51 protein-coding genes, 3 pseudogenes and 1 riboswitch (1 of these 55 only partly in view) are annotated in these 56148 nt (G+C 70.4%); of the genes and pseudogenes, 39 read left to right on the top strand and 15 right to left on the bottom strand.

The window, feature by feature from the left end; translation table 11 throughout:
- A pseudogene (locus AC0NH5_RS22870) lies at nt 1-464 on the top strand (hypothetical protein); the annotation flags it as partial.
- 261 nt (nt 465-725) lie between these two features.
- Here AC0NH5_RS22870 and AC0NH5_RS22875 read toward each other — a convergent pair.
- Nucleotides 726-2387, bottom strand: a complete 1662-nt coding sequence (locus tag AC0NH5_RS22875) for a C40 family peptidase (RefSeq protein ID WP_474407159.1) — start codon at nt 2385-2387, stop codon at nt 726-728.
- 302 nt (nt 2388-2689) lie between these two features.
- Here AC0NH5_RS22875 and mqnE point away from each other — a divergent pair, with 302 nt between their 5' ends.
- From mqnE to fliQ, 9 genes are all read left to right on the top strand, one after another.
- Nucleotides 2690-3859 (top strand): aminofutalosine synthase MqnE, encoded by a 1170-nt coding sequence (mqnE, locus tag AC0NH5_RS22880; protein ID WP_474407161.1) that lies wholly within the window; start codon nt 2690-2692, stop codon nt 3857-3859.
- Nucleotides 3860-3883: 24 nt separating this feature from the next.
- The gene (locus AC0NH5_RS22885; RefSeq protein ID WP_474407163.1) at nt 3884-4312 is read left to right on the top strand and encodes a hypothetical protein; all 429 of its coding nucleotides are present in this window, start codon (nt 3884-3886) and stop codon (nt 4310-4312) included.
- 13 nt (nt 4313-4325) lie between these two features.
- Entirely contained in the window at nt 4326-4634 is a 309-nt protein-coding gene (locus AC0NH5_RS22890) for a DUF4229 domain-containing protein (RefSeq protein ID WP_474407165.1), read from the top strand.
- 80 nt (nt 4635-4714) lie between these two features.
- Nucleotides 4715-5035 (top strand): PadR family transcriptional regulator, encoded by a 321-nt coding sequence (locus AC0NH5_RS22895; protein ID WP_474407167.1) that lies wholly within the window; start codon nt 4715-4717, stop codon nt 5033-5035.
- Entirely contained in the window at nt 5032-5700 is a 669-nt protein-coding gene (gene lepB, locus AC0NH5_RS22900) for a signal peptidase I (protein ID WP_474407170.1), read from the top strand. Before AC0NH5_RS22895 ends, lepB begins: the two co-directional genes overlap by 4 nt.
- Before the next feature lie 4 nt (nt 5701-5704).
- Nucleotides 5705-5853, top strand: a riboswitch (cobalamin riboswitch).
- Nucleotides 5854-5935: 82 nt separating this feature from the next.
- Nucleotides 5936-6856: an ABC transporter substrate-binding protein gene (locus AC0NH5_RS22905; RefSeq protein WP_474407171.1), complete on the top strand. Its 921-nt coding sequence runs from the start codon at nt 5936-5938 to the stop codon at nt 6854-6856.
- Nucleotides 6853-7902 carry a FecCD family ABC transporter permease gene (locus AC0NH5_RS22910; protein ID WP_474407173.1) on the top strand — a complete coding sequence of 350 codons (1050 nt, stop codon included), beginning with the start codon at nt 6853-6855 and terminating at the stop codon, nt 7900-7902. The genes AC0NH5_RS22905 and AC0NH5_RS22910 overlap by 4 nt, the downstream gene beginning before the upstream one ends.
- A 25-nt stretch (nt 7903-7927) precedes the next feature.
- A complete protein-coding gene (locus AC0NH5_RS22915; RefSeq protein ID WP_474407175.1) occupies nt 7928-8695 on the top strand; it encodes an ABC transporter ATP-binding protein in 768 nt (255 codons plus the stop codon).
- Nucleotides 8696-8778: 83 nt separating this feature from the next.
- Entirely contained in the window at nt 8779-9048 is a 270-nt protein-coding gene (gene fliQ, locus AC0NH5_RS22920; RefSeq protein WP_474407176.1) for a flagellar biosynthesis protein FliQ, read from the top strand.
- Nucleotides 9049-9104: 56 nt separating this feature from the next.
- On the opposite strand, the gene AC0NH5_RS22925 is transcribed toward fliQ, so the two are convergent.
- From AC0NH5_RS22925 to AC0NH5_RS22945, 5 genes are read right to left on the bottom strand one after another with little or no spacing between them, the layout of a single operon-like run.
- Nucleotides 9105-9866 (bottom strand): VOC family protein, encoded by a 762-nt coding sequence (locus AC0NH5_RS22925; RefSeq protein ID WP_474407179.1) that lies wholly within the window; start codon nt 9864-9866, stop codon nt 9105-9107.
- Nucleotides 9867-9918: 52 nt separating this feature from the next.
- A complete protein-coding gene (locus tag AC0NH5_RS22930) occupies nt 9919-10659 on the bottom strand; it encodes an ABC transporter permease (RefSeq protein WP_474407181.1) in 741 nt (246 codons plus the stop codon).
- 11 nt (nt 10660-10670) lie between these two features.
- On the bottom strand, nt 10671-11549 hold the full coding sequence (locus AC0NH5_RS22935; protein WP_474407183.1) for an ABC transporter ATP-binding protein: 879 nt from the start codon (nt 11547-11549) through the stop codon (nt 10671-10673).
- On the bottom strand, nt 11530-11895 hold the full coding sequence (locus AC0NH5_RS22940) for a winged helix-turn-helix domain-containing protein (protein ID WP_474407185.1): 366 nt from the start codon (nt 11893-11895) through the stop codon (nt 11530-11532). The genes AC0NH5_RS22935 and AC0NH5_RS22940 overlap by 20 nt, the downstream gene beginning before the upstream one ends.
- Nucleotides 11892-12518, bottom strand: a complete 627-nt coding sequence (locus AC0NH5_RS22945) for a transporter (protein ID WP_474407188.1) — start codon at nt 12516-12518, stop codon at nt 11892-11894. Before AC0NH5_RS22945 ends, AC0NH5_RS22940 begins: the two co-directional genes overlap by 4 nt.
- 194 nt (nt 12519-12712) lie before the next feature.
- Between AC0NH5_RS22945 and AC0NH5_RS22950 the strand changes: the two genes are divergently transcribed.
- Nucleotides 12713-13135, top strand: a complete 423-nt coding sequence (locus AC0NH5_RS22950; RefSeq protein WP_474407190.1) for a GNAT family N-acetyltransferase — start codon at nt 12713-12715, stop codon at nt 13133-13135.
- Nucleotides 13136-13150: 15 nt separating this feature from the next.
- Here the strand turns inward: AC0NH5_RS22950 and AC0NH5_RS22955 are convergent, their stop codons facing one another.
- Nucleotides 13151-14017 (bottom strand): LLM class flavin-dependent oxidoreductase, encoded by an 867-nt coding sequence (locus AC0NH5_RS22955; RefSeq protein ID WP_474407192.1) that lies wholly within the window; start codon nt 14015-14017, stop codon nt 13151-13153.
- The gene (locus AC0NH5_RS22960; protein ID WP_474407194.1) at nt 14017-16029 is read right to left on the bottom strand and encodes a HelD family protein; all 2013 of its coding nucleotides are present in this window, start codon (nt 16027-16029) and stop codon (nt 14017-14019) included. Before AC0NH5_RS22960 ends, AC0NH5_RS22955 begins: the two co-directional genes overlap by 1 nt.
- Before the next feature lie 202 nt (nt 16030-16231).
- On the opposite strand from AC0NH5_RS22960, the pseudogene AC0NH5_RS22965 reads away from it, so the two are divergent.
- From AC0NH5_RS22965 to AC0NH5_RS22975, 3 genes and pseudogenes are all read left to right on the top strand, one after another.
- Nucleotides 16232-16383 (top strand): annotated as a pseudogene (locus AC0NH5_RS22965) (ArsR family transcriptional regulator); the annotation flags it as partial.
- Between the two features lie 160 nt (nt 16384-16543).
- A complete protein-coding gene (locus AC0NH5_RS22970) occupies nt 16544-17395 on the top strand; it encodes a menaquinone biosynthetic enzyme MqnA/MqnD family protein (RefSeq protein ID WP_474407196.1) in 852 nt (283 codons plus the stop codon).
- Between the two features lie 80 nt (nt 17396-17475).
- Nucleotides 17476-18993, top strand: a complete 1518-nt coding sequence (locus AC0NH5_RS22975) for a hypothetical protein (RefSeq protein WP_474407199.1) — start codon at nt 17476-17478, stop codon at nt 18991-18993.
- A gap of 51 nt (nt 18994-19044) precedes the next feature.
- Here the strand turns inward: AC0NH5_RS22975 and AC0NH5_RS22980 are convergent, their stop codons facing one another.
- The 3 genes from AC0NH5_RS22980 to AC0NH5_RS22990 are packed head-to-tail and all read right to left on the bottom strand — an operon-like array spanning nt 19045 to nt 23875.
- Nucleotides 19045-20001, bottom strand: a complete 957-nt coding sequence (locus AC0NH5_RS22980; RefSeq protein WP_474407202.1) for an aldo/keto reductase — start codon at nt 19999-20001, stop codon at nt 19045-19047.
- Between the two features lie 31 nt (nt 20002-20032).
- Nucleotides 20033-20851 carry an SWIM zinc finger family protein gene (locus tag AC0NH5_RS22985; protein WP_474407204.1) on the bottom strand — a complete coding sequence of 273 codons (819 nt, stop codon included), beginning with the start codon at nt 20849-20851 and terminating at the stop codon, nt 20033-20035.
- Entirely contained in the window at nt 20852-23875 is a 3024-nt protein-coding gene (locus AC0NH5_RS22990; RefSeq protein WP_474407207.1) for a DEAD/DEAH box helicase, read from the bottom strand. It abuts the gene before it with no gap.
- 101 nt (nt 23876-23976) lie between these two features.
- Between AC0NH5_RS22990 and mqnC the strand changes: the two genes are divergently transcribed.
- From mqnC to AC0NH5_RS23085, 19 genes are all read left to right on the top strand, one after another.
- Nucleotides 23977-25260 carry a cyclic dehypoxanthinyl futalosine synthase gene (gene mqnC, locus AC0NH5_RS22995; protein WP_474407209.1) on the top strand — a complete coding sequence of 428 codons (1284 nt, stop codon included), beginning with the start codon at nt 23977-23979 and terminating at the stop codon, nt 25258-25260.
- A 315-nt stretch (nt 25261-25575) separates the two neighbouring features.
- Entirely contained in the window at nt 25576-26271 is a 696-nt protein-coding gene (locus AC0NH5_RS23000; RefSeq protein WP_474407211.1) for a demethylmenaquinone methyltransferase, read from the top strand.
- A 48-nt stretch (nt 26272-26319) separates the two neighbouring features.
- On the top strand, nt 26320-26580 hold the full coding sequence (locus tag AC0NH5_RS23005) for a hypothetical protein (RefSeq protein WP_474407214.1): 261 nt from the start codon (nt 26320-26322) through the stop codon (nt 26578-26580).
- Nucleotides 26581-26697: 117 nt separating this feature from the next.
- Entirely contained in the window at nt 26698-27993 is a 1296-nt protein-coding gene (locus tag AC0NH5_RS23010; protein ID WP_474407216.1) for a geranylgeranyl reductase family protein, read from the top strand.
- A gap of 84 nt (nt 27994-28077) precedes the next feature.
- Entirely contained in the window at nt 28078-28443 is a 366-nt protein-coding gene (locus AC0NH5_RS23015) for an NADH-quinone oxidoreductase subunit A (RefSeq protein ID WP_474407218.1), read from the top strand.
- Nucleotides 28444-28449: 6 nt separating this feature from the next.
- Complete coding sequence (locus AC0NH5_RS23020) at nt 28450-29121, top strand: NuoB/complex I 20 kDa subunit family protein (RefSeq protein ID WP_474407220.1); 672 nt, start codon at nt 28450-28452, stop codon at nt 29119-29121.
- The gene (locus AC0NH5_RS23025) at nt 29118-29837 is read left to right on the top strand and encodes an NADH-quinone oxidoreductase subunit C (RefSeq protein ID WP_474407222.1); all 720 of its coding nucleotides are present in this window, start codon (nt 29118-29120) and stop codon (nt 29835-29837) included. Before AC0NH5_RS23020 ends, AC0NH5_RS23025 begins: the two co-directional genes overlap by 4 nt.
- Nucleotides 29834-31159, top strand: coding sequence for an NADH-quinone oxidoreductase subunit D (locus AC0NH5_RS23030; protein WP_474407224.1), 1326 nt, complete (start codon nt 29834-29836; stop codon nt 31157-31159). The genes AC0NH5_RS23025 and AC0NH5_RS23030 overlap by 4 nt, the downstream gene beginning before the upstream one ends.
- A complete protein-coding gene (nuoE, locus tag AC0NH5_RS23035; RefSeq protein ID WP_474407226.1) occupies nt 31159-32286 on the top strand; it encodes an NADH-quinone oxidoreductase subunit NuoE in 1128 nt (375 codons plus the stop codon). The genes AC0NH5_RS23030 and nuoE overlap by 1 nt, the downstream gene beginning before the upstream one ends.
- Nucleotides 32283-33599, top strand: coding sequence for an NADH-quinone oxidoreductase subunit NuoF (gene nuoF / locus AC0NH5_RS23040; protein ID WP_474407228.1), 1317 nt, complete (start codon nt 32283-32285; stop codon nt 33597-33599). The genes nuoE and nuoF overlap by 4 nt, the downstream gene beginning before the upstream one ends.
- Nucleotides 33599-36097, top strand: coding sequence for an NADH-quinone oxidoreductase subunit G (locus tag AC0NH5_RS23045; RefSeq protein WP_474407230.1), 2499 nt, complete (start codon nt 33599-33601; stop codon nt 36095-36097). Before nuoF ends, AC0NH5_RS23045 begins: the two co-directional genes overlap by 1 nt.
- Nucleotides 36094-37464 (top strand): NADH-quinone oxidoreductase subunit NuoH, encoded by a 1371-nt coding sequence (gene nuoH, locus AC0NH5_RS23050; RefSeq protein WP_474407233.1) that lies wholly within the window; start codon nt 36094-36096, stop codon nt 37462-37464. Before AC0NH5_RS23045 ends, nuoH begins: the two co-directional genes overlap by 4 nt.
- 1 nt (nt 37465) lies before the next feature.
- Nucleotides 37466-38101 carry an NADH-quinone oxidoreductase subunit NuoI gene (gene nuoI / locus AC0NH5_RS23055; RefSeq protein WP_474407235.1) on the top strand — a complete coding sequence of 212 codons (636 nt, stop codon included), beginning with the start codon at nt 37466-37468 and terminating at the stop codon, nt 38099-38101.
- The gene (locus AC0NH5_RS23060; RefSeq protein WP_474407236.1) at nt 38098-38868 is read left to right on the top strand and encodes an NADH-quinone oxidoreductase subunit J; all 771 of its coding nucleotides are present in this window, start codon (nt 38098-38100) and stop codon (nt 38866-38868) included. The genes nuoI and AC0NH5_RS23060 overlap by 4 nt, the downstream gene beginning before the upstream one ends.
- Entirely contained in the window at nt 38865-39164 is a 300-nt protein-coding gene (nuoK, locus tag AC0NH5_RS23065; RefSeq protein ID WP_474407237.1) for an NADH-quinone oxidoreductase subunit NuoK, read from the top strand. The genes AC0NH5_RS23060 and nuoK overlap by 4 nt, the downstream gene beginning before the upstream one ends.
- A gap of 11 nt (nt 39165-39175) precedes the next feature.
- Complete coding sequence (gene nuoL, locus AC0NH5_RS23070) at nt 39176-41107, top strand: NADH-quinone oxidoreductase subunit L (protein WP_474407239.1); 1932 nt, start codon at nt 39176-39178, stop codon at nt 41105-41107.
- The gene (locus AC0NH5_RS23075) at nt 41104-42642 is read left to right on the top strand and encodes an NADH-quinone oxidoreductase subunit M (protein ID WP_474407241.1); all 1539 of its coding nucleotides are present in this window, start codon (nt 41104-41106) and stop codon (nt 42640-42642) included. The genes nuoL and AC0NH5_RS23075 overlap by 4 nt, the downstream gene beginning before the upstream one ends.
- A gap of 2 nt (nt 42643-42644) precedes the next feature.
- Nucleotides 42645-44183: an NADH-quinone oxidoreductase subunit NuoN gene (gene nuoN / locus AC0NH5_RS23080; protein WP_474407243.1), complete on the top strand. Its 1539-nt coding sequence runs from the start codon at nt 42645-42647 to the stop codon at nt 44181-44183.
- A 415-nt stretch (nt 44184-44598) separates the two neighbouring features.
- On the top strand, nt 44599-45558 hold the full coding sequence (locus AC0NH5_RS23085) for a polyprenyl synthetase family protein (RefSeq protein ID WP_474407600.1): 960 nt from the start codon (nt 44599-44601) through the stop codon (nt 45556-45558).
- Here AC0NH5_RS23085 and AC0NH5_RS23090 read toward each other — a convergent pair.
- A complete protein-coding gene (locus AC0NH5_RS23090; RefSeq protein WP_474407245.1) occupies nt 45523-46764 on the bottom strand; it encodes an MFS transporter in 1242 nt (413 codons plus the stop codon). The genes AC0NH5_RS23085 and AC0NH5_RS23090 overlap by 36 nt on opposite strands.
- A gap of 153 nt (nt 46765-46917) precedes the next feature.
- Between AC0NH5_RS23090 and AC0NH5_RS23095 the strand changes: the two genes are divergently transcribed.
- Both AC0NH5_RS23095 and AC0NH5_RS23100 read left to right on the top strand, forming a co-directional pair.
- Nucleotides 46918-47712 carry an IclR family transcriptional regulator gene (locus AC0NH5_RS23095; protein ID WP_474407248.1) on the top strand — a complete coding sequence of 265 codons (795 nt, stop codon included), beginning with the start codon at nt 46918-46920 and terminating at the stop codon, nt 47710-47712.
- Between the two features lie 127 nt (nt 47713-47839).
- Nucleotides 47840-48541 carry an anti-sigma factor family protein gene (locus AC0NH5_RS23100; protein ID WP_474407250.1) on the top strand — a complete coding sequence of 234 codons (702 nt, stop codon included), beginning with the start codon at nt 47840-47842 and terminating at the stop codon, nt 48539-48541.
- 22 nt (nt 48542-48563) lie between these two features.
- Here AC0NH5_RS23100 and rarD read toward each other — a convergent pair whose 3' ends face one another.
- The 3 genes from rarD to AC0NH5_RS23115 all read right to left on the bottom strand — a co-directional run bounded on the left by rarD (nt 48564) and on the right by AC0NH5_RS23115 (nt 51864).
- Nucleotides 48564-49514 (bottom strand): EamA family transporter RarD, encoded by a 951-nt coding sequence (gene rarD, locus AC0NH5_RS23105; RefSeq protein WP_474407252.1) that lies wholly within the window; start codon nt 49512-49514, stop codon nt 48564-48566.
- Between the two features lie 153 nt (nt 49515-49667).
- Nucleotides 49668-50048 carry a phage holin family protein gene (locus tag AC0NH5_RS23110; protein ID WP_474407255.1) on the bottom strand — a complete coding sequence of 127 codons (381 nt, stop codon included), beginning with the start codon at nt 50046-50048 and terminating at the stop codon, nt 49668-49670.
- Nucleotides 49948-51864 carry a type VII secretion protein EccE gene (locus tag AC0NH5_RS23115; protein ID WP_474407259.1) on the bottom strand — a complete coding sequence of 639 codons (1917 nt, stop codon included), beginning with the start codon at nt 51862-51864 and terminating at the stop codon, nt 49948-49950. The genes AC0NH5_RS23110 and AC0NH5_RS23115 overlap by 101 nt, the downstream gene beginning before the upstream one ends.
- A 213-nt stretch (nt 51865-52077) precedes the next feature.
- On the opposite strand from AC0NH5_RS23115, the gene AC0NH5_RS23120 reads away from it, so the two are divergent.
- The 4 genes and pseudogenes from AC0NH5_RS23120 to AC0NH5_RS23135 form a co-directional block, all read left to right on the top strand.
- Complete coding sequence (locus AC0NH5_RS23120; protein WP_474407262.1) at nt 52078-52395, top strand: WXG100 family type VII secretion target; 318 nt, start codon at nt 52078-52080, stop codon at nt 52393-52395.
- Nucleotides 52396-52413: 18 nt separating this feature from the next.
- A complete protein-coding gene (locus AC0NH5_RS23125; protein WP_474407265.1) occupies nt 52414-52707 on the top strand; it encodes a WXG100 family type VII secretion target in 294 nt (97 codons plus the stop codon).
- 281 nt (nt 52708-52988) lie between these two features.
- Nucleotides 52989-53388: pseudogene (locus tag AC0NH5_RS23130) on the top strand (SseB family protein); the annotation flags it as partial.
- Between the two features lie 326 nt (nt 53389-53714).
- Nucleotides 53715-56148: the 5' portion of an SseB family protein gene (locus AC0NH5_RS23135; protein WP_474407602.1), read on the top strand. 458 nt of this gene lie beyond the right edge of the window; 2434 of the gene's 2892 nt are visible here — the first part of the coding sequence; the start codon lies at nt 53715-53717; the stop codon falls past the right edge of the window.

The following is a 56148-nucleotide window of genomic DNA, read 5'->3' on the forward strand; positions in this document are numbered from 1 at the left end:
AAGAGGCCGGAACCGACGCGCGAGCCGCGCCGGGGCCGGGAACAGCGGAGATCGGCCGGGCCGAGCCGCCGTTGTCAGAAGCGGGCACGAGCTTTGCCGGTGCGCCGTCGTCCGCAGGCTTTCCGGAACTGCCGTTGTCCGTCCCGGGAGTGGACTTCGCCGCGTCACCGTCGATGCCGTCAGTGGCTTTCACCGAGTCGCCGCCGTTGTCGTTGCCGGCAGCGAGCTCCGAAGGGCTGGAGGAGGGGGCCGCCGGGCTGGAGACAGGCGCTGAAGCGCTGGAGACGGGCGCAGGAGTGCTCGAGGCGGGCGCAGGAGTGCTCGAGGCGGGCGCCGGGGGGCTGGAGACGGGCGCCGGGGGGCTGGAGACGGGGGCCGGCGGGCTCGAGGCGAGCGCCGGGTCAGAAGCGGGCGACGAGGCTGCCCACAGCGCGCCCGGGGCGGGCGGCGGCGGTGGCGCGTAGCCCTCGCTGTCCGTCGCGGGCGGCCGCGTGGCGGACGGCGTTCCGATCTCGCCGTCCCGGGTCGCCTGCTGCTCGTCCATGTGGGTCCTCCCGACCACCGCTGCCGACGGTTCGGACGCCGGGCGCTGACCTTAACCGTGCCACATCAGCCGCTGTGAGCACACCCGGCATCGGACTCGGCCGGGTCGCTACCCAGGTCCGATGGGTAGGCGGCCGGTAGTCCGCCACCGAGGCCGGACCGACTGGCCGACCGCCGGTCGGCTAGTCGCTGGACGAAGCCGACCCCGAAGGCTTCTCCGCCGTGGAAGACGAGCTCTCCTTCGCCGAGGACGAGGCGCTGGACGCCTCCGCCGAACCGGACGAACCCCCACCCGACGAGGTGGCCCGTGACGAGGAGGCCGAGTCGCTGGGCGCCCCTGAGTTCTCCCCCGAGGCGGGGGTGGTGGTCGTCGGGTCGGGAACCGGCGTCGTGGGCGGCGCGGTCGTGGTTGTCGACGGGTTGGGGTTGGTCGGCGTGGTCGTGGACGGGTTCGGGTTGCTCGGCGTGGTCGTGGACGGGTTCGGGTTGCTCGGCGTGGTCGTCGACGGGTTGGGGTTGGCCGGCGTGGTCCCGGTCGGGGGCTTCGGCCCCGCGGGCGGGTTGGTCGTCTTCGTCGGCCTGGGCGTCGGCGACGAGGTCTTCGACGGGGTCGGCCGCACCGTGCCGGGCTCCTCCGGGTCGGGCGAGCCCAGGTCCGGGGCCTCCGCGCCACCCTCGACCGAGCCGAAGATCCGGGTCGCCTGGAACAGCCGGCTCCACCGGACCGGCACGAGCCGGACGTTCAAACCGCTCCGGGGCGCCTCGACCATCATGCCGCTGCCCGCGTACATCGCGACGTGGTGAATGCCGGTCCAGCTGTTGGAGGAGCTGAAGAAGAGAAGGTCGCCGGGGAGCAGCGAGTAGCGGTCCACGACCTTGTTGCGGGTCTGGTAGTACTGGTCGCGGGAGACCCGGACGAGCGGGAAGCCGACCGAGCGGTACGCCGCGTACATCAGGCCGGAGCAGTCGTACTGATCCGGGCCTTCCTCGGACCACACATAGGGATCGCCGCGCTGGGCCAGGGCGAACTGCAGCGCCTGCAAGGAGCGCGGGTCGGCGCCCCGGCCGTCGGCCTCACCGGCCAGATAATCGGCGCCGAGCTGCTGGTCGGCCGCGGTCTCGGTGGTCTCCGCCGCGTTGAGCTCGGCCGCGTTCGTCTGCTCGAGTCGCTGCAGTGCGGCCTGTTTCGTGGTGATCTGCGCGTTGAGCTGGGTGTACTGCGTGGAGAGGGTGGAGAGCTGCTGGCTCGCGGTGTTCTGCTCGGCCGTCGCCGCCTGCAGGTTGCTCTCGGCCGCCCTGAGCCGGCGCGCGGCGCCCTGATCCGGCGGAACGTCGCCACGCTGCAGGCGGGACAGGGCTTCGAGGTCGCGCAGACCGGCGTCGAGCGTGCCGGGCGGCATGGCCGCCGCCTGCTGCATGGCGGTCTCGGCCGCCTCGTCCACGTCGGTGCGGGCCTGCGTGATCGCCGCCTGCGCCTCGGTGATCTTCTGGCGTGCGGTGGTGACCTGAGCCTGCGCGATGTCGCGATCCTGGCCGATCCGGATCAGCTGGTCGCCGAGCTGCGCGATCTCGGCGCGGCTTCGCTCCACCTGCTGCACCACCGGGCTGACGGGGGTGCCGGGGAGAGACGCGGTCGGTGTGTAGGCACTGGGGGTGCTGACCGGGCGGCCGGGGAGAACCAGGTCGCCGAGCTGCACCGGGCGGGCGCCGGCGTCCGGCACGGGGGCTCCGCCGGCGGCGCCGGGAGCGGAGCCGCCGACCGGCGCGGCGGGCGCGGTGGTGGCCGGAGGCGTCGTGGGTGCGGCCATCGCCGGGATCGGCTGGAAGAGCGCACCGATCGCCATGGCTGTCGCCGCCGAGATCGCGACAGGACGAAGCCACGCATGTGCAAAGCGTAAGGGGTTCGGTGAACCTTGCCGCAGTGCCTTTGACATGAGCTCCCCGTCCGCGTCGGTCGGGACCGTCGCTTGTCGTTCCTAAAAGTTCATACCCCACCCGAAGCACCGATGTCGATCGAATGAAGGTGAAAGCCTGCTGAGAATTTTTCGACTTCGCGCTGTGCCTGCTGGCGCCGGTGCCCGTCGTGTGTCCGGTGTCAGAGGTGGCACGTACTCTCGACGGCGAGGTTGACGGAAAGGGGCGGACGATGGACGCCGGACGCAAGCGCGAGCTCGAGGCCAAGGTCTATGCCGGTGAGCGGCTCACCCGCGCGGACGGCATCGCGCTCTACGAGTCGGACGACCTGGCGTGGCTCGGCCGGCTGGCCCACCACAGGCGCACCGAGTTGAACGGTGACCGGGTCATGTTCAACGTCAACCGGCACCTCAACCTGACCAACGTCTGCTCCGCCAGTTGTGCTTACTGTTCTTTTCAGCGCAAACCGGGCGAGAAAGACGCGTACACGATGCGCATCGACGAGGCCGTGCGCAAGGCCAAGGAGATGGAGGACGAGCAGCTCACCGAGCTGCACATCGTCAACGGCCTGCACCCGACGCTGCCCTGGCGTTATTACCCCAAGGTGCTGCGCGAGCTGAAGGCCGCCCTGCCGAACGTGAAGCTCAAGTGCTTCACCGCGACCGAGGTGCAGTGGTTCGAGAAGATCAGCGGCCTGTCGGCGAGCGAGATCCTCGACGAGCTGATGGACGCCGGGCTGGAGTCGCTGACCGGCGGCGGCGCCGAGATCTTCGACTGGGAGGTCCGGCAGCACATCGTCGACCACAACTGCCACTGGGAGGACTGGTCGCGCATCCACCGGCTGGCTCACTCCAAGGGCATGCGCACCCCGGCGACCATGTTGTACGGCCACATCGAGGAGCACCGGCACCGGGTCGACCACGTCATGCGGCTGCGCGAGCTGCAGGACGAGACCGGTGGCTTCGCCGTCTTCATCCCGCTGCGTTACCAGCACGACTTCGTCGACTCGCAGGACGGCAAGATCCGCAACCGGATCCAGGAGCGCACCACGATGGCCGCGCCTGCCGAGTCGCTGAAGACGTTCGCGGTGTCCCGGCTGATGTTCGACAACGTGCCGCACGTGAAGTGCTTCTGGGTCATGCACGGCCTCTCGGTCGCTCAGCTCTCGCTCAACTTCGGGGCCGACGACCTGGACGGCTCGGTGGTGGAATACAAGATCACCCACGACGCCGACTCGTACGGGACCCCGCACACGATGCACCGCGACGATCTGCTCCACCTGATCTGGGACGCCGGGTTCCAGCCGGTCGAGCGCAACACGCGATACGAGGTCGTCCGGGAGTACGAGCGGGCGCCCTCGCTGGCCGAGCGCCGCAGCGAGCCGCAGAAGGTCTGGGCCTGAGCCGGTGTGGCCGGGGGTGATCCGATGATGCGGCAGCGCAACGTGCCGGGGCTCAGGCGGGACGCCGGTGGACGGCTGGCAACGATCGGCGACCTGCTCGGCTCGGCGTTCGCCGGGCTGGCCGCGGGCCTGGCGGTGCTACTGATCTTCGAGGCGGCGATGTCGCTGACCGGGCTCAGCAAGTTCGGCGACACCAACGGCTGGCTCGCGCTGATCCTGCCGGTGTGGCTCTTCACCGAGGAATACCGGGCGGAAGGCTTCGGCGCCAATCGTGTGATCGTCACCGGTCTCGCCGCCGGGTTCGGCGTCGCCGCCGGGATGACCGCCGCGGGCCTCCTCGCCGATTTCGTGCCGGCGCTGGTCAGCGGTGCGGCCGGAGCGGCCACCGGTACGGTCGTTTATTGCCTGGTCTGGTTCTACGGCCTCCGGTGGCTCAGTCACCGGTCGGGCTGAGGGAGAGAAAATCATGAGTCCCGCCGTCAAGTACACGCTCGGTCGCCTCGGCCTGTTCGCGGTCTGCTTCACCGCGTTGCTGCCGGTGCCGCTGAACCTGCTGGTCAAGATGATGGTTGCCTTCGTGCTGTCGGCCGGCCTGTCGCTGGTGTTCCTGCGCCGCCAGCGGGACGAGACGTCCGAGCAGATCAGCGAGATGATCGAGCGCCGCGCGGCGGAGAAGGAGCGCCTGCGGTCGGCGCTGGCCGGTGACGAGGACGCGGCTGCCGCCGGCGACCGGGTGGCCACCGCCAAGCCCGTCAAGAAGACCGGTTCCGCCTGACCCGGTCGCGGCCGAGCTTCCCGCGAACAACCCACAAGCACTGTTGACCGCATGTAAGTCTAGTTATGTAGACTTTCTGTATGCCGCGAACACCGCACGCCTCTCCGCAGACCCTGCTGCTCTTCGAGGCCCTTCTCGAGCAACCGGCGACCTGGCGATACGGCTACGACCTGAGCCGTGAGACCGGCCTCGCCTCCGGCACCCTCTACCCGATCCTCATGCGCCTGTCGGAGCAACGGCTCCTGGAGGCCGGCTGGGAGCCGTCCGACCAGCCCGGCCGTCCACCCCGGCATACCTATCGGCTCACCGGCGATGGGATCGCCCTGGCCAAGGCCCGTCTGGCCGAGGCGGCGGCGAAGTCCCGCAGGACCGGAGCGGCGTCCAGGGTGCGGCCGGCATGAGCGCCGCCGACGGTCGGGTCCGGGCCGCCACCCGCCGCCTGCTCACCTTCGCGGTCCGCGGCCGCCGGAATCGCGGCGGACCGTGGGGTGAAGCGGTGCTGGCTGAGTTCGATCAGATCAGCGGCAATCGCGCTGCGCTGCGCTGGGCCGTGGGCGGCCTGCGGGTGGCCGGCCGCGAGCGGTACGCGTCCGTGCGTACCCCCATGAAGTTGGCCACCGCGGCGGCGTCTCTCGCCGTCGCCGCCGTGCTGATCGACCAGTTCGCGCTGACCGTGCAGTACGTGCCCAGTTCCGGCATGGAGCCCACCATGGACGCCGCCAGCCGGCACGTGCTGGACAAGGTCACCTTCCGGCTGACCGGCATCGACCGGGGTGACATCGTGGTGCTCCCGGTCCCCGGCACACCGGGGTTCACCACCGAGCGACGGGTGATCGGCATCTCCGGCGACCGGATCGAGTGCCGGGACGGCCGGGTGTTCCGCGACGGCGCCCCGATCGACGAGCCTTACCTGGCCGCCGAAACCCGGACCGAATGTGATCCGGTCACAGTCGTCGCCGGCGGGGTCTATGTCCTCGGCGACAATCGTGACGTCGCGCAAGATTCCCGGCACTGGGGCACGTTCGGCCGGGATTCCGTCGAAGGACGAATCGTACGGATCGGCTAGACGGGCAGATGTCGCCGCGGCCGGTCGGTGGGTTAGCGTTTCCTTGACCGCGCCGCAGCGAAGCCGGTGAGAAACCGGAGCTGTCCCGCAACTGTGATCCCTCGTTCTCGAGGTCTAGCCAGGTCGCCTGGGCGCCGGTCGCGATTCAGCGCTCCCGGGGAGGGGCGCCTCGCGGGCGGGGCCGGCGTTGGCTCCTGTCGGCGAAGCACCACAAGCCCGGCCGACAGGAGGACCTATGAAACGCCTGCTCAGCACCGCTGCGGCGGTCACCGTACTGATGCTCGGCGGATGCGCCGGCGACAGCCAGGAGCCCACCGCCACCGCACCCGGTGCCGGTGCGTCGTACCCGGTCACGGTGGGAACGGTGACTCTCGGCGCCCGGCCCGACAAGATCGTCTCGCTCAGCCCGACCGCCACCGAGATGCTCTTCGCGATCGGCGCGGGGCCGCAGGTCACAGCCGTGGACGACCAGTCGAGCTTCCCGGCCGAGGCGCCCCGGACCGATCTCTCCGGTTTCAAGCCGAACGCTGAAGCGGTCGCCGCGAAGGACCCGGATCTCGTGGTGCTCTCCAACGACACCGACAACATCGTGTCCCAACTCGACAAGCTGGATATTCCGGTGCTCCTGACCCCGGCCGCGAAATCGTTGGACGACACGTACCAGCAGATCGGCGACCTCGGCACGCTGACCGGTCACCGGGCCGAGGCCGAGAAGGTCAGCGCGGACATGGCGGCGAAGATCGACGGGATCGTCAAGACCGTGCCCGCCCGGAGCAAGCCGCTCAGCTATTACTACGAACTGAGCCCGGATCTCTACACCGCCACCTCGAAGACCTTCGTCGGTTCGGTCTTCACCCTCTTCGGCATGACCAATGTGGCCGATTCCGCCGATCCGGACGGCGCGCTCGGCGGGTACCCGCAGATGGCGCAGGAGGCGCTGGTCAAGGCGAACCCGGACACGATCTTCCTGGCCGACGTGAAGTGCTGCAAGCAGTCCGCCGACACGGTGAAGGCGCGCAGCGGCTGGTCGGCGGTCACCGCGGTCCAGAAGGGACAGGTCTACCCGCTCGACGACGACATCGCGTCGCGCTGGGGCCCGCGTACCGTCGATCTCGTCCAGGCCGTCGCGGATTCGGTGGGCAAGGTTCCCTCATGACGGATCGGCGCAGGCCGGCCGGCCTGCGCCCGGCCTGGCTCGCGGCCGGCGTGCTGACCGTGCTGGTCGCGGCGATCGCCGGATGTGCGTTCGGGACGGTGCCGCTGCCGCCCGGCGGCGTCGCGCTGGAGATGATCAATCAACTTCCCGGGGTACGCCTGGACAGCGGCCTGACCGAGCGGGAGATCTCGATCCTGCTCCAGCTGCGCCTGCCGCGCGTGGTGCTCGGGCTGCTGGTCGGGGCGATGCTGGCGCTGGCCGGCGCCGCCTATCAGGGCGCGTTCCGCAACCCGCTCGCCGATCCGCACCTGCTCGGCGTGGCGGCCGGCGCCGGCCTCGGCGTCACCGCGGTCATCGTGCTGGGTGCGGCCGTGCCGACCGAGCTGCCGATCGGCGTGCCCGCGGCCGCCTTCGCCGGGGCGATCATCGCGGTGACGCTCACCTGGTTGCTCGGGGCGGCCGGCGGCCGCGAACGGTCGCCGGCCTCGCTGATCCTGGCCGGGGTGGCGGTCTCCGCGTTCCTCTCCGCGGCGCAGACCTATCTGCTGCAACGCAACGTCGAGTCGTTGCAGCTGGTCTACTCCTGGCTGCTCGGCCGGCTCGCCACCGCGGGCTGGCACGACGTGCTGGTGATCCTGCCGTACGTGGTGATCACCGGGGTGATCGTGCTGACCCGGCGCCGCGAACTGGACGTGCTGGCGGTCGGCGACGCCGAGGCGAAAAGCCTGGGCCTGCATCCGCAGCGCAGCCGGTACCTGCTGATCATCGCCGCGTCCCTGGGCACCGCGGCGGCCGTCTCGGTCTCCGGGCTGATCGGTTTCGTCGGGATCATCGTGCCGCACACGATCCGCCTGTTGACCGGGCCCAGTTACCGGTCGTTGCTGCCGCTCTCGCTGCTGTACGGAGCCGCGTTCCTGACCTTGACCGACCTGCTGGCGCGGACCGCGGGCGGCGAAGCGGAGATCCCGATCGGCGTGGTCACCGCGTTCCTCGGCGCGCCCTTCTTCATCCTTGTCCTGCGCACCAGCCGGGCGGTGCCGGCATGACCCGCACCTGCTGGGTGGTGCCCGGATGACCGTGCACGTCAGCGGGCTCACGGTGCGGCTCGACGGGACGCTCATCGTCGACGGTGTCGACCTCGACGTGGCCGACGGCGAATGGGTCACCGTCATCGGCCCGAACGGCGCCGGCAAGTCCACCGCGTTGCGGGCGATCGGTGGCCTGCTCCCGTTCGAGGGCACGATCCGGCTGCACGGCACCCCGATCGACCGGATGCACCGGCGGGAACGGGCAAAAACGGTCGCCACGGTCATGCAGTCCCCGGTGGTGCCGCCCGCGATCCCGGTCTTCGACTATGTGCTGCTGGGGCGTACCCCCTATGTTCCACCACTCGGCCGCGAGTCGGCCGCCGACCTGGACGTCGTCGACGACGTTCTGGCCGCGCTCGACCTCACGCCGTTCGCCGGGCGCCGCCTGGACACCCTCTCCGGCGGCGAACGTCAGCGCGTCTTCCTGGCCCGCGCGCTCGCCCAGGGCGCCGGCGTGCTGTTGCTGGACGAGCCGACCAGCGCGCTGGACATCGGCCATCAACAGGAAGTGCTGGAGCTGGTCGACCGGCTGCGCGCCGAACGTGGGCTGACTGTGCTCACCACCATGCACGACCTCTCCACCGCCGGGGAGTACGCCGATCGCATGGTGCTGCTGGCGGCCGGCCGGGTGGTCGCCGCCGGCACGCCCGCCGAGGTGCTCACCGAGGAGATCCTGGCCGAGCACTACCGGGTCAAGGTGCGGGTGATCGAGGGCGATCGCGGGCCGCTGGTCGTCGCCGTCCGCGGTTGATGAACAGCGCCGGCAACCGTACGGCAACCTGGATACCCCCGTTTCGCACTCCGTGGAATCCTCAAGTCGTCGAAGAGACTGGCATGACGGACACGATGGTGGTGGAGCTCGGACTGCAGGCCATGAACGTCGCGGCGAAGATGTCGGCGCCGGTGCTGCTGACCGCCCTGGGCGTCGGTTTCGCGATCTCGCTGTTCCAGTCGGTCACTCAGATCCAGGAGGCCACGCTCTCCTTCGTCCCGAAGGCGATCGCGATCGGCGCGGCGCTGCTGCTGACCGGCAACTGGATGCTCCGCGAGATGATGACGTTCACGACACAGCTGTTCGAGAAGATCCCGTCCCTGCTGGCCTGACCCTTCTCGTTCACGAGAAAAGACCGCCCCCGGGCGGTCTTTTTCGTGACCTGCGCTCAGCGTCCGCCGGCCAGGACGGCGAACGTCCCGCCCTGCGGATCCTCGATCAGCGCGTACCGCCCCACCGAGATCGGCGTGGGCGGGTGCACGATCCGGCCGCCCAGCGCGTACGCGTGCTGGGCCGCCGCATCGCAGTCCGCCACCGCGAAGTACACCCGCCAGTGCGCCGGCAGGTCGTCCGGCCAGGCGCTGCCGGCCATCAGCTGGATGCCGGCCACCGCGGCGGGCCCGCGTTCGCAGATCACGTACGGCGAGTTGCTGACCAGCGCGTCCCGGAACGTCCAGCCGAACACCGAGCCGTAGAACGCCATCGCGCCCTCCAGATCCCGGGTGTTCAGCTCGGCCCAGGTCAGCGAGCCCGGCAGGTCGAAGACCTCGGCGCCGCGCATCATCCCGGCCTCCCAGACGCTGAACGGGGCGCCGGCCGGGTCCAGGAACGCCGACATCCGGCCCTGGTCCACCACGTCGAAGGGCGCGACCAGCACCTTCCCGGTCGCGATCTCGACACGGGCGGCCACCTGGTCGGCGTCGTCGGTCGCGAAATAGGTGCTCCAGGCGGTCGGCTGGCCCTCCCCGAAGAGCGGCCCGGCGCCGGCCACCGGCAGCCCGTCGAGCAGGAACGTGGTGTAGCCGCCGAAGTCGTCACCGGAGATCTCGGCGGTCCACCCGAACATCGTCGTATAAAACCGGATGGCGTCCTCGAGGTCCGCGGTGGCCAGGTCCACCCAGTTGGGAACGCCGGGAACCGGAGGGGTCATGGATCGCATAGTGGCATTTCCATGCCGCCAGACGAATGAAACTGTCGTTCTTCTAGCCGAACCGGCGACCCTCATCGCGCCGGTAGGCCCACACCGCGAGGGCCGCGAACAGCACGGTCCAGCCCACCAGTGTGACCGTCGGCCACACCTCGACCGGTGAGTCGCCGACTGCCGCCCACATCAGCCGCACCGCGCCGCCGGTCGGCAGGTAGGGGGCGATGTCCTCGATGAAACCGGGTGCGCCGCCGGGCGGGCTCATCAGCCCGCCACCGAACGCGAGCGGCAGGAACAGCACCTGTGCGACCACGATCGCGGCCTTCTGCGGCAGTGAGTAACCGACTGCCAGCCCCATCAGGACGAACGGCAGTGAGATGCCGGCGGTCACCACGACGGTGGTGAGGAACTCGGCCGGCGACATGGTGGCCTCGGTGAACAGCGCGGCGATCAGGATGACCGGCCCGAGGGCCACACCCATCATCGTCAGGCCGGTCAGGATCCGGCCGGCGAACCGGGGTCCGGCACCGGCGGCCAGCGTCCGCACGAACGGATCCCACGGTTGCGCGCGATCCTCGGAGACGCCGATGCCGAACTGGAAGAGGAACGTGCTCATCACCGCGAACGTCACCATCGAGGCGGTGGCGTAGGTCGCGGCCACCGGATCGTCACCGGCGAACGGCACCACGAACGCGAGCATCGACGCGGCGGGCCAGAACGCGGTGCCGATCACCGCGATCGGGATCCGGATCATCTCGATGATCTGGAACTTGGCGTGGGTCAGCGCGAGCGAGGACATGACGGCTCCGATCAGGCGGCGACGGGCGAGCGGGTCAGGGCGAGGAACGCCTCCTCCAGCGAGGTGGGGCGCACCTCCAGGTCGCGGAACGCGACGTCGTGCGAGACCAGATCACGGACCAGCTGATCAGCATCCGCGGTCAGCAGATGCAAGCGGTCACCCGCACGCTCGGCGCTCACCAGGCCTTCAAGATCAGGCAGGGGTACGGGTGAGGTCAGGCTGACCCGGCGCATCCCGACCAGCCCACGCACCGCGTCCACGGTGTCGTCGGCGAGCACCCGGCCGTTCGCCAGCACCACCACCCGGCGGGCCAGCGCCTCGATCTCCTCCAGATAGTGGCTGGTCAGCACGACCGTGCCGCCCTCGTCGTGGAAAGCGCGCACGCCTTCCCACAGGGATCGGCGGGCCTCCACATCCAGTCCGGTGGTCGGCTCGTCCAGGAATACGATGCTGGGCCGGCCGGCGAAGGCCAGGGCCACCGCGAGGCGGCGCTTCTGGCCGCCGGAGAGTCCGCCGGTCTGCCGCCGGACCAGGTCGGTCAGCCCGAAGCGGTCCAGCAACTCGGCGCGGGGCAGCGGGTCGGGGTAGTGCGCCCGGACGAAATCGACCACCTCGCCCACCCGCAGCGAAGCCGGCAGGCCGGTCTCCTGCGGGGTGACGCCGAGCGTGCGCCGTCCGGCCGGGTCGCGGGGATCCCGGCCGCACAGCTCGACCCGGCCGGAGGTCGGCCGCCGGATCCCGGTCAGCATGTTGACCAGCGTGGTCTTGCCGGCGCCGTTCGGGCCGAGCAGACCGACCAGCTCGCCGGCCCGGACCTCGAAGTCGACGCTGTCGAGGGCGAGGGTGGTGCCGTAGCGGCGGGTGACGTTGTCAGCGCGTGCCTGGATCATGATTCTGTCCCCGGTTCTCGCTCGGTCCCAGCAGCGTGCGCAGGGCGATCACGTAGTCGTCGAAGGCCAGCCGGCCGCGACGGGTGAGGTGGACCAGAGTCGCCGGCGTGCGGCCCCGATGCGTCTTGGTGACCTCGACATAGCCGGCGTCCTCCAGCTTGCGGAGGTGGACCGAGAGGTTGCCCGGGGTCATCCGGAGGATCTCCTGCAGTCGCGGGAAGGCGATCCGGTCGCCCTCGTTGAGCGTGGAGAGGGCGGAGACGACACGGAGTCGCGCCTGGGCGTGAATGACCGGGTCGAGATCGGGCAGCATCTCCTCGCCGGTCGGCAGGGTGTCGTCGCTCATCGCAGCCGCAGCCACGCGATCAGACCGGCGATCAGCAGTCCGCCACCGCCCGCGATCGACAGGACCAGCGCGTGCCAGCCCGGTCCGATCAGGACACCGATCGCGTTGACGACGCTGATCCAGGCGCCGAGCACGAACATCGTGCGATCACCCCAGATCGCGGCGCCGGCCATGTAGAGGGCGCCGACCAGCGCCACCATGCCGCCGGCCCAGAGAATGCCCATCAACTCGTCCGGCAGCTCGGGGCTGAGCCGGCTGAACACGATGGCCAGTCCGGTGAAGCTGACCGACCAGCTGATCCCGTACATCGCGCCGCGCTGGACACTCGGCCCGTCGACCTGCCGGCCGGACCGGGCACCGACGATGCCGGTGATCGCGCCGGCGATCATGCTGAGCCCGGCCAGGGTCACCAGCGGCAGCCAGTCGGGCATGTCGACGAAGACCCGGCCGTCCGGACCGTAACGCAGGAAGAACAGCATCGAGGCGACCAGCCAGGCGATGCCCCACGGCCAATACATCCACCGCGGGTCGGGGGTGAGCTCGCGCTCGACGGTGGCCTGCTCGCGCTCGATCACGCGGAGCGCCTCAGCCGGGTCGTCGAACTCGTCATCGATCGATGTCATGCTTCGACTTTACGGCACAAAGTCAAAGAACTTTGTGCCATAAAGCTGACTAGCGTCGCCGACCTCCGAAACGCACGCCATCGGCGGGTCCGGCTGCGTGCGGGCGCGGGTGACTCGGGCTGGTCCCCAAGCGTGCAGCCCTGGAAGCCGGCCGGGGAGAGGGCAGTACAGGACCGACTGTCTACCGTGGGGGGATGGGTGATGTGATCTTGCGGGGTGCGATGCCGGGCGAACTCGCTGCGGTCCTGGAGTTCTGGCAGGCGGCGGCGGAGAACGAGAGCCGCCCGGCGGACACCACGGCAGCCGTCGAGGCGATGCACCGGCGCGACCCGGAAGCGCTGATCCTCGCGGTGGACCGCGACGAGATCGTCGGGACGGTGATCGCGGGCTGGGACGGCTGGCGCTGTCACCTCTACCGGCTGGCGGTCGCGCCGGGGCGGCGCCGGGAAGGCCTCGGCGGCCAGCTGATCGCGGCCGCCGAGGAGCGGTTCCGGCAGTTCGGCGGCACCCGCGTGGACGCGATGGTCCTCGACGGGAACGCCGTGGCGCACCGGATCTGGGCCGCGCACGGATATCGCCGGCAGGACGACTGGTCGCGCTGGGTGAAACCGCTCTGAGCGGGCGGAGCCGGCTCAGCGGCCGAGAGCCGCCAGCGCCGTGCGAGTCTCCGCGATCGGGTCGGAGCCCAGCGGTCGCAGCACGATCGTCCCCACCCCGGCATCCACCAGGGCCTGCACCTTGCCGCTGATCTCGCCGGCCGGCCCGATCATCGTGAACAGTTCGTCCGCCGGCTTGCCCAGCCACGCCGCCTGGCCTGCCACGAGCTCACCGGTGACCTGGCGTGCGGCCGCCGGATCGTCGCTGACGTGCAGGTACACGAAAGCGATCAGCTCGTGCTCGGCGCCGGCGCCGCCGCGGCGGATGTGCTCCAGCGCCGCGCTGATCTCGGCCGGTCCGTTGCCCTCGGCGAGGATCGTCCCGTCCGCGACCCGCCCGGAAAGCTCCAGCGAGCGTTGCCGCACCACGCCGGTGACGATCGGCGGAACCACCGCCGGCGGGTGCACGAGCGAGGCGCCCTCGATGTGCACCTCGCGGCCGTCCACCGACACGGTTTCGCCGCGCAGCATGCCGCGGACCACCGTGATGCTCTCCGCCAGCATCGCCAGCTTCGACTTCGGCTCCACACCCAGCTGGCGCATCCACTCCGCCACGCCGTGCCCGACCCCGGCCACCAGGCGACCCGGATGCACGCGGGCCAGGGTCGCCAACTCCATCGCGAGCAGCGCCGGGCTGCGCAACGGCACCGGGGCGATGCCGATGCCGACGCGGACCCGGCGGGTGGCGGCCAGGGCGAACGCGGCCGAGCTGATCGATCCGGCCCAGCTCAGGTCCTCGACCACCCACAGGTCGTCGGCGCCCGCCTCCTCCGCGGCGGCGGCGAAAGCGGGCAGGTCCTCGGGGGCGCGGTCGCGGTCGAACATCACTCCGATACGGGGCATCAGGCGATCTTAAGAGCATCGGGCAGCGGTTCGGCGTGCAGAACGGAAAGCCTGGTGACCGCCCGGGTGAGAACCACGTAGAGCCGGTTCAGGCCCTTCGGCTCGGCGGCCACGATGTCGGCCGGCTCGTGGACGATGACATGGTCGTACTCCAGGCCCTTGACAATCGTGGCCGGCACCACCATGACGCGCGCCTCGGTCTCCACCTCGTCGGGCGTCGCGTGATCGATCCCCGCGGCCGTGAGTTGCTCACGCAGCCGGCCCACCGCGGTGTCCGCCGCGATCACCGCGACCGAGCCCTCGTGCCTCAGCGCGGCGGTGACCTCGGCGATCGTCCGGGCATCCAGATCGCCGGTCGCCGGCACGCCGATGACAGCCAGATCGCCGTCGCGGCGCAGCGAGACCGCCGCCGGCACGTTCACGCCGAGCGCCGGCAGCAGACGGTTGGCCAGGGTCACCACCGCCTCCGGTACGCGGAAACCGACGGTCAGCGGAACCACCGGGGCGTCCGGCTTCCCGAGGTGACGAAGGATCTCCGCCCAGTCCGTGGTGGCCCACGGCGCGGTGCCCTGTGCCAGGTCACCGAGCAGCGTGATCGAGCCGTGCTCACTGCGGCGGGCCAGGGCACGCGCCTGCATCGGAGACAGGTCCTGCGCCTCGTCGATCACCACATGACCGAAACTGGTCTCCCGTTCCAGCAGCCCGGCGGCCTCGTCCAGCAGCAGCAGGTCGGCCACGGTGAACCGGGCCGACTTCACCGTCTTCGGCGGTTTCGCCCAGCGGATCGCCTCCTGCTCCTGGTGGCTGAGCAGGTCACCGGCCACCGACGGATCGGTCAGCACGCCGGCGACCAGCGACTCCGGGGTGACCGCCGGCCAGCACGCTTCCAGGAACCCGGTCACCGGCGCAATCTTGCTCATCTTGCGCAGCCAGGACTCGCTCGGTGAGTTGCCGCTGCGGTACTCCGACTGGCGTTGCAACAGGCCCACCACCCGGGCCCGGACACGTTCGCGGCCGACCGAATAGGGCAGGCCGTCCCGGCGTGCCTCATCGACGATCCGGCGCAGCGGCTCGACGTCGATCCGCCAACGGTAGGAGCCGTCCGAGACCATGATGGGCTCGGCCGGTTTGCCGATCCGGTCCCACAGGGCTCGGCGGAGCACCTCCGCCATGCGTACGTCATGTTTGATCAACGCAGCCGGCGCCGTGTCGACGGCCTTGACCGGCGCCCGGTCGATCAGCTCCTCCAGAGTGGACTGTTGCACCTCCACCTCGCTCAGTGTCGGCAGCACCGCCGAGATGTAGGAGAGGAAGGCGGTGTTCGGCCCGACGATCAGCACGCCCGAGCGGCGCAGCCGTTCCCGGTGCAGGTAGAGCAGGTAGGCGGCGCGGTGCAGGCCGACCGCGGTCTTCCCGGTGCCGGGCGCGCCCTGCACGCAGATCGAGTCACCCAGCTCGGCGCGGACCAGCTCGTCCTGCTCCGGCTGGATCGTCGCGACGATGTCCCGCATCGGCCCGACGCGCGGCCGCTCGATCTCCGCGGTCAGGATGCGGCTGCTGGTGCCCAGCTCCTCGCCGCGGTCCAGGTGCTCGTCCTCGAAGCTGGTCAGCTCGCCCTTGACGAACCCGAACCGGCGCCGGACGGCGACGCCCTGCGGGTCGCGGACGCTGGCCCGGTAGAACGACCGGGAGAGCGGCGCACGCCAGTCCAGCACCATCGGCTCGCCCGCGTCGTCGGTGACGTGCCGGCGGCCCACGTGATAGGCGACCCGGTCGATGTCGAGGCGCCCGAAGAACAGCGGAGTGTCCGGGTCGTCGGCCAGCTCCTTCACCCGCCGGGCCATGTGCCGGCCCAGCTGCTCGGCGGTGTAGGCGTCCCCGGCGACCTTGTCACCGGTGGCGAAGAGGGACTGGGCCCGGTCCCGCATGCGGCGCAGCGCCGCCCGGGAGCCGGTCAGGTGGTGACGTTCGGCGGCTAGTTCGGTGTCCAGGTCAGCGGCAGGCACGGTCATCCTCAAACGGGCTGGTCGAAGGCTGCTGCTCGCGTATCCGTCAGGCGGGTCGGCCGCCCCACGGCGCGGGGACGTCCGCTGCGGTGCATGCTCACCACGGCCGTCAAGCGGCCCTCCACGTTACGGATCAGGCCGCCGCCCCGCTACCGAATTACGGCACGCTCTGCGGCGGCGCCCAGGGATACCGTGCGATATCGCGACCGGGGAGGCGGTGACCGCTACCCAGTGTGCTGGGCTGGTGGGGCTGTCGCCGAGCGCGACCAGCTATCACCTGCGGGAGCCGGCGAAGTGCGGGCTGGTCGAGCAGGCGCCGAGCCGGGGGCGGGCGGGAGCGGCTGTGGCGCAGCACCAGCGCGGGCCCGCTGGCCGAGCAGTTCGAGCCTCGGGCGCTGGTCGCGGGTGCGGGCGTGATGGGGTTGCCGGCGGCCGCCGCCTGTCTGCCGCTGATGCGACATGAGCCACGTGTGGGTCGCCGGAGCAGGGCGGCGTCGCGGGCTGGGGATAACGTCGCAGGATGAGCGACAGCGTCCGTCGGCCCAGGGTCGGGCACATCCAGTTCCTCAACTGTCTGCCGATCTACTGGGGGCTGATGCGGTCGGGCGCCCTGCTCGACGTGGATCTGCACAAGGACACGCCGGAGCGGCTCAGCGCGGCGCTGGTGGCCGGTGATCTGGACATCGGGCCGATCACGCTGGTGGAGTACCTGCGGCACAGCGAGGAGCTGGTGCTGCTGCCCGACCTGGCGGTGGGCAGTGACGGGCCGGTGCTGTCGGTCAATCTGGTGTCGACCCGGCCGCCGGCCGAGCTGGACGGGCGTCCGGTCGCGCTGGGTTCCACCTCGCGGACCGGGGTGATGCTCGCGCAGATGCTGTTGACCGAGAGGTACGGGGCGGAGCCGAAGTATTTCCGCTGCCCGCCCGACCTGTCGCAGATGCTGATGGAGGCCGACGCCGGCGTGCTGATCGGTGATCCGGCGCTGCGGGCGATGTACGAGGCGCCCGCCCTCGGGCTACAGGTGATCGACCTGGCCGAGGCGTGGCGGGAGTGGACCGGCCTGCCGATGGTCTTCGCGGTGTGGGCGGTCCGCAGGGAGTTCGCCGCCGCGCATCCGGGCCTGGTCAAGGATGTGCACGAGGCGTTCCAGCGGTCCCGGGACCTGTGTCTCGGCGAGTTGGACGACGTGGCCGAGGCGGCGGCCCGGTGGGAGCCGTTCGACGCGGCGACGCTCGCCAACTATTTCCGGGCGCTGGACTTCTCGCTGGGTGAGCGGCAGATCGCCGGGGTGCGTGAATTCGCCCGCCGTGCCGCCGATCGGGGTGAAGTGCCCTCGCTGCCCGATGACGGCCCCCTGTTCGCGGATGTGTAATCCCTGGTCAAGCAGGCTTTGATCTTGTGGGTGGCGGGCTTTAGGATCCTCGGACCTCCACGAACCTGAAGTCGGTGCCCATGCGTCTGCCTGCCCTGTTCCGCCGTCTCGCCGTACCCGCGGTGATCGGCATCCTCGCCCTCGCCGGAACGGCTCTGCCGGCGCAGGCCGACCAGCTCGACATGCCGCTGGTCGGCTTCCTCGGGCCGGAGACGGTGACGGTGATCACCGGCCAGTCGAAGACGGTCAAGCTCGAGCTCATCAACGTCGGCGGCCCGGCCGAGAACGTCGTCCTGCAGTTCGGTGACCCGAAGAAGCCGCTGAGCCGCGACCTGGGGTTCACGGCGCCCGCCGGATGCCGGGAGACCAGCTGCGAGCTCGGTGACTTCCGGACCGGCGAGCGGAAGGTCGTCAAGTTCACCGTGCGGCCGTCCACGCCGGCCGGGTCGTCGCCGGTGCTGGTGTTGCCGGTCGCCACCGTCATCGGCGGCCTGACCAACTACGCGGCCGACATCGCGGTGGTGCGGACCGCGAAGGGCGGCGTCGACCTGGAGATGGGCGACATCAAGAACCTGCAGCTGGGCCGGGGCAGGTCCGCCGAGGTGCCGGTGGTGGTGCGCAACACCGGGAACCAGGACGTGAAGGCGGTCGGCCTGCTGGTCCTGCCGTTGTACGGCAACGCTGTCGAGCCGGTGCTGAACTACCGCAACTGCGAACGGGAAGCGGAGCTGGGCGGGCTCATCTGCGTCTTCAACGAGCCGGTCACCGGGGGTGGCACGTTCACGCTGCCGGCGGAGACACCGCTGACGATCAAGGCCGCAGCGGACGCGCCCGGCCCGTTCGAGTACCCGATCATTGCGGGGGTCGTCGGGCTCAGCGAGAAGTACGTCTTCGGCTTCGCCGCCCGCACGGCCGGGGCGAAGGGCGCGGTGCTGAAGCTGGAGGCGGCCGCCACGGCGTCGGCCGGTGAGCCGGAGCCGGTCGAGGACCTCAACGAGGACGACAACTACACCGACTTCACGGTGTCGCTGCCGAAGTCGGCCGCGGACAGCGCGGCGGTGGGTGGTGTCTTCCGGGGCGCGATCGGTGACACGCGGACTGCCAGGGCCGGCGTGCAGAACCTCGGGCCGACCGGCGTCGTGCCGCCGTCGGTCGACAACCTGCCCTATGTGCGCGTGCGGATTCCCACCGGGATCGAGTTGCTCGAGGTGGACGAGCGGTGTGTGCCCGGGACGTCGCCCGACGAGCTGACCGACGACGAAGTCTTCTATCCGAACCCGCGCGGGCGCGACTTCGTCTGCATGGTCTTCGGCCTGCAGAAGGGCGAGAAGAGCCTGTTCAGCTTCACCGGGGAGATCCTCGACGGCGAGCACCGGGCCGGCAAGGTCACCGCGCACGGCGGTGTGCAGGACACCAGGCACGGCAACGACACCGCCGCCTTCACGGTCGAGCTGACCGGCGGCGGCGCGGGCGCTGGGCTGCCGATCACCGGCGCCCCGGCCGGACTGGTCGCGGCGGGCGGTGCTCTGCTGCTGGTGGTGGGCGCTGTCGCGTACCGAATGGCGCGCCGCAGGCAGATCTTGACCGTCGTGGACTGATTTCTCCGGGAACGGAGGGCCGGGCGTCGTCCGGCCCTCCGTCGTTCGGGCTCAGCGCTCCAGCAGCGCGTCCAGCGCGGCGACGTCTGCCGCACCGAGTTGCCAGGAACCCGCTGCCGCGTTCGCCTGCACCTGCTCGGCGGTGGTCGCGCCGGCGATCACGCTGGTCACCGCGGGCCGGGCGGCCAGACCCGCGATGGCCACCTCGAGCAGGGTACGACCCCGTTCCTGGCCGTACGCGGTGAGCGCCTCGATCGCATCCCAGTCCGCACCGTCGATCCAGCGCTGGTAGCGATCCTGTGCGAGGCGGGTGCCGGCCGGCGGCTTCTCCCCGCGCCGGTACTTCCCGGAGAGCAGACCCGAGTCCAGCGGGAAGAACGGCAGGAACCCGAGGCCGAACTGCTCGCAGGCCGGCACCACCTCGGCCTCGACCTCGCGGTGCAGCAGGCTGTACTGGTTCTGTGCGCTGACGAACCGGGTCAGGTTGCCGGTGCGCGCGGTCCAGTCGGCGTCGGCGATCTGCCACCCGGAGAAGTTGGAGTTGCCCAGGTACCGCACCTTGCCCGAGCGGACCAGGTCGTCGAGGGCGGCGAGCGTCTCCTCGATCGGGGTGGCCGGGTCCGGCTGGTGCATCTGGTAAAGGTCGATGTAGTCGGTCTCCAGCCGGCGCAGCGACGCCTCGACCGCACGGACGATGTAGCGCCGGGAGCCGCGGGCGCCGAAGTCGCGGCCGTTGAGGCCCGCCATGTCCATGCCGAACTTGGACGCCAGCACGACCTCGTCGCGGCGGCCCTTGAGCGCGGCGCCGAGCAGCTGCTCGGAGGTGCCGTGCGGGGTGCCGTAGATGTCGGCGGTGTCGAACAGCGTGATGCCGGCGTCGAGTGCGGCGTCGACCACTTCCCGGGTCCCGTCGGCGTCCAGCTTGCGGCCGAAGTTGTTGCAGCCGATGCCGATCACGGACACCACGAGGCCCGAGTCGCCCAGGCGGCGGTAGCTCATCTCACTCATGTGCCGACCCTATTCCGCCGCGCGTCGCTGATCACTCCTCGTCCTTGTTCAGGTCGCGGTAGGCCGCCCGGAGCACGTCCACGAGCGGGATGTGCCGGACCTTCACCGGCGGCGGATCGAGAGCCCGCAGCAACAGCTCCGGCGGGGTGGCCCCGCGCGGCGGGCGCTCCCGCAGCCGGCCGAGGCTGATCGCGGGGGCATAGAAGTCGGCCAGCCGGGCGTCCAGCGGCTCCTCGTCCACCGCGAACGGGTCGACGGCCGCCTCGTCTGGCTCCGGGGCGCCGCGCAACGCGTCGAGCAGTTCGTCACGGGCGCGGCCGCGCCAGGCCAGCACCAGGAACGGATCGTCGTCGAACGCCTCGGCCAGCACGTAGAGCACGGCGGAGCCGTGTTTGCACGGCACGCCCCAGTCCGGGCACGAGCAGTCGATGTCCAACTCGGACGGGAACAGTGGCAGGCCCAGGTCGGTGAAGAGGTCGACGATCTCGTGCGGCATCTCGCCGGCCAGCAGCGCCGCCCGGTACAGCGCGCGGGCCGCGAGCTGCTCGGTCACCTCGCTCCACTGTGCCTCGTCGAAATGGCTGATCGTGATCTTCACCTGGTAGGGCTGCGGGCGCGAGCCCTGCACCCGTGCCTGGATCCGGCCCGGTGCCAGCGAGAAGTCGATGACCTGGCCTTTCCGGGCATAGGCCCGGCCGCGGGACAGCCGGCCCGGGTCGCAGACCTCCTCCAGCACGTCGACGAACCGGCGCGACCACCACTGCTCGCCGATCTTGCCGCGTTTGGACCGGACGGCGAGGCCGCCGTCCACCTCGATCGGACGGCCGTACTCCGTGAAGCGCCCGGCCACCTAGCTCACCGCCGCGGGGTCGAGGGAGAACAGCTCCCGCAGCTGGTCGGTGCTGAGATCGGTGATCCACTGCTCGCCGGTGCCGACGACCGCGGAGGCCAGCGCCTTCTTCCGCTCGATCATCGCGTCGATCTTCTCCTCCAGCGTCCCGGTGCAGATGAACTTGCGGACCTGCACGTCGCGTGACTGTCCGATGCGGAACGCCCGGTCGGTGGCCTGATCCTCGACCGCCGGGTTCCACCACCGGTCGAAGTGGACGACGTGGTTGGCGGCGGTCAGGTTGAGACCGGTGCCGGCCGCTTTGAGCGACAGCAGGAACAGCATCGGCTCGTTCTCGGTCTGGAAACGCTCGACCAGCTCGTCGCGTCGCGCCTTGCTGAGTCCACCGTGGAGCCAGAGCACCGGGCGGTCGAGGTGGGCGGCGAGATAGGGCTGCAGCAGGGTGCCCCATTCGGCGTACTGGGTGAAGATCAGGGCCTTGTCGCCGTCCTCGACGATCTCGTCGGCCAGCTCCTCCAGGCGGGCCAACTTGCCCGATCGACCGGGCAGCCGGGAGCCGTCCTTGAGCAGGTGGGCGGGGTGGTTGCAGACCTGTTTGAGCTTCATCATCGCGGCCAGCACGTTGCCGCGCCGCTGGATTCCCTCGGTGCTCTCGATCTCGGCCAGCATGTCCTCGACCACGGCCTGATAAAGGGTGGCCTGCTCCGGTGTGAGCGAACACCACACCTTCATCTCGTTCTTCTCCGGCAGGTCCGAGATGATGGTCTTGTCGGTCTTCAGCCGGCGCAGCACGAACGGGCCGGTCGCCCGTTTCAGCGCGGCGGTGGCGTCGGCGTCCTGGCGGGCCTCGATCGGCTCCTGGAACCGGCGGCGGAAGCGTTTCGCCGGGCCGAGCAGCCCGGGATTGCAGAAGTCCATGATGGACCACAGCTCGGCCAGGTGGTTCTCGACCGGCGTGCCGGTGAGCGCCAGCCGGGTGCGGGCCGGGATGGCGCGGACCGCCTGGGACTGCCGGGTGCCGCTGTTCTTGATGGCCTGTGCCTCGTCGCAGACCATCCGGCCCCACGTGACGCTCCGCAACGCCTCCAGGTCACGCAGCGCGGTTCCGTACGTGGTGAGGACCAGATCCGCCCCGGCCACCGCGGCGTCGAACTCGGGCCCGCGTTGCCGGGTGCCGCCGTGATGCACATAGACCCGCAGCGCCGGCGCGAACCGGGCGGCCTCCTTCTGCCAGTTGCTCACCAGCGACATCGGGCAGATCAGCAGCGTCGGCCGGACCGGCCCGCCGAGACGCTCGGTGAGCAGCAGCGACAGGGTCTGCGCGGTCTTGCCGAGACCCATGTCGTCGGCCAGGATGCCGCCCAGGCCGATGCGGCTGAGGAAATGCAGCCAGGAAAGACCACGTTCCTGGTACGGCCGGAGCGTCCCCTGGAACCCGTCCGGTGTCGGCATCGGGCTGAGCCGGTCGGCCGCCTGCCCGGACAACAGGTCACCCAGCATCCCGTCGGCGTCCACCTCGACCAGCGGCAGATCCTCCTCGCCGCCGTCGACCACCTGCTGGAGCACCTCGCCGGCGGTCAACTCGCCCTCGCGGCGCCGGCCGACCGCCTTGAGCGCCGCCTTCAGCTGCCGGTCGTCCAGCTCCACCCACTGCCCCCGGACCCGCACCAGCGGCACCTTGAGCCGGGCCAGCTCGGCCAGCTCCCCGGCGCTCACCGCACCGTCCCCGATCACCAGGTCGAGCCGGAACTCGACCAGCTCGCTGAGACCGAAACCGGAGTCGGCGACCGCCCGGGACGAAGCGACCTTGGACTTGGTCCGGGTGGTGAGCTTGAGCCCGACCGCCTTGCGTCCGGCCCAGGTCGGCAGTTGCACGCCGAAGCCCGCGGCCTGGAGCAGCGGGGCGACCTGGCGGAGGAACTCGTACGCCTCGCCGGTGGTCAACCGCATCGCGGCCGGCCGCTGCTCGAGCAGGGCGACGTGCAGGAGCGGGAAGAGGCGTACCGCCCGGCCCAGGCCGGCCAGCAGCGTCTCGTCGGGCCGCCGGGGCAGGCCGGGGAACCGCTCACCGGCCCACAGGTCGGCGGCGGTCACATAGAGGCTGGGGTCCTCGGCCGACTGGACGGCGAACTCCAGACCCCAGTCGTCCTCACCGGGCGCCGGCTCGATCAGCCGGAAGCTGACGCGGATCGGGCCGTTCGCCTGGTTGGCGGCGCGCATCCAGTCGTCCAGCGCCTTGCGCAGCTCCTGGACGTCACCCGCGGCGGCGCCGGGCAGGGCCGGGTCGTCCGCGGTCAGCGCGGCGATCCAGCGGTCCGGCAGGGCCGCCTTCGGCCCCGGTCGCTGGCCGGCCAGCAGCCGCTCGGGCAGCACCGTGCGGGCGGCCCCGTCGAGCAGCGAGTCGAGAGCGTCCCGCACGGTACGCCCCAGCGGGTGCCCGTCGGCCGCGTCCACCGCCCGGACCACCGGGGGCATGCCGGCGGCGAAGTCCCGATAGGTGGCGGTGTCCGCACCGGTCAGCACCGGACGCCAGCGCGCGGCGGGTACCCGGTCCTCGATCACCAGCTGCGGGAGCATCCGGCCGCGCCCGGCCAGGTCGCACGCGTACCCGGCCAGCAGGCACAGGTAGCGCAGCGAGGAGCCGGCGACCCAGGGTGCGCCGGGGTCGGGATCGGCCAGCGTGGCGAGCACCGCGGTGGCGGACCGGCCGGGCACCGTGAGCAGCGGCACGCTCCAGTCGCCGAGGCGGATGCCCCGGCCGGCGGCCTCCGCGGCGGTCTCCGGTGAGGGCAGGGGCCCGCGTGGCGTACCCGGAAGGCGCACCTGGCCGGACCCCGCGGAAAGGCCGAAGTCGTCGGCCAGGCCGAGCGCCTCGATGATCGCCTCGCCGGAGGCGGCGAACGGATGCGGGCGCGACCTGGCCCGGGAAGTGGTGGTCAGCGGCAGGGACGGATCCTCGGCCCAGAGCACCAACCGGCCCGGGCGGCCCGCTCCGGGCACCCAGCCGGCATGAACGACGAGCACTCGCACCCCCTGAAGACCCGTCGAGATTAGCCGCCGGACCCGGGCCCGGCGGTGACCCGCGCCGCTGACGACGGTCGTCGAATGGACGTACGCTTCTGGTCGTGACGGCGAACCCGGAGATCGACAGCATCCTGCAGCGCGGCGCCGACGGCGGACGGATCACGCCGGAGGAGGCGCTGCTGCTCTACACGCAGGCCCCGTTCCACGCGCTGGGCGAGGCGGCCGACGCGGTCCGGCGCCGCCGCTATCCGGACGGGATCGTCACCTACCTGATCGACCGGAACATCAACTACACCAACGTGTGTGTGACGGCGTGCAAGTTCTGCGCCTTCTTCCGGGCACCCAAGCACAAGGAGGGCTGGGTCCACGCCACCGACGAGATCCTGCACCGGTGCGGCGAGGCGGTGGATCTGGGCGCCACCCAGGTGATGCTCCAGGGCGGTCACCACCCGGAGTTCGGGGTGGAGTACTACGAGGACCTGTTCTCCTCGGTGAAGACGGCGTACCCGCAGCTCGCCATCCACTCGATCGGCCCGAGCGAGATCCTGCACATGGCCAAGGTCTCCGGCGTCTCGATCGAGGAGGCGGTCCTGCGGATCAAGGCGGCCGGGCTGGACTCGATCGCCGGCGCCGGCGCCGAGATGCTGCCCGAGCGGCCGCGCAAGGCGATCGCCCCGCTCAAGGAGAGCGGCGAGCGCTGGCTCGAGGTGATGGCGGTGGCGCACCGCAACGGGCTCTCCTCGACCGCGACCATGATGATGGGCACCGGCGAGACGAACGCGGAGCGGATCGAGCACATCCGCATGATCCGTGACGTGCAGGACCTGGCGGTGGCGAACGGTTACTCCGACGTCGCTGTCGAGCAGTCGCACCAAGCGCAGCCTTCAGTCCGTTCAGGGGTGGCGGGCGGGGCGGTTGGAGGGGGCTTCCGCGCCTTCATCCCGTGGACGTACCAGCCGGAGAACAACCACCTGAAGGGCCGCACCCAGGCCACCACGATGGAATATCTCCGGTTCATCGCGGTCTCCCGGTTGTTCTTCGACAACGTCGCGCACCTGCAGGCGTCCTGGCTGACCACGGGCAAGGACATCGGCCAGCTCTCGCTGCACATGGGTGTGGACGACCTCGGGTCGATCATGCTGGAGGAGAACGTCATCTCCTCGGCCGGCGCACGGCACCGGTCCAACCTGCAGGAGCTGATCTCGATGATCCGCACCGCGGACCGGATCCCCGCCCAGCGCGACACCTGGTACAAGCATCTGGCCGTGCACCGCACCGCGGCGGAGGACCCGACGGACGAGCGGGTCGTCTCGCACTTCTCCTCGATCGCCATCCCCGGTGGTGGCGCGGGTCGCACCCAGCTGCCACTGGTGGAAGTGAACTAACCCCCTTTCGGGGGGTGACATTCCGCCGTTCGGCCAGGTTCGGCTCGTCGGACCGGTGAGGCTGGGTTGCTCCTTCGTAACGAGCCCGCCAGTTGACTGTCCCGGCCGGTTCCGGCTGGTTACGTTGCCTGCGTACGGCAATGGAAACACTTAGTCGTCGCCCGCCGCGGTCAGCGTCGGTGACGGGAGTTCGGACCCGACCGATGGCGGTCGTATATATAACGCACAAGGCGCGGGCGGGATGGGTGACCATCCCGCCCGCGCTGTTCTCAGGGCCTGTCCGGCGCTTCCGGCCGGGGTGGCAGAGTGGATGCCGTGACGCGCGCAGATCTGGACAAGCAGCCGCACGAGGTCGCCGAGATGTTCGACGGCGTGGCCGAGCGCTACGACCTCACCAACACCGTGCTCTCCTTCGGTCAGGACCGGGGCTGGCGCCGTGCCACGCGGGCCGCGCTGGCGTTGCGGCCGGGGGAGCGGGTCCTGGACGTGGGCGCCGGCACCGGGATCTCCACCGAGGAGCTGGGCCGGTCGGGCGCGTTCGCGGTCGGGGCCGACCTGTCGGTGGGCATGCTGCGGGCCGGTCGCCGGGTCCGGGCGGACGTGCCGCTGCTGGCCGGCGACGCGTTGGCGCTGCCGTTCGCGGACGAGACCTTCGACGCGGTGACCATCTCCTTCGCGTTGCGCAATGTGGTCGACACCGCCGCTGCGCTGCGTGAGTTCGCCCGGGTGACGCGGCCGGGCGGGCGGCTCGTCGTGTGCGAGTTCAGCCACCCGACCAACGGGGCGTTCCGCACGCTCTACATGTCGTACGTCATGCGGTCCCTGCCGGTGGTGGCCCGGACCGTCTCCAGCAACCCGGAGGCGTACGTCTATCTGGCCGAGTCGATCCGGGCCTGGCCGGATCAGGCGGGCCTGGCGGCGCGGATCGCCGGCTCCGGCGGGTGGGACCGGGTCGGCTGGCGCAACCTCACCGGCGGCATCGCGACCCTGCACCGCGCCACCCGGGTGTAAATCCGGCATTCGGCGTACACGCCTTAGAGGTGCTGTTTAGCTCGTTTTATGACGAAGATCGGGCATCTCGAGGACACCGACATCGACATCGCGATCGACGAGGGTGAGGCCGGCGAGCGGCGCGCCACCGAACTGGCCACCCGGCTCCGAATGGTCGCCGCGCAGGACCCGCTGCTCGCTCAGGACCTGGTGGAAGAGCTGATCGTGGCTCTCGACCGGGCGATGGGCGGCACCATCCGTGAGCACCTCGACGGTCCCGCGCTCGGGGTTGCAGACCGCGTTCTGCAAGCCCCTGAGCAGGCAAGATAGGCATCAGGAAACAGTTAGGGGATCCTAAGCGCAAAGATCTTCGATTGTCGGCCTACACTCCGATCGAGGGATGCTTGTGAACTAATTCACGAGCATCGCGAAGACGGGAGGTGTGCCGTGAGTGACTACGGAGTCGATACGACTGTCGCCGACGAGGCGGACGTCATCGTGGTCGGAGCGGGCCCCGGTGGATCCGCCGCGGCCTATCACCTGGCCCGTCACGGCGTGCGTGTCCTGCTGCTGGAGAAGACCGAGTTCCCGCGCGAGAAAGTGTGCGGTGACGGTCTCACGCCCCGGGCGGTCCGCCAGCTGATCAGGATGGGCGTGGACACCTCCGAGAAGGCGGGCTGGCTGCACAACCGCGGTCTGCGCGTGATCGGCGGTGGGGTCCGGCTGGAGCTGGACTGGCCGGACCTCGCGAGCTTCCCGAACTACGGGCTGGTGCGCACCCGGCTCGACTTCGACGACATGCTGGCCCGGCGCGCCACCGAGGTGGGCGCGCTGCTGCGCACCGGCGTGAACGTCACCGGGCCGGTGCTCGACCAGGACGGTTACGTGATCGGCGTCCAGGCCAAGGTCGGCCCGGAGAAGGAGCCGGTGGAGTTCCGGGCGCCGCTGGTGATCTCCGCGGACGGCGTGTCCGGCAAGATCCCGCTCGCCCTCGGGCTGGCCAAGCGCGACGACCGCCCGCTCGGTGTCGCGGTCCGCCGTTACTACCGCTCCCCGGTCCGCGCCGACGACAACTTCCTGGAGTCCTGGCTGGAGCTGCGCAGCGCGCAGGACCCGGCCCGGCTCCTCCCGGGCTACGGGTGGATCTTCGGGCTCGGCGACGGCCGGGTGAACGTGGGGCTCGGCATCCTGAACTCGTCCGACGCGTTCGGCAAGACGAACTACCGCAACCTGCTGACCGACTGGCTCGGCAGCACCCCGGCGGACTGGGGGCTGCGCGACGAGGCCAACGCGGAGGGCCCGACGCTCGGCGCGGCCCTGCCGATGGGCTTCAACCGGGTCCCGCACTACACCCGCGGCATGATGCTGGTCGGCGACTCGGGCGGCATGGTCAACCCGATGAACGGCGAGGGTATCGCGTACGCGATGGAGTCCGGCGAGCTGGCCGCCGAGGTGGCCGTGCAGGCGCTGGCCCGCCCGACCGGCCCGGCGCGGGAGAAGGCCCTGCAGGCCTACCCCGCCGAGCTCGCTCTGCGATTCGGTGGTTATTACCGGATCGGCGGGATATTCGTGAAGCTGATCGGCAACCCGCAGATCATGCGGCTGGCGACGAAGTACGGCATGCCCCAGCCGCTGTTGATGAAGTTCGTCCTCAAGCTCCTGGCCAACCTCACCGACCCTCGGGGTGGTGACGCCATGGATCGCATCATCAACGGCCTGACCAAGGTGGCACCCGCGGTCTAGGAGTCGAACCAGGGCACCCCGGCCAAAGGACTACAGAAGCACAGTAACTAGTGTGAAGCGGCTAACAGTCGTACGGGAGTGAGCATGACGGTCAACCCTTATGTCCCGATCGTCGGGTTGCTGGTCCTCGGCGCCCTATTCGCGTTGTTCTCGGTGTCGGTCGCGCCGATCGTCGGGCCCAAGCGTTACAACCGGGCCAAACTAGAGGCTTACGAATGCGGCATCGAGCCCGCGCCGCAGCCGATCGGGGGCGGTCGATTCCCGGTCAAGTTCTACCTGACCGCGATGCTCTTCATCATCTTCGACATCGAGACCATCTTCCTGTACCCCTGGGCCGTGTCCTTCGACGCACTCGGCCTGTTCGGGTTCGTGGAGATGGTCCTGTTCATCCTCACCGTCTTCATCGCCTACGCGTACGTGTGGCGGCGTGGCGGCCTCAACTGGGACTGATGTGACATGGGAATCGAGGAGAAACTCCCGTCCGGCATCCTGCTGACGAGCGTGGAGGCACTGTCCAACTGGGCCCGGAAGTCGTCGTTCTGGGGCGCCACCTTCGGCCTGGCCTGCTGCGCCATCGAGATGATGGCCGCCGGCGGTCCGCACTACGACCTCGGCCGCTGGGGCATGGAGGTCTTCCGGGCCTCGCCCCGTCAGGCCGACCTGATGATCGTGGCCGGGCGGGTGAGCCAGAAGATGGCCCCGGTGGTGCGCCAGATCTACGACCAGATGCCCGAACCCCGCTCGGTGATCTCGATGGGCGTCTGCGCCTCGTCCGGCGGCATGTTCAACAACTACGCCATCGTCCAGGGCGTGGACCACATCATCCCGGTCGACGTCTACCTGCCGGGCTGTCCGCCCCGGCCGGAGATGCTGATCGACGCCATCCTCAAGATGCGCGAGAAGGTGATGGCCCAGCCGCTCGGCCCGAACGGGCGCAAGATGCTGGCCTCCCGCGTTGCTGCCGGCCGTGTGCCGGACGTGGCGCCGGGCGCCATGCCGTCGTCGTACCGGGCTGACAAGGCCCGCCGCGCGGAATGGACCCAGGCCGTCAAGGAAGGCCGCGAGGAGCAATTGCGGATCGAGAACTGGATGAAGCTTCAGCCGCATTTGCGGGAGGTGGACAAATGACAATTCAACCCGGAACTGAGGGTGCTGTTCCGACTACCGCACCTGCCGGTGCGCATATCGGTGCTCCCGCGCAGACACCGCCCAGCCCGGACAAGGGCATGTTCGGTGTCAAAGGAACCGGCGACGTCTCCGGCTTCGGTCACCTGGTCCGCCCCCGACCTGCTGTTTTTGACAGCCCACGGCCGTACGGCGGGTATTTCGATGACGTCTATGACGCGTTGGAAGAAGCTTATCCGGCCCTCTCCGAAGCCATCGAGATGGTGGTCGTGGATAGGGCGGAGCTCACACTGCACATCCGTGCCGAGCGTATCGCCGAGGTGTGCCAGGTAATGCGTGACGACGAATCGTTGCGCTTCGAGTTGTGCTCGTCGGTGGACGCGGTCGACTACCTCGGCTCCGACGAGCGCCGGTTCCACGTGTCGTACCAGTTGACCTCCATGACGTACCGGCGGCGGGTCCGCCTGGAGGTCGCTGTTCCGGAGGGCGTCACCGTCCCGAGCGTCACGCAGGTCTACCCCACTGCCGACTGGCAGGAGCGGGAGATCTACGACATGTTCGGTGTGGTCTTCACCGGCCATCCCAACCTCACCCGGATCCTGATGCCGGACGACTGGGAAGGCCATCCCCAGCGCAAGGACTATCCCCTCGGCGGCGTGCCCGTCGAGTACAAGGGCGCCGAGATTCCGCCGCCGGACCAGCGGAGGGTGTACCAGTGACGACATCCGAGTACGCGAGCGAGCGCGAGACGACCGAAGGCCGGGTCTTCACGGTCACCGGTGGTGACTGGGACCAGCTCACCGCCAGCGTCGATCCGCTCAGCAACGAGAAGATCGTCGTCAACATGGGCCCGCAGCACCCGTCCACGCACGGCGTGCTCCGGCTGGTGCTGGAGCTCGAGGGCGAGACGGTCACCGACGTGCGACCGGTGGTGGGTTACCTGCACACCGGGATCGAGAAGAACCTCGAGTACCGCAACTGGACCCAGGGCGTCACGTTCGTGACCCGCATGGACTACCTCTCCAACATGTTCAACGAGGCCGGTTACTGCCTCGCGGTGGAGAAGCTGCTCGGCATCGAGGACCAGATCACCGAGCGCACCACCACGATCCGCGTCATGTTCATGGAACTGCAGCGGATCGCCTCGCACCTGGTCTGGCTGGCCACCACCGGCATGGAGCTCGGCGCGATCTCGATGATGCTGTACGGCTTCCGCGAGCGGGAGTACATCCTCGACATCTTCGAGGAGACCTCCGGCCTGCGGATGAACAACGGCTACATCCGGCCGGGCGGCCTCTCGCAGGACGTTCCGGAGTCCGCGATCCGCAAGATCCGCGACTTCCTGAAGTACATGCCGAAGAAGCTCAAGGAATACGAGGCCATGCTGTCCGGCCAGATCATCTGGCAGCAGCGCACGCAGGGTGTGGCCGTCCTGGACGTGACCGGGTGCCTGTCGCTCGGCATCACCGGGCCGGTGCTCCGCTCGGCCGGCCTGCCGTGGGACCTGCGCAAGACCATGCCGTACTGCGGTTACGAGACGTACGAGTTCGACGTGCCGACCGCGACGACGGCCGACGTCTGGGGCCGTTACCTGGTCCGGGTGGCGGAGATCCGCGAGTCCCTGAAGATCGTCGAGCAGGCGCTGGACCGGCTCCGGCCCGGCCCGATCTGGATCTCCGACAAGAAGATCGCCTGGCCGGCGCAGCTCGCGCTCGGTGTCGACGGGCTCGGGAACTCCCTGGAGCACGTAGCCAAGATCATGGGTCAGTCGATGGAGTCGCTGATCCACCACTTCAAGCTCGTGACCGAGGGCTTCCGGGTTCCGCCCGGACAAGTTTATGTCGGGATCGAGCACCCGCGTGGCGAGCTCGGCGTACACGCGGTCTCCGACGGCGGGACCCATCCGTACCGGGTGCACTACCGCGACCCGAGCTTCGTCAACCTCCAGGCCATCCCCGCGATGGCCGAGGGCGCGCTGCTGGCCGACGTGATCGCCGGCGGCGCCTCGCTGGACCCCGTGATGGGTGGGTGTGACCGCTGATGTCCGAAACTGAACTTTCCGGGCGGCTTCGCCGCACTGCACTGCAGACCGCCGAGGAAGTTGATTTCTCCCCGGCAGCAGCGCCGCTCGCCGAGAAACTGCTCGAACCGGCGCTGGAGATCCTGCGCCGCTATCCGGCGGGCCGGGAGCGTTCGGCCCTGCTCCCGCTGCTGCACCTGGTGCAGACCGAGGAGGGGCACGTCAGCCCGAACGGGGTGGCGTTCTGCGCCGAGATCCTGGGGATCAACAAGGCCCAGGTCGGCGCGGTTGCGACTTTCTACACGATGTACAAGCGCCGGCCCACCGGTGAGTACCTGGTCAGCGTCTGCACCAACACCCTGTGCAACGTGCTGGGCGGCCAGGAGGTGTACGACGAGCTGAGCGAGCACCTCGGCGTCGGGCACGACCAGACCACGGCCGACGGCAAGATCACGCTGGAGCACGCCGAGTGCCTGGCGGCCTGCGACTACGCCCCGGTGGTGACGGTCAACTACGACTTCACCGTCGACCAGGCCACGCCGGCGTCCGCGGTCGAGCTGGTGGAGAGCCTGCGCAACGGCGAGCGGCCCACGCCCAGCCGGGGCGCCCGGATCTGCTCGCTCAAGGAGATGCAGTACCAGCTCGCCGGCTTCGCGGACCCGCGGGACGGCGCGGTCGCCGACGGGGTGGCCGGCGCGCCGACACTGCGCGGCGTCCGGCTGGCGCAGGAGCACGGCATCGCGGTCGCCGGGTTCGACCCGGACAGCCCGATCACGAAGACGAAGCCGGCCCGTGAGGGCAACGCGCTGCCGCAGCAGCAGGCCACCGACGACAAGCCGGCTCCGAGCCGGGCGGTCGCGGTGGCTCGCAGGGCCGCGGGAGCGGTGAAGGCAGCAGCCGGGGCGGTGGCGGAGAAGGTCACCGAGCACCGGCACGCCGGGCGGACCACCGACACCGGAGACGTCAAGGACCCGGAGGTACGCGCGGCGGAGTCCCGCAACCCGACGGGTGACACCCCGGGCACCCCGCAGGCGACCACCCCGGCGCCCACGAACCCGGCCGAGCGGGCCGGGGTCAAGGGCAACGAGCCGGCCGGCGACGGCAAACCCGCCGGGGACAGCACGCGCGGCACCGAGGAGGCGAAGTGACCCAGCCACGGCCGGAGGTCCTCCAGAAGCTCACCCCCGTCCTGACCAAGCGCTGGCTCTCGCCGGACGCCTGGCAGATCGGGGTCTACGAGCGGCTCGACGGCTATGCCGCACTCCGCAAGGCGCTCGACGTGCACCCGGACGACCTGATCCAGCTGGTCAAGGACTCCGGGCTGCGCGGTCGTGGTGGCGCCGGCTTCCCCACCGGCCTGAAGTGGGGTTTCATCCCGCAGGGCGACGGCAAGCCGCACTACCTCGTGATCAACGCGGACGAGGGCGAGCCGGGCACCTGCAAGGACCTGCCGCTGATGACGTACGACCCGCACTCGCTGATCGAGGGCGCGATCATCGCCTCCTACGCGATCCGGGCGAACAAGGCGTTCATCTACATCCGCGGTGAGGCGGTGCACGCCGCACGGCGGCTGCGCAACGCCGTGCAGGAGGCGTACGCCAAGGGCTACCTCGGCAAGAACATCCTCAAGTCCGGATTCGACCTGGATCTCGTCGTGCACAGCGGCGCCGGGGCGTACATCTGCGGCGAGGAGACCGCGCTGCTCGACTCGCTGGAGGGCTTCCGCGGCCAGCCCCGGCTGCGCCCGCCCTTCCCGGCCATCGCCGGCCTGTACGCGAGCCCGACCGTGGTCAACAACGTCGGGACCATCGCCAGCGTGCCGTACATCGTGCTGGGCGGTGCGGACTGGTGGAAGAGCATGGGCACCGAGAAGTCGTCCGGCCCGATGATCTACTCGCTCTCCGGCCGGATCGCCAACCCGGGCCAGTACGAGTGCGGCCTCGGCATCACCCTGCGCGAGCTGATCGAGCTGGCCGGGGGCATGCAGCCGGGGCACAACCTCAAGTTCTGGACGCCCGGCGGGTCGTCGACGCCGATCCTCACCGCCGAGCACCTCGACACCCCGATGGACTTCGAGGGGGTCGCGGCGGCCGGGTCGATCCTCGGCACCACGGCGATGCAGATCTTCTCGGACCAGGACTGCCCGGTCTACAACACGTGGCGGTGGCTGGAGTTCTACCACCACGAGTCGTGCGGCAAGTGCACCCCGTGCCGTGAGGGCAACTACTGGCTGGTGCGCACCTACCGGCGGATCCTCTCCGGCCAGGGCACCCACGCGGACCTGGACACCATGCAGGACACCGCGGACAACATCTTCGGCCGCTCCTTCTGCGGTCTCGGCGACGGCGCGGCCACCCCGGTCGTGTCGACGCTGAAGTGGTTCCGGGACGACTACCTCGGCTACATCGAGGGGCGGACGGCGCCGCGGCTCTCCGAGAAATCCCTGGTTGGAGCGCACTGATGACTGACGTTGCCAAGAAGGCGGACATGGTCACGCTCACCATCGACGGCGTGGAGGTGACCGCCGAGAAGGGCGAGCTGGTCATCCGGGTCGCCGAGCGGATGGGCATCGCCATCCCGCGTTTCTGCGACCACCCGCTGCTCGCGCCGGCCGGCGCCTGCCGCCAGTGCCTGGTCGAGGTGGAGGGCCAGCGCAAGCCGGTCGCCTCGTGCACCCAGACGGTCGCCGACGGCATGGTGGTCAAGACCCAGCTCAGCTCGCCGGTGGCCGCCAAGGCGCAGGCCGGCGTGATGGAGCTGCTCCTGATCAACCACCCGCTGGACTGCCCTACCTGCGACAAGGGCGGTGAGTGCCCGCTGCAGAACCAGGCGATGAGCAGCGGCCGTGCCGACTCCCGCTTCCACGAGCACAAGCGGGAGTACGAGAAGCCGATCCACATCTCCAGCCAGGTGCTGCTGGACCGGGAGCGGTGCGTGCTCTGCCAGCGCTGCACCCGGTTCTCCGAGGAGATCGCCGGCGACAAGTTCATCGACCTGATGGACCGCTCCTCCGGCGAGCAGATCAACGTCTACCGGGACGACTTCTTCGGCGGCGAGGGCACCGGGGACGGTCAGGTCGGCGAGGGCGAGGGCGACGTCCCGTTCAACTCGTACTTCTCCGGCAACACCATCCAGATCTGCCCGGTGGGCGCGCTCACCGGCGAGCAGTACCGGTTCCGGGCCCGCCCGTTCGACCTGGTCTCCACGCCGAGCGCCTGCGAGCACTGTGCGGCCGGTTGCGCCCAGCGCTCCGACCACCGCCGCGGGAAGGTGCTGCGCCGCCTGGCCGGCGACGACCCGGCGGTGAACGAGGAGTGGAACTGCGACAAGGGCCGCTGGGGCTTCCGGTACTCGACCGCCACCGACCGGCTCACCGCGCCGCTGATCCGCGACGCGGCCACCGGCAACCTGCGTGAGGCGTCCTGGAGCGAGGCCCTGCTGGCGGCGGCCGAGGGACTACGGGCAGCCCGGGACCGCGGCGTGGGCGTCCTTCCGGGCGGCCGGCTGACGGTGGAGGACGCGTACGCGTACGCGAAGTTCGCCCGGACCGTGCTCGGGACCAACGACATCGACTTCCGCGCCCGTCCCGTGCGAGCCGCCGGAACGCCGCTCGCCACCACCGAGGAGGCGGACTTCCTCGCCGCCGCGGTTGCCGGGACGTCCGAGGTCACGTACGCCGACGTGGAGAACGCGCCGTCGGTGGTGATCGTCGGGCTGGAGCCGGAGGAGGAGTGCCCGATCCTCTTCCTGCGCCTGCGCAAGGGCCACACCAAGAAGAAGCTCACGGTGACGGCCGTCTCGCCGTACCTCTCCCGGGGCTTCGAGAAGCTCGGCGCCGCGCTCGTCCCGGCCGTCCCGGGCGACGAGGCCCGGGTGCTCACCACCGACCCGGCAGTGGCCGGCGCGCTCGGCGCGCCCGGCGCCCTGCTGATCGTCGGCGAGCGGCTGGCCACCGTGCCGGGCGGTCTCAGCGCCGCGGCCGCCCTGGCCGCCCGCACCGGCGCCCGCCTCGCGTGGGTGCCCCGGCGAGCCGGTGACCGGGGCGCGCTCGACGCCGGTTGCCTGCCGAACCTGCTGCCCGGCGGCCGTCCGGTCACCGACGCGGCGGCTCGTGCGGAACTCGCGGCGGCCTGGCGGATCGACTCGGGCGCGCTGCCCGGCGCCGCGGGCCGGGACATCGACGGGATCATCGCGTCGGCTGCCGACGGGACGCTGGGCGCGCTGCTGGTCGGCGGCGTGGACCCGGCCGACCTGACCGACCCCCGCCTGGCGGAGGAGGCGCTCGACAAGGTCCCGTTCGTGGTCAGCCTCGAGCTGCGGCAGAGCGCGGTGACCCGTCGCGCGGACGTGGTGCTGCCGATCGCCCCGGCGGTCGAGAAGGCCGGCACCTACATGGACTGGGAGGGCCGGCTCCGGTCGTTCAACGCGGTGCTGAGCAGCACCGCGATGACCGACGGCCGGGTGCTGGAGGCGATCGCCGCGCTGCTCGACATCACCCTGAACACCGGTGACGTGCAGACGATCCGCCGCGAGCTGGCCGGCATGCCGGCGAGCACCGCGGCGCGGCCCGCGCAGCCCACCGCGAAGACCGGCGACCTGCCGAAGCCGGGCGAGCGCGAGGCCGTGCTCGCCACCTGGCACCACCTGGTCGACCTGGGCTCCCTGCTCGACGGCGACCAGGTGCTCGCCGGCACCGCCCGTCCCTCGGTGGTCCGCCTCGGCAAGGACCTCGCCGAGGAACTGGCGGTGGTCGACGGCGACGTGGTCACGGTGAGCACGGGCCGCGGCTCGATCTCGCTGCCCGCCGCGATCACCGACCTGCCGCCGCGGGTGGTCTGGCTGCCCACCAACTCGCCGGGCTCGACGGTGCGCCGCAGCCTCGGCACCACTGCCGGTGCGGTGGTCAAGCTGACCGCCGGCGTACCGGGCCCGATCCTCGCCGAGGGAGTCGCGCAGTGAACGAGGTGCTGCTGGCGGCGCACGCCGTCGATCCGACGCTGGAGACGTTCGAGAACGACATCTGGTGGATCAGCTTGATCAAGCTGGTCGGCCTCTTCGTCATCCTCCTGCTGCTGACGCTCTTCACGATCAACTATGAGCGCAAGGTCGTGGCCCGGATGGCGGTCCGCCCGGGCCCCAACCAGGTGGGCCCGAACGGCTGGTTGCAGAGCCTCACCGACGGCCTCAAGCTGCCGTTCAAGGAGGAGATCATCCCGAAGACCGCCGACAAGGTGGTCTACTTCATCGCTCCGGTGATCTCGGCGACGGTGGCTTTCACCGCCTTCGCGGTCATCCCGTTCGGCGGCGTCGTCACCATGTTCGGCCAGCGCACGGCGCTGCAGCTCACCGACGTGCCGGTCTCGGTGCTGGTGCTGCTCGCCTGCTCGTCGATGGCGGTGTACGGCGTGGTGCTGGCCGGCTGGGCGTCCGGCTCGACGTACCCGCTGCTCGGTGGCCTCCGGTCCAGCGCGCAGATGATCTCGTACGAGGTCGCGATGGGCCTGTCCATCGTGGCGGTGTTCATGACCGCCGGCACGATGAGCACCTCGCAGATCGTCGCGGCGCAGGCCGACGGCAACCCGGTGAACATTCTCGGTTTCGAGGTGACCGCGCCCGGCTGGTACGCGGTGCAGCTCCTGCCGAGCTTCATCGTCTACATGATCGCGGCTGTCGGTGAGACCAACCGGGCCCCGTTCGACCTGCCCGAGGCCGAGTCCGAGCTGGTCGGCGGTTTCCACACCGAGTACTCGTCGTTCAAGTTCGCGCTCTTCTTCCTCGCCGAGTACATCAACATGATCACCGTCTCGGCGTTCTGCACGACGCTGTTCCTGGGCGGCTGGCGGGCGCCCGCGCCGATCACCACGGTCTGGGAGGGCGCCAACTCCGGCTACTGGCCGTTGATCTGGTTCTTCGGCAAGGTGTTCCTGCTGCTCTTCGGCTTCATCTGGCTGCGGGCCACGCTTCCCCGGATGCGCTACGACCAGTTCATGCGCTTCGGCTGGAAGGTCCTGATCCCGGTCAACCTGGTCTGGATCCTCTTCCTGGCGTACTTCAAGGTCGCCCAGAACGGCGAGCTCTCCGAGGGCGTCCGGTGGATCTCCACAGGCGTCATCGCGCTGATCGTCCTGGCTGTCGCCTGGGGCTGGCCGTCGAAGAAGAAGCCGCAGCAGATGTCTTTGCAGGACGAGCTGGCCCTGCGGCCACCGGGCAGTTTCCCGGTGCCACCGCTCGATCTCCAGGTGCCGCCGAGCCCGCGTGCCCGCCGAGCCGTGGCAGAACGCGCCCCGGCCACCGTCGGCGGCGACTCCGAATCGAAGGAGGTGTGACGTGGGCACCCTGTCCGGCTCCTTCAAGGGTTTCGGCGTGACCTTCGCGCACATGTTCCGCAAGGTGATCACGACCGACTACCCGTTCTCCCCGCCCAAGCCGGCGCCGCGCTACCACGGCCGGCACATCCTCAACCGGCACCCGGACGGCCTGGAGAAGTGCATCGGCTGCGAGCTGTGCGCCTGGGCCTGCCCGGCCGACGCGATCTACGTCGAGGGCGGCGACAACACCGACGAGCAGCGGTTCTCGCCGGGCGAGCGGTACGCGAAGATCTACCAGATCAACTACGCCCGGTGCATCTTCTGCGGGCTCTGCATCGAGGCCTGCCCGACCCGTTCGCTGACCATGAGCAACGAGTACGAGCTGGCTCGTGACAACCGTCAGGATCTGATCTTCACGAAGAAGGAGCTCCTGGCGCCGCTGCTGCCCGGCATGGAGCAGCCGCCGCACCCGATGCGCCTGGGTGAGACCGACAAGGACTACTACGTCGGCGCCCTCACCAACCCGGGCACGTCGGCCGGCGCCGAGCGGGCACCGTGGGCGGACGCCGGCACGCACGACGCCGCCGACCCGCAGGAGCACGCCGAGCGGCCGGAGACGGCCGGCACAGTCCGGAAAGAAGGTGCACCGCGATGACCGACCTCGTCCTCGCGGCCGCGGCGAGCCAGGTCTCCACCGGCGAACAGGTCGCCTTCTGGATCCTCGGGCCGCTCGCGGTGATCGGCGCGCTCGGCATGGTCATCGCCCGCAACGCGGTGCACTCCGCGCTCTGGCTGGTCGTGACCATGCTGTGCCTGGGCTTCATCTACGTGGTCAACGCGGCGCCCTTCCTCGGCGCCGTGCAGATCATCGTCTACACCGGCGCCATCATGATGCTGTTCCTGTTCGTCCTGATGCTGGTCGGCCGGGACGCTTCGGACTCGCTGATCGAGACGTTGCGCGGCCAGCGGCTGGCGGCAGTCGTCCTCGGCGTCGGCTTCGCGGCGCTGATCGGCACCGGTCTGGCCCGCGCGCTCGACGTGACCACTGTGGTCGGCCTGACCGAGGCGAACGCGAACGGCAACGTGCAGGGCCTGGCAGCGCTGCTGTTCACCCAATACGTCTTCGCCTTCGAGATCACCTCGGCCCTGCTCATCACGGCCGCGGTCGGCGCCATGATCATGGCCCACGTGACGAAGGCCAAGGAGGAGAAGGTCGACCAGGTGACCCGGATGAAGGAGCGCTTCCTTCCCGGCAACTACCCCGGCCCCAAGGCCGGCCCCGGCGTCTACGCGAACACGATGTCGGTGGCCGCGCCGGGCCGGCTGCCGGACGGCAACGGCGCCGAGCGCACCATCTCGCCGATTCTCCCGGTCCGTGAGTTGACCGCCACCGAGGCGGCTCCGAAGGGAACCGAGAAGTGACTCCCGACTACTACCTCATCCTGTCGGCCGTCCTGTTCACCATCGGTGCGGCGGGCGTGCTGATCCGGCGGAACGCGATCGTGCTGTTCATGTGCATCGAGCTCATGCTCAACGCCGCGAACCTCGCGCTCGTCACCTTCAGCCGGATCAACGGCGGCCTGGACGGCCAGATCATCTCGTTCTTCGTGATGGTCGTCGCGGCAGCCGAGGTCGTGGTCGGCCTCGCCATCATCATGTCGATCTTCCGTACGCGGCGCTCGGCGAGCGTCGACGACGCGAACCTCCTCAAGTACTGAAGGGCCTTCACGTGGAACAAAGTGTGGAGTTTGCCCCCGCGACGGGAGTGTTGAGCAGTATCTGGCTGCTCGTGGCGATCCCCCTCGCCAGCGCGGCCCTCCTGCTGCTGCTCGGCAAACGGGCCGACAAGTGGGGACACTGGCTCGGCGTCCTCGCGGTCGCCACCTCTTTCGTGCTGGGGCTCGTCTTCTTCGCGAGCCTGGCCGGCCTCGACGCCGAACAGCGCTCGGCGGAGCTGAGTCTCTGGGAATTCATCGTGGTCGGCGGGCTCAACGTCGACTTCGGTCTGCTCTTCGACCCGCTGTCCGGCGTCTTCGTCCTGCTGATCACGGGTGTCGGCTCGCTGATCCACCTGTACGCGGTCGGCTACATGGAGCACGACCCGGGACGCCGGAAGTTCTTCGCCTACTTCAACCTGTTCGTCTCGGCGATGTTGCTGCTGGTCCTGGGCAACAACTACGTGATGCTCTACTTCGGCTGGGAGGGCGTCGGCCTGGCGTCGTACCTGCTGATCTCCTTCTGGTACACCCGGCCGTCGGCGGCCACCGCCGGCAAGAAGGCGTTCCTGATGAACCGGGTCGGCGACGCCGGCCTGGCCATCGCCATCTTCCTGATGTTCACCGAGCTGGGCAGCACCCAGTACGACGACGTCTTCACCGGTGCCCCGACGCTCGCCGCCGGGACCATCCTGGTGATGGGCATCCTGCTGCTGCTCGGTGCGTGCGGCAAGTCCGGTCAGTTCCCGCTGCAGGCGTGGTTGCCGGACGCCATGGAGGGCCCGACCCCGGTGTCGGCGCTCATCCACGCCGCGACCATGGTCACCGCCGGCGTCTACCTGATCGCCCGGTCCAACCCGGTCTTCTCGGCGAACACCACGCTGCAGCTGATCGTGGTGAGCGTCGGCGCGCTGACCCTGCTGATCGGCTGCATCATCGGCGCGGCCAAGGACGACATCAAGCGGGTGCTGGCCTGGTCGACGGTGAGCCAGATCGGCTACATGTTCCTCGGCGTCGGTCTCGGCGGTGGGGCGTACGCGCTGGCCATCGTCCACCTGCTGGCGCACGGCTTCTTCAAGGCCAACATGTTCCTCGGGGCCGGCTCGGTCATGCACGGGATGCACGACCAGGTCGACATCCGCCGGTTCGGTGCGCTGTCCAAGCACATGAAGATCACCTGGATCACGTTCGCCACCGGCTGGCTGGCGATCATCGGCATCCCGCCGCTCTCCGGTTACTTCTCGAAGGAGCCGATCATCGCGGCCGCCTTCGAGCGTGACGTGACCTGGGAAGCCTGGGTGTTCGGCATGGCCGCCCTGCTCGGCGCGGGCCTGACCGCGTTCTACATGACCCGGCTCTTCGTGCTGACCTTCCACGGTCCGGCCCGCTGGACCGACGACATCAAGCACCCGCACGAGTCTCCGCCGATCATGACCATCCCGCTCATCCTGCTGGCGATCGGCTCGGTCGGCTCCGGTTTCCTGATGAGCACGAGCGTGCCGGACTGGCTGACCCCGGTCCTCGGCGAGGAGGGCGGCGAGGCGGCGCACGGCGTCCTCTCGCACACCGTGGTCACCATCCTGTCGTTGCTGGTCACCGTGCTCGGCGCGGGCCTGGCCTGGATGCTGTTCCGCAACGGCACGGCCACCGAGCCGCAGCCGGCCGGGGTGCTCGTCACCGCGGCCCGGCGCAACCTCTACACCGACTCGTTCAACGAGGCGGTGTTCGAGCGGCCCGGCATCTACCTCACCCGCGCTCTGGTCTACCTCGACGGCCGGGGCATCGACGGCGCGGTGAACGGCATCGCGGCCGCCGTCGGCGGCGGCTCCGGTCGACTCCGGCGACTGCAGACCGGCTTCGTCCGCTCGTACGCCCTGTCGATGCTCACCGGCGCCATGTTCGTGGTCGGCGCCTTCCTCGCGATCCAGATGGGGTGGTTCGCTTGAGCGACTTCCCGTTCCTTTCTGTCCTGACGCTCCTACCGCTGGTCGGTGCCGGCGTCGTCGCCTTCATCCCGCGGGCCAAGGCCGAGCTGGCCAAGATGGTGGCGCTGGTCTGGTCGCTCGTGGTGCTCGCGCTGAGCATCGTGATGTGGCTGGCGTTCACCATCGACGGCGAGCGGTTCCAGTTCTACGAGTCGTACGCCTGGATCCCGACCTGGGACGCCCGGTTCACCTTCGCCGCCGACGGCATCGCGCTGGTGATGCTGATGCTGATCGCCATCCTGTTCCCGGTCGTCATCCTGGCGTCCTGGCACGACGTCGATCAGAGCAAGCGGTCCGCGCCGGCGTACTTCGCGCTGCTGCTGTCCTTCGAGTTCACGATGATCGGGGTCTTCGCCGCGGCGGACATCTTCCTGTTCTACGTGTTCTTCGAGGTCATGCTGATCCCGATGTACTTCATCATCGGGTCGTTCGGCAGCGGCCAGAAGCAGTACGCGGCCGTCAAGTTCTTCCTCTACAGCCTGGTCGGCGGCCTCTTCATGCTGGCCGCGGTGATCGGGCTGTGGGTGTACGGCGGTCACACGTTCGACTTCGCGAAGCTCACCGAGGCGGCCGGTTCGATCGACCAGAACACCGCGCGGTGGCTGTTCCTAGGCTTCTTCGTGGCGTTCGCGATCAAGGCGCCGTTCTTCCCGTTCCACACCTGGCTGCCGGACTCCGGTGGGGCCGCTCCGGCCGGCGCGGCCGCGCTCCTGGTCGGCGTGATGGACAAGGTCGGCACGTTCGGCATCCTGCGATACTGCCTCTCGATCTTCCCGGAGGCGTCCCGCTGGTTCGCGCCGGCGGCCATGGTGCTCGCCGTCATCGGCATCATCTACGCCGCCCTGCTCGCGGTCGGCCAGAACGACCTGAAGCGGCTGGTGTCGTACACGTCGATCGCCCACTTCGGCTTCATCGGCATCGGCATCTTCGCCTTCACCACACAGGCCGGGACCGGCGCCGTGCTCTACATGGTCAACCACGGCCTGGCCACCGGCCTGCTGTTCATCGTGGTCGGCATGTTCGTGGCCCGGCGCGGCTCCGCGCTGGTCAGCGACTTCGGCGGCGCGGGCAAACTGGTGCCGGTCCTGGCCGGGGTGCTGTTCTTCGCCGGTCTCGCCTCGCTGGCGCTGCCCGGCACGGCGCCGTTCGTCAGCGAGTTCCTGGTGCTGATCGGCACGTTCAGCACCAACAAGCCGATCGCCGTGATCGCCACCGTGGGCATCGTCCTGGCCGCCGCGTACGTGCTGTGGATGATTCAGCGGACCACGCAGGGCACCCTGAACCCGGCGCTGGCCGAGGTGCCGGCCATGTCGAAGGACATCACCCTGCGGGAGAAGGTCGTGGTCGCCCCGCTGATCGCCCTCCTGCTGGTGCTCGGCTTCTATCCGAAGCCGGTCACCGACGTGATCAACCCGGCGGTGCAGGCGACCCTGCAGGACGTCGGCAAGACCGATCCGGCGCCGACGGTGGTCGCTGATGGAAAGGCAGGCGGCTAGCCATGGAAGAGCTGAAACTGCAGCTGCCCCCGATCGACTACGCGGCGCTGCTGCCCATCCTGATCCTCTTCGGTGCGGCCTGCCTCGGGATCATCCTCGAGGTGATGCTGTCGCGGAAGATCCGCAACGTCGTCCAGCTCACGGTCGCGCTGCTGGCGGTCGTCGCCTCGTTCGTCGCGGTGGTGATGGCGCGCGGCAAGCACCTCAAGACCATCGGCGAGGCGGTGGCGGTCGACGGGCCGACCCTGTTCCTGCAGGGCGCGATCCTGGTGCTCGGTGGGGTGTCGCTGCTGCTGATCGGGGAACGCACGATCGAGAAGGGCGGCGCGTTCGTCTCGCAGGCCGCGATCACGGTCGGGTCCAAGAAGGACGTGCAGCAGGCGGCCGGGCAGCCGGGCGCCACCGAGGTGTACCCGCTGACCGTCTTCGCGCTCGGCGGCATGCTCCTGTTCGTCGCGGCGAACGACCTGCTCACCATGTTCGTCGCGCTCGAGGTCTTCTCGCTGCCGCTCTACCTGCTCTGCGCGCTGGCCCGCCGCCGGCGGCTGCTGAGCCAGGAGGCCGCGCTGAAGTACTTCCTGCTCGGGTCGTACGCCTCCGCCTTCTTCCTGTTCGGTGTGGCCTTCATCTACGGCTTCGCCGGCGGCATCCACCTCGACGAGGTGCACGCCGCGGTCGCCAACCCGCAGAAGAGCCAGGTGCTGCTCTACGCCGGCTTCGGCCTGCTCGCGATCGGCCTGCTCTTCAAGGCGGCGCTCGCCCCGTTCCACGTCTGGACCCCGGACGTCTATCAGGGTGCGCCGACCCCGGTGACCGCGTTCATGGCCGCCTGCACCAAGGTGGCCGCGTTCGGCGCCCTGCTGCGGGTGCTCTACGTGGCATTCGAGGGGGTGCGCTGGGACTTCCAGCCGGTGCTCGGCGCGATCGCGGTGCTCACCATGTTCATCGGCGCGGTTCTGGCGGTCACCCAGACCGACCTGAAGCGCCTGCTGGCCTACTCGTCGATCGCGAACGCCGGATATCTCATGGTCGGCGTGCTCGCGCTCAACGCGGAGGGCCTGAGCAGCACGATGTTCTACCTGGTGGCGTACGGGTTCTCGGTGCTCGCGGCCTTCGCGATCATCAGTCTGGTGCGCGACGCGGACGGCGAGGCCACCCACCTGTCCCGGTGGGCCGGCATCGGCCGGAAGAGCCCGCTGCTCGCGGGTGTCTTCACGTTCATCCTGCTGGCCTTCGCCGGCATCCCGCTGACCAGCGGCTTCACCAGCAAGTTCGCGGTGTTCGGCGCGGCCGTGGAAGGCGGGCAGACCTGGCTGGTGATCTTCGGCGTGATCACCAGCATGCTGCTGGCGTTCCCGTACCTGCGGGTCGTCGTGCTGATGTGGCTCTCCGAGCCGGGCGAGACCACGCCGGCGGTCTCCATCCCGGGCTTCCTCACCTCGACGGTGCTGGCCCTGGGCGTGATCGTGACGGTGGCGCTGGGCGTGGCGCCGGCGCCGCTGATCGACCTCACGCAGGATGCGGCACAGTTCATCCGGTAAGTCCGGCCGAAACTGATCAGCCCCGAGAGCCCCGGCAGCCGCCGGGGCTCTCGCCGTCCCACCCACACCCCGAGCGTGGTGACTCAAGGCGCGCTGCCTACCCGAGGTCCCCCACACAACGGGCTGCACGAGCGAGCGTGGTGACTTGAGGTGCGCTGCGCACCCTGAGTCACCACACGTGGGGTTCAGCTGCGGGCGGCGGGGGTGAGATGGGCCACTGGGTGGGACCACGGCGGCGCCCGCCCAGGGCGACAGCCTGCGGGACTGTGCTTCACCCGTACCCCCGTCGCCTGATTTCGATCTTGTCGCGTGCCACCCTGGCACTGGATCCGGATGGGCGGTATGGCATCGTGAAAGCGTGGTGAACATCGGTGATCTGACGCTGTCGTCGCTGGGCCTCGACGTCGATCCCGCGATGGACGCGTCGGTGACCGCGACGCTGGCCGCCGTGGAGGAAGCGCTGCGCGGGCATGTGGCCAGCGCCGACCCTCTCGTGGCGGAGGCCGCACGCCATCTCGCCGACGCCGGGGGCAAGCGGTTCCGCCCGCTGCTCGTCGCGCTCGGCGCCCAGTTCGGCGATCCGGCGGCCCCGCAGATCATCGCCGCGGCCAACGTGGTCGAGCTGACGCACCTGGCCACGCTCTACCACGACGACGTCATGGACGAGGCCGCCGTGCGGCGGGGCGCACCGAGCGCGAACGCCCGCTGGGGCAACTCGGTCGCGATTCTCGTCGGTGACTACCTGTTCGCGCAGGCCGCCGACCTGGCCGCCACGCTCGGCACCGAGGCTGTGCACCTGCAGGCGCAGACCTTCGCGCGGCTGGTGCACGGGCAGATCGCCGAGACGGTGGGCCCGCGCGGCACCGACCCGATCGAGCACCACCTGCACGTCATCACCGAGAAGACGGCTTCGCTGATCGCGACCGCGGCCCGGTTCGGCGGGCTCTTCTCGGGCGCCGAGCCGGAGCACGTGGAGGCGCTGGCGGGTTACGGCGAGACCATCGGCATCGCGTTCCAGCTCTCCGACGACCTGTTGGACATCGCCTCCGAGTCGGTCCAGTCCGGCAAGACGCCCGGAACTGATCTGCGCGAGGGTGTGCCGACCCTGCCGGTGCTCTACGCGCTGGCCGGCGATGACACCGACGCCTCCGCGCTGCGGTTGCGTGAGCTGCTCTCGGCCGGGCCGATCACCGACGACGCGTTGCACGCCGAGGCGCTCACCCTGCTGCGCGAGTCGGCCGCGATGAAGCGGGCCCGGGAGACGGTGCGGACCTATGCGGAGGATGCCCGGTCGCGGCTGGCGCCGCTCCCTCAGGGGGAGGCGCGGCGGGCGATGGAGTCACTCTGCGATTTCATTGCCGATCGTACGGGCTGAGCGTTCCGTCCGCGGCCGGGAGCCCTTCGCTGCGTGGCGGCGCAGCAACCGGCTGCCGAGCAGCATCAGCACCGCCGCGGTGACCATCGCGCCCGCACCCGTGATCCACATGGTGGGGTAACCCACGGCGTCGGCCAGCGCGCCCAGCCCGAGCGGTCCCAGGCAGCCACCGGCATAGATGCCGGTCTGCGTGATGGAGGTCGCCGCCGCGGGTGCCTGCGGGTGCAGCCGGACCACCGCGAAGGTGAGCAGGCCCGGCCAGGACCAGCCGAACCCGAATCCGAGCACGACGCCGAGGATGAGCGTCACCGCACCGGGCACCGCGAGCAGCGCGAGCCCGACCGCCCCACAGGCGAGCAGGGCGGCGATCAATCCGACCTGCTTGCCGGGGCGCAGGTCGGCCTGCCAGCCGCCGCCGATCCGGGCCAGCATGCAGACGGCACCGCCGAGGGTGAGCGCGAGGCCGGCGGGCCCCGGCGCGATGCCGTGGTCCACCGCGGAGGCGACCACGAACGTGCCGAGCGCGTTTGCTGAACCGGCCGCGAACGTGCCGGCGAGACCGATGACGATCAGCGCGCCGGTGGCCTGTCCCGCCTCCCGCCGCCTCTTCGGCTGCCGTTCCTCGGCCGGGATGAGCGGGATGACGGCCAAGGCGAGTACGCCGGCCAGCACGAACGCCCATCGCCAGCCGACGGTGAGCCCCAGCACCGGGACCGCCGCCCCGGCGAGCAGTGTGGAGATCGGGATGGCGGCCTGCTTGATGCCGAAGGTCAGTCCTTGCCGGCGCACCGGCACGTGCCGGGACAGGCTGGTGTTGCTGGCGAGCTGGGTCATCGCGTTGGCGGCGGCGCCGAGGACCAGGATGGCCATCAGCGCCCACAGCGAGTGGGCGGCGACGGCGACGCCGATCAGCGCGGCCACGGCGAGGACGATGCCGAGGCGGGCGATGAACGTCGGTCCGTGACGTTCGACCAGAGCGCCGGCCGGTATGGCGGCCAGGGCGCTCGCTCCGAAGTAGGCGGAGACGGCGAGTCCGAGCCCGGCCGGGGAGAAGTCGAGCTCGTCACCGATCTGCACGGCCAGGCCGCCGATCAGGAAGACCGGTATCGAAACAGCAATGGTCGACGCGAGCGCCCCGATTGTCGCCCGTCGAGCATCGACGCTGGTGAAACCGGTTACAACCGGCTGATTTCGGAGCTCTGGCATTGAACGCAGACTAAGCGATCGCCCGGCCGGACGGCTGCGGACAGTTCCATTGATCACACCGGCTGTGTAAATCGATCGTGATCCACATGCTTTTGGCATTCCGTCTACGAACGTTTCTTCATATGGTGTAAGTCCCTGGCCTCGGAGGTAGCTGTGCGTGACCCCCTAGCGGAGCCGTCAGATCTCATCCGGAGCGTGTCGCGCGCCTTGCGCGTGCTGGAGTCGGTCGGACGTGCCCCGCGCGGACTCACCGTCAAGCAGATCGCCCGGCGGTGCGAGCTGACCGTCGCGACGACCTACCACCTGGTGCGGACCCTGGCCTACGAGGGCTACGTGATCCGCCGGGAGGACGGCACCTACATCGTCGGCCTGGAGATCGCCGATCGCTACCGGGAGCTGGTCTCCGCGTTCCGTGGCCCGCCCGCGGTCGGCGAGGCGCTGCGCCGTGCGGCGATCGACACCGGCTACAGCCACTACCTGGGCCGCTTCGTCGGCGGCCGGATCGCCGTCACCGCCTCGGCCGAGGGCGCCCGGTCCCCGTTCCTGGACGACATCGCGCCCGGCTTCGACGAAGGCGGCCACGCCACGGCGCTCGGCAAGGCGCTGCTCGCCACGCTCACCCCCGACCAGCGCTCGCGCTACCTGCGCGACTACGGCATGCGGGCGTTCACGCCGGCGACGCTCACCACGCCCGAGGCGCTGGAGGCCGACCTGGCCGCCGGCGAGCGGCGGGGCATGCAGATCGAGATGGGACAGTTCCGGCAGGGCCTGGCGTCGGCCGCCGTGGTCGTGGTCGCCGACCGGGACATGGAGCGCCGCCTGGTGCTCGCCTGCTCGATGCCCGCCGCCGAGATGCTGACCTCGGCCCGGGTGGTGCGGGCGAAGCTCACCGCGGCGGCGCGCAACGTCGCCGAGGCGCTGTCCGGGGGCGAGTCGGCGACCGCTTGACGGCCGGTGGCTCTCCGCATGCGGGCCGCCACGTTTTGACGAGCACTGTTAAGGGCGCGTTGAACCTTAGAGTCGTGCGCCGCGTACCAGAGACCGGGACGAACGAGCCGGTTGGAGGCGGTACGCGATGCGATGCGAGGACGGGCATGACGACGCCGCCTATGTCCTCGGCGCGCTGTCGCCGGGCGAGCGGGCCGCGTACGAGAGTCACCTGGCGACCTGCTCGTTCTGCCGGGAGGCGGTGGCCGACCTGTCCCGGGTGCCGGACATGCTCGACCGGCTCGACGCGGACGAGTTCGCGCGGCTCCTCGACCCGACCCTGAGCTCGTCCACCGCGCCCTATCCGCATCCGTACCCGCACCCGCGACGCCGGCCACGCGTGCGCGCCTTCCCGATCCGGGTGCTCAGCACGGCCGTCGCGGCGGTGCTCGTCCTCCTCCTCGGTGGCGGCGTGGTCGCGTGGTCGATGGACCGGAACACACCGGCCGCACCACCACCCGGGCCGGCCGTGGCGATGGAGCCGGTCGACAACGTCTCGCCGATCACCGCCACCGTGCGGCTGACCAGCACCCCGGGCGGGACGAACATCGAGATGGAGTGCTCGTACAGCAGGTCGGCGGACATGGCGTACACGTTCCGGCTGATCGCGTACGGGCCGGACGAGCAGAAGGAACAGCTCGGCTCCTGGCTGGCTCAGCCCGGCACGACGTTCACCATGCCGGGCGCGACCCACTTCGGTGCGGGCAGCCTGGCGCGCCTCGAGGTCGTGCGGTTCGACGGCAAGGCGATGCTGGCGTACGACCTGCCGGGTTTCGCGTCCGGCAACTGAGACTCCTCCGGCGGCCGTTCGGTCAGCGGGAGGGCAGGGCGGCGGCGGCCGGCCCGGCGGTGGCGGCCGCCGCGCCGGTCGCCGCACGTTCCCGCGCCGCGACCCGGTTGTTCCGGATGCCGTCCACCGTGAAGATCAGCAGAGCCAGCCAGACCAGGCCGAACCCGGCCAGCCGGGCCGGCGGCATCGGCTCGTGATAGACGAGCACGCCGACAGCGAGCTGGATGATCGGCGCCACGTACTGCAGGATGCCGAGCCCGACCAGCGGCACCCGGTTCGCCGCCCCCGCGAAGAGCAGCAGCGGCACCGCGGTGGCGATGCCGGAGAAGAGCATCAGCAGGGTGTGCGTGACCGAGACGTGCCCGAACTCCGCGCCGCCGGACAGGTTGAGCCAGGTCAGGAACGCGAGCGCGGGCAGGGCCAGCACCGCCGACTCGACGAACAGGCCCTCGGCCGGCGGTAGCGACATGCGCTTCTTGATCAGGCTGTAGCAGCCGAACGAGGCGGCCAGCGTCAGCGCGACGTACGGCAGGTGCCCGTAGTCGACGGCGAGGATGGCGACCGCGAGCGCGCCGACGCCGACGGCCGCCCACTGCCACCGGCGCAGCAGCTCCCGCTGCACGAAGACGCCCAGCAGCACCACGACCAGCGGGGTGATGAAGTAGCCCAGCGCGGTCTCCACCACCCGCGACGAGTTGACGGCGTAGATGTAGGTGCCCCAGTTGAGGCCGATCAGCACCGCGGCGAGCGCGATCCCGGCGAGCCGTCGTGGCGTGCGGAGGAGGCGGCCGAGGAAACGCCAGTTGCGCATCACGGCCAGCAGCAGCGCGACGAAGAGCACCGACCAGACGACCCGGTGGGCCAGGATCTCCATCGCCGGGGACGGCTGGAGAAGCTTGAAGTAGATCGGGAAGAAGCCCCAGAGCGTGTACGCCGTCAGGCCGTACACATAACCGCGCCGCTCATCGCTCATGTCTCTCACCGTAAGGGCTGGTCCGGAGCGCGGTCCTTGCATATTAGCTAGGTCACGGAGCCAATTCGCGCACCGTGGCCCGGCCCTTCATGATCGGAAAAGGCTGATGGGGACGCCGCGCCGGCGTCCCCATCCTCTCGTCGCGCTCGGCGGTCAGTCGTCGCCGTCCGGGACCAGCATGTTGAGGAGCCAGCTCACGACACCCACCAGCAGAGCGCCCAGCAACGCGGACGGCCAGAAGTCGTCGACGTGGAAGCCGAGGTCCAGCTCGCCGGCGATCCAGCTCGTCAGCATGAACAGCAAGCCGTTCACGACGAGCGCGATGAGGCCCAGAGTGAGGACGTACAGACCGCAACCGAGCATCTTGATGATCGGCCGGAGGATCGCGTTGACCAGACCGAAGATCACCGCGACGGCCAGGAGCGTGCCGGCCTTACCGGCAGCGGACTCGGCGGTCAGGTTGATTCCGTCGATCACCAGGGTCGCGATCCACAGTGAGACGGCTGTAATCACCAGCCGGATGAGGATGCCCATGGCAGGGGATCGTGCCACGGCCGCGCCACCTGCGGGTACGACACCCCGCGATCTTCATCCACCTGTCGCAGAAGAAGCAGTCAAATCCAGACTTGTCATTCGATGAGGTACGACCCATGGCACCGATCAGGACCCTTTCGGTCGGAGTCGGTGCGAGGGCGGCCCAGCGGACCGTGCTGCGACCGACCAGCGCGACCATCGTGGAGCGCATCCGGGTGAGGTAGCCGGCGGTGTCGCCCAGGTGCAGCGCCTCGCCGAGCAGTCCGGCCTCGACGGGATCGAGGGTCTGCAGGACGAGAAGGTCCGCTTCGGCGGCGACGGTCAGGTCGGCGGGGGTGAGGTGGTCGAGCACCTCGAGCGTCGTCTGCCAGCGGCCGGCGGGGAGGGCGCCGGAGACGCAGTCGAGGACGGTGAGGGCAGGTCGCAGGGGAGAGCCGGCCCCGGTCTCCCGTGGCCGGTCGCGGGGGAGCAGCGGGATCGGGTCGCCGGCGCCGCGGACGAAGTCCGTCCAGTCCGGTGGGCGGGCGCTGTGCACCGTCACCCGGGCGCCGGTCGCCAGCGCGCGGAACGTCAGCAGCTGGGCGCAGGCGAGGCTGCCGACGAGGAGGACGCGGGTCGGGCCGGGGCGGAACAGGGTGATCGAGATCGGGGCGCCGAGCCGGTTGCGGCCGAGGAGAAGGCCGGCCGAGACGGCCGGCACGGCGGGACTCTGAGCTTCCGCCCGGCCGTTCCTCGCTTCCGCCCGGCCGTTCCTCGCTTCCGGCCGGCCGTTCCCCGGGCCGGTGCCCAACGGCAGGGTGGCAGAGAGGCCCGCGAGGTGGGCGCCGTCCCAGCGCCGCAGGGTGATGTGCTCCGGATCGAGCAGTCTTCGGAGCAGCTGGGCGGCGTTGTCGAGCGCGCCGGCGCCGGGCGCGGCCAATCGGATCAGGAAGCCCTCGGCCGGCGTTCCGCCCAGAGTCGCGGTCAGAGCCAGCGTCGTTGCGGCGGCCGGCAGGTGCAGCAGGCGGGTGAGCAAACGGGCGGGGATCACGCCGGACTCGGGACGGCAGTGAAACGTCGCCTGATGAAGCCGGCCGAGACGAAGGGCGGTCCACAGCTCCTCCGCCTGATCGGGCGGTTCGGCATGGGCCAGGTCGGAGATGGCGCGCACCGAGGCGTCCCGGTCGAGCGGGCGGGCCCCGTGCGTCCGGAGCTGCCGGATCAGACGCCGGCCGAGGATGAGCAGCAGACGCTGGAGCTCCGCCTCCGGCCAGCCCTCGGTGCGCGGCAGGCGGATCGCCATGAGCGCGGTGAGCTGCCCGAGAAAGTCGTGTCGATCCGTGCTCAACGAGCGGTAGGAGCCGGCGGCCGGTCCGGCGTCGCGGGCCGCGGGAACGCCGGTCAGGACCAGTTGGAGCCGGATCGGCGGCTGGTTCTCGCCGGGAGCGGGCAGAAGGGTCCGCAGAGGTGGCAGCGCGGCTGACGGCTCGGCGAGCTCCAGCAGCATGGTGAGTCCGGAGTCGTCGACCAGCACCGCGGCCGGTTCGCCGGCCAGATCAGCCGTGGTCACGAGCGTGTGCGGGGCGATAAGGGTCAGGACGGCGGCGGGGGCGTCCAGCGGGGTGCTGCGGCGGCGGGCGTCGAATTGCAGGCGATGGAGCAGGGGGCGGTCGTTCACGCGTACCCAAACGATCGTCAAGAAGCCGGCGGCGGCGAACGCCGCCGCACCGAAGATCACGCCGCCTCGGGTGGCGCCCAGCAGGGCGAGCGCGAGCGCGGCCTGGGTGGCGACGAGCTGATGCAGCCGTACGCTCCAGCGACGTCCACTGGGGATCATGGCATCCCTCCGTCCGCTGCCCGCGGGCGCTGATGCATCGAAGGCTATCCACAGCAGTCACGTCGGGTTGTCGGTTATCCACAGCCTGTGGTGAAGGCCTACCGGGCCCGGCGGCCTGGCCGCTACCGTCGGCGGAAGTGCCGGGAGCAACGACGAGCGTCGATGATTTGGGGTCGGCGCCGGATCGGCGGAGAGAGTGGGGGTGGCGTCCGGATGGCGCAGACGCAGGCCGAAGCGGCGGTGATGGCGAGCACCGCGACGAGGTTCGAGCAGGTCAACACCGGGCTGCAGAGCATGTTGCAGACGTTGATGTCCGAGCTGTCGATGCTCGAAGGCGCTTGGAAAGGATTGGGCGCGGCAGCGTTCGAGCAGGTCAAGACGCAGTACGCGGCAGATGTGAAGACCCTCGCCGGCGCGCTCGCGGAGACCGCCGAGGCGATCCGGTCGTCCGGTGCGAGTTACCAGGCCGCCGACACCGGTGCCGCCGCCCGCGTCACCCGCTCCGGTGGCTCGCTGAGCCTGCCGCTCTGACTTTCTTCGGAGGATGCGATGAACGACGGTGTTCTGCTGGTCAACTTCGGCGCGCTGCAGCAGGCGAGCGCCGACATCGGCAGATCTTTGAGCTCGCTGCGGTCCCAGCTCGACCAGCTGGAGCAGGATGCCGGACCGCTGGTCGCCACCTGGGCCGGCCCGGCGCAGGAGGCTTACTCGCAGCGGCAGGCGACCTGGCGTGCGGCCTCCGAGGATCTGCAGGGCATCCTGCGGCGGATCAGGGCCGCGATGGAGGAGTCGGCGCAGGATTATCTGGCCACCGAACGGGCGGCGACCCAGCGGTTCCTCTGACGGCGGCCGTCACCGGGATGGTTGGTCCGGCCTGCCTGTTGCGCGGTGCCGGGGGTCGCCCGTTAGCGTAATGGCCGAGCCGGTTTTCATGGTTACCATCAGTTGTTGGATGATCGCTGTGAGCGATCGGCTGCCGTCCGCCGGGCCGACGTGATCTCGTACCTGGTGCACCGTTCATCCGACTCGGCTGTCAGCATGCCGCCGCCCATTGTGATTGCGGCCTGACCTTGTAGGTTATACGCGTTGAGTTGGCTCGTTGGCACGCGTGGGGAGAGGTGGACGTGTCCGAGTGGGAACCGGCTACGGACGCCGAGGTCGCCATGCGCGATGCGTTACGCACCGACGACCAGGAGTCCTACTTCCGCATTCTCGCTGGTGTCGACCTCCTGTTACCAGTCTCGGCCGACGCCCTCGCCGGCTTGGCCCCGCTGGGCTGGGGGACGTGGAGCACCGGCGGCAGGACGCACGTGCTGGCCTTCACATCGCAGCAGGCGCTGCGCTCGTGCCTGAGCGACTACACCGGCGCGTCCCGCCGCGTGCCGTACTCGGAACTGGCCAACACCTGGCCCAACCTCGAGTGGTGGCTGGCGGTCAACCCCGGCCTGCCCATCGAGGGTTACCTGCCCGCGTGGTTCGTCGCGCAGCTCGCTCGCGGTGACCTGCGCCTGCCCACCCGCGGTCCGGGACGCGAGACCCCCAGCGGCTCGAAGATCCATGAGATCGGCGCGGCGGCGCGGGGCACTTCCGGCGGTCCCACCCATGACCCGGCACCGTCCGGCGCGCCGTCGCCGGTGCCTGCCACGATGGGGCGTGGCGGGCCGATGCTGGGCCGGCAAGGGTCGCTGGCTCCGTCGGTCGCCCCGATCGCGCCGGTGGGCACACCCAGCTCGCCGATGAGCGCGCCGCCGGCGTCGCCTTCCGCGCCTGGCGTGCCTCCCACGTCCGGCGTGCCTTCTGCACCTGGCGTGCCTTCTGCGCCCGGTGTGCCTTCCGCGCCTGGCTCGCCCATGGGTGCGCCGGCTTCGGGGGCGCCCAACGTTCTTCAGCCGCCGATCGGCCCCGGTGGGCTGCCGGTGCGGACTCCCGGTGTCACGGCGCCCAGTGGGCTTCCCACCCGGACTCCCGCGCCCAGCGAGCCGCCGGCCGCCTACCAGCCGCCGGCCGCCTACCAGCCGCCGGCCGCCTACCAGCCGCCGGCTGCCTACCAGCCGCCGGCCGCATACCAGACGCCGGCCGTTCCGCGCGGCTTCGGCAACCCGGGGACGGCGCCGTCGCCGGGTGGGCCGCGTGACTTCGGTACTCCGGCGCCGTCGTCGGGTGGGCCGCGTGACTTCGGTACTCCGGCGCCGTCGTCGGGTGGGCCGCGTGACTTCGGTAATCCCGCGCCGTCGTCGGGTGGTCCGGTGCCGAGCCGTCCTGTTTCGGGCGCGGCTCCCAGCTGGGACAAGCCTTTCCCCTCCGGCGGCGACGCACGCGGGCCGGTGCCTGACCCGAAGGGGCCGTTGCCGGTGCGGACCCCGATGGCGAACACGCCGCCGGTCCCCGAGCACGTCGCGCCCTATGACCCGGCGGAGACCGAGTTCGCCCCGAACTGGGCCACGCCCGGTGGGAGCGCGCCGGTCTCGGGTGCTGCTCCGGCTCCCAGCCCGGGCCGTGACGCGCTGCCACGCCGGCAGCCCGGTCAGTCGGCCAGCGGTGGGCAGTTCTCCAGCATGGCGGGCTTCGTGCCGGTCAAGTCGGCCGGTGCGCCCACGCCGAGCGCCCCGACCTCGTCGCCCGGCTTCGGTGGACCGTCCGGCGCGCCGGCATTTCCGCAGGGTCCGGCTTCCCCGCATGCCGCCGCGGCGCAGGCAGCACCGGCTCCGGCCGGTCCTGGTGGTCTGGCCCCGAGTGGCCCTGGCAGCTCCGTTTCCGGTGGTCCCGGCGGTGGCTTCACTTCCGGTGGGCCCGCTCCGAGTAGCTCCGGTCCGAGTGGCCCCGCTCCGGGTGGCCCCGCTCCGGGTGGCTCCGGTCCGGGTGGTCCAGGCAGTCCGCTGCCGCGCCGGCAGGTGCCACCGCCGTCGGAGCGTCCCACCTCGATGGCGGCCGCGGCGCAGGCGCTCGGTGCCAACCGTCAGCCCCCGACCGACTCCGGCCAACCGGCCGCTGACCGGTTCGGGCCGTCCGGTCCGGCGCCCTCCATCCAGCCGCATGCCACCGAGCCGCCGGTCCGGCCGGCTCTGGCGCCGCCGGTGATCCCGGGCGCGGAGCGCGGCACACCCGTCCCCGGATATCCGGCGCCGGGTTCCGGGACGCCCGCCTCGGGGGCCGGCTATGGCGCGGCCTCACCGGGTCCAGTGGCCGATTTCGGTCAGTCGGGTGCGAGTGGACCCGGCTCCGCGGCTCCGACCTCGGGCTTCAGCTCGCCGTCCGGTCCGGCGCCCACCTCCGGCGCGGCACCGGCCTCGGGCGGAGCACCGGCCTACGGCAGCCCCGCGCCGGCTTCCGGTGCAGCACCCTCCTACGGCAACCCCGCGCCGGCTTCCGGAGCAGCCCCCTCCTACGGCAGCCCCGCGCCCGCTCATGGCAGCCCCGCACCCTCGTTCGGGGCGTCCCCGGCTGCCTACAGCCCGCCCGCGCCCTACAGCTCACCCGCGCCCTACAGCTCACCCGCGCCCTACAGCTCACCCGCGCCCTACAGCACGCCCACTCCGTACAGCACGCCCACTCCCTACAGCCCGCCTGCGCCGTCGATCCCCGGGATGCCGCCGCAGGGCAGCCCGGCGGCCGCCTACACCGCGCAGACCTCCGGCTCGAATGCCTTCGTGACGCAGGTCCTGCCCCTCGCGCCGAGCGGATACGGCACGGCCGCTGTCACGTCCGGCCTCGGTGTCGCCGGTTCGGCCACCGGCACGCAGACGCCGGCCAGCAACGCGCAGCGGGCGCAGGCCGCCGCGGACTTCGTGCCGGCCAACGACGTGGAGCGGGACCTCCGGGAGGCCGCCGACGCCGGCAACACCGACGTCTTCCTCTCCACGCTGCTCCTGGCGAAGGTCCTGGTGCCGGTCGCCAGCCACTCCCGGCCGGGCAGCTCGCCCGGCGAGTCGGGTTTCGCGTTCCTGCCCGAGGACGTCGAGGGCGAGCGTTTCCTCATCGTCTTCACCAGCAAGGACCGGCTTTCCGAGCACTTCGGTGAGCCGACCCGGACGGTCGGGGTGCGGTTCTACGAACTGATCCGGAACTGGCCGGACCCGGCCTGGTCGTTCGCGGTCAACCCGGGCACCCCGGTCGGCGCGAAATACCCGGGCGCGCAGATCATCGCGCTGGCCAACTGGGCCACCGAGGCGGGTCTCGGCGCCGAGCCCGCCGACCGGCCGATCGCCGACGATCTGACCGCTCCGGTTCCGGCGCCCGAGCCGGCCAGCGACGAGGCCCAGCAGGCCACGGTCATGCAGAAGACCG

The organism is Actinoplanes sp. 13, assembly GCF_056134165.1.

What these genes read in the sequence shown, in the direction of transcription:
- AC0NH5_RS23060 (WP_474407236.1), top strand. Translation starts at nt 38,098, where the DNA reads ATGACCGACCTCGTCCTCGCGGCCGCGGCGAGCCAGGTCTCCACCGGC.
- AC0NH5_RS22910 (WP_474407173.1), top strand. Translation starts at nt 6,853, where the DNA reads ATGACGGATCGGCGCAGGCCGGCCGGCCTGCGCCCGGCCTGGCTCGCG.
- nuoN (WP_474407243.1), top strand. Translation starts at nt 42,645, where the DNA reads ATGGAAGAGCTGAAACTGCAGCTGCCCCCGATCGACTACGCGGCGCTG.
- mqnE (WP_474407161.1), top strand. Translation starts at nt 2,690, where the DNA reads ATGGACGCCGGACGCAAGCGCGAGCTCGAGGCCAAGGTCTATGCCGGT.
- AC0NH5_RS22975 (WP_474407199.1), top strand. Translation starts at nt 17,476, where the DNA reads ATGCGTCTGCCTGCCCTGTTCCGCCGTCTCGCCGTACCCGCGGTGATC.
- AC0NH5_RS22875 (WP_474407159.1), bottom strand. Translation starts at nt 2,387, where the DNA reads ATGGCGATCGGTGCGCTCTTCCAGCCGATCCCGGCGATGGCCGCACCC.
- AC0NH5_RS22930 (WP_474407181.1), bottom strand. Translation starts at nt 10,659, where the DNA reads ATGTCCTCGCTCGCGCTGACCCACGCCAAGTTCCAGATCATCGAGATG.
- AC0NH5_RS23110 (WP_474407255.1), bottom strand. Translation starts at nt 50,048, where the DNA reads ATGGGCATCCTCATCCGGCTGGTGATTACAGCCGTCTCACTGTGGATC.
- AC0NH5_RS22945 (WP_474407188.1), bottom strand. Translation starts at nt 12,518, where the DNA reads ATGACATCGATCGATGACGAGTTCGACGACCCGGCTGAGGCGCTCCGC.
- AC0NH5_RS22935 (WP_474407183.1), bottom strand. Translation starts at nt 11,549, where the DNA reads ATGATCCAGGCACGCGCTGACAACGTCACCCGCCGCTACGGCACCACC.
- AC0NH5_RS22890 (WP_474407165.1), top strand. Translation starts at nt 4,326, where the DNA reads ATGAGTCCCGCCGTCAAGTACACGCTCGGTCGCCTCGGCCTGTTCGCG.
- rarD (WP_474407252.1), bottom strand. Translation starts at nt 49,514, where the DNA reads ATGAGCGATGAGCGGCGCGGTTATGTGTACGGCCTGACGGCGTACACG.
- AC0NH5_RS23005 (WP_474407214.1), top strand. Translation starts at nt 26,320, where the DNA reads ATGACGAAGATCGGGCATCTCGAGGACACCGACATCGACATCGCGATC.
- AC0NH5_RS22905 (WP_474407171.1), top strand. Translation starts at nt 5,936, where the DNA reads ATGAAACGCCTGCTCAGCACCGCTGCGGCGGTCACCGTACTGATGCTC.
- lepB (WP_474407170.1), top strand. Translation starts at nt 5,032, where the DNA reads ATGAGCGCCGCCGACGGTCGGGTCCGGGCCGCCACCCGCCGCCTGCTC.
- AC0NH5_RS22950 (WP_474407190.1), top strand. Translation starts at nt 12,713, where the DNA reads ATGGGTGATGTGATCTTGCGGGGTGCGATGCCGGGCGAACTCGCTGCG.
- AC0NH5_RS22955 (WP_474407192.1), bottom strand. Translation starts at nt 14,017, where the DNA reads ATGCCCCGTATCGGAGTGATGTTCGACCGCGACCGCGCCCCCGAGGAC.
- AC0NH5_RS23090 (WP_474407245.1), bottom strand. Translation starts at nt 46,764, where the DNA reads ATGCCAGAGCTCCGAAATCAGCCGGTTGTAACCGGTTTCACCAGCGTC.
- fliQ (WP_474407176.1), top strand. Translation starts at nt 8,779, where the DNA reads ATGACGGACACGATGGTGGTGGAGCTCGGACTGCAGGCCATGAACGTC.
- AC0NH5_RS23045 (WP_474407230.1), top strand. Translation starts at nt 33,599, where the DNA reads ATGACTGACGTTGCCAAGAAGGCGGACATGGTCACGCTCACCATCGAC.
- AC0NH5_RS22925 (WP_474407179.1), bottom strand. Translation starts at nt 9,866, where the DNA reads ATGACCCCTCCGGTTCCCGGCGTTCCCAACTGGGTGGACCTGGCCACC.
- AC0NH5_RS22980 (WP_474407202.1), bottom strand. Translation starts at nt 20,001, where the DNA reads ATGAGTGAGATGAGCTACCGCCGCCTGGGCGACTCGGGCCTCGTGGTG.
- AC0NH5_RS22970 (WP_474407196.1), top strand. Translation starts at nt 16,544, where the DNA reads ATGAGCGACAGCGTCCGTCGGCCCAGGGTCGGGCACATCCAGTTCCTC.
- AC0NH5_RS23125 (WP_474407265.1), top strand. Translation starts at nt 52,414, where the DNA reads ATGAACGACGGTGTTCTGCTGGTCAACTTCGGCGCGCTGCAGCAGGCG.
- AC0NH5_RS23015 (WP_474407218.1), top strand. Translation starts at nt 28,078, where the DNA reads ATGACGGTCAACCCTTATGTCCCGATCGTCGGGTTGCTGGTCCTCGGC.
- AC0NH5_RS22895 (WP_474407167.1), top strand. Translation starts at nt 4,715, where the DNA reads ATGCCGCGAACACCGCACGCCTCTCCGCAGACCCTGCTGCTCTTCGAG.
- AC0NH5_RS23025 (WP_474407222.1), top strand. Translation starts at nt 29,118, where the DNA reads ATGACAATTCAACCCGGAACTGAGGGTGCTGTTCCGACTACCGCACCT.
- AC0NH5_RS22940 (WP_474407185.1), bottom strand. Translation starts at nt 11,895, where the DNA reads ATGAGCGACGACACCCTGCCGACCGGCGAGGAGATGCTGCCCGATCTC.
- AC0NH5_RS23115 (WP_474407259.1), bottom strand. Translation starts at nt 51,864, where the DNA reads ATGATCCCCAGTGGACGTCGCTGGAGCGTACGGCTGCATCAGCTCGTC.
- AC0NH5_RS23120 (WP_474407262.1), top strand. Translation starts at nt 52,078, where the DNA reads ATGGCGCAGACGCAGGCCGAAGCGGCGGTGATGGCGAGCACCGCGACG.
- AC0NH5_RS22915 (WP_474407175.1), top strand. Translation starts at nt 7,928, where the DNA reads ATGACCGTGCACGTCAGCGGGCTCACGGTGCGGCTCGACGGGACGCTC.
- AC0NH5_RS23085 (WP_474407600.1), top strand. Translation starts at nt 44,599, where the DNA reads ATGGACGCGTCGGTGACCGCGACGCTGGCCGCCGTGGAGGAAGCGCTG.
- AC0NH5_RS23020 (WP_474407220.1), top strand. Translation starts at nt 28,450, where the DNA reads ATGGGAATCGAGGAGAAACTCCCGTCCGGCATCCTGCTGACGAGCGTG.
- AC0NH5_RS22960 (WP_474407194.1), bottom strand. Translation starts at nt 16,029, where the DNA reads ATGACCGTGCCTGCCGCTGACCTGGACACCGAACTAGCCGCCGAACGT.
- nuoE (WP_474407226.1), top strand. Translation starts at nt 31,159, where the DNA reads ATGTCCGAAACTGAACTTTCCGGGCGGCTTCGCCGCACTGCACTGCAG.
- AC0NH5_RS22885 (WP_474407163.1), top strand. Translation starts at nt 3,884, where the DNA reads ATGATGCGGCAGCGCAACGTGCCGGGGCTCAGGCGGGACGCCGGTGGA.
- AC0NH5_RS23100 (WP_474407250.1), top strand. Translation starts at nt 47,840, where the DNA reads ATGCGATGCGAGGACGGGCATGACGACGCCGCCTATGTCCTCGGCGCG.